The following is a 55,785-nucleotide window of genomic DNA, read 5'->3' as shown; positions in this document are numbered from 1 at the left end:
ATTATAATTGGTGAGGGCTGTCAGCGGCGTGACAGGACTATGACGGTTATGTCAGAGAATCGGTGATGATATATATCGTTCATACTTCAAGCTGCATATGCGTTGGCTGCGCTCGTTCACCCCAGTCATTTACTTAAGTAAGTGACCGGGGATTCCCTCTCTTGCCGCCTTCCTGCAACTCGAATTGTTTAAGGTATCAACGCCATTATCATAAATTACATCGCATGCTTGGGCAGCGTCAGAATAAAACGGGTGGCAAGCTGATCGGATGTCACCGAGACTTTCCCCTGATGGGCGATAACAATCGATTTCACAATCGCCAGGCCAATACCGCTGCCTTCGCCTTTACGCTGTCGCGAAGGGTCAACCCGATAAAACCGATCAAATAGCCGCGATAGATGCTGTGGGGGAATGGGGGGGCCGGGATTTTCCACGACTATCTGGACCAGGCCATCCGCCTCTTTCACCCGCACGGTTACCGACTCGCCTTTTGGCGTGTAGCGCATGGCATTTGAAAGCAGATTACTCATTGCCCGGCGTAGCATTAACGGATCGCCTGAAACCCAGCATGCGCGTCCTTCAAAACGTAAGCCAACCTCGCGCTCTTCTGCCCAGGCTTCGAAAAAATCGAACACTTTACCAACCTCATCGGCCAGATTAAGCGCTGTCTTTTCCGGGATAAGCTGATTGTTGTCTGCCTGCGCCAGAAACAGCATGTCGCTTACCATTTTCGACATACGACCAAACTCTTCAAGATTGGAATACAGCACGTCTTCCAGCTCTTTTTGGCTACGGGTTTGGCTGAGCGCAATTTCCGTTTGCGTGACCAGGTTGGTTATTGGCGTGCGGATCTCATGGGCAATATCCGCCGAGAAGTTCGACTGACGTTTAAATACATCCTCAATGCGTTCGATCATGTGATTAAACGAACTTACCAGCTGTTCCAGTTCAATAGGGACCGCTTGCGGATCGAGGCGCACATCAAGATCTTTTGAGGTGATATTTTGGATGCGCCGACTGACATTACGGATCGGTTCATGGCCTTTATACACAGCGAACAGCACGATAAATACAATCATCATGCTAATCAGCGATGCCGTCATAATCAGTTTGTTTTTCAGGTCGTTAATATAGTGCAGATGAAAATCGATCGATAACGCCAGATACAACGTATACGCCGATTTTCCATCAGTCAGCTTTCCTACCGGCAGGCGAATCATTCGCCAGTTAGACGACGTTTTTTGTCCGTGAATATGTTTGGACGTTTGCAGTGTTGGGCCGGATATAATAAAAACATCGCTGGCATGGGCATTTTTATCCGGTCTTGCGCTGGCGATAAATTGCCGGAGATCCGGCGCATTTGGCGAATGAAAAATGGCTTTCTGCTTACTGTCTTCCAGAGAAATAATGACGTTCGAGTAGCCCTCAACCACGTTTTTTAGCGTTTCCAGACGGCGTGATTCCGGCTCGTTGGGTTGGTTAATAATCCGCTCCAGCGTGGCGCTGATCTCTTGTAAATCATTGATGTCCTGCTCGGCGAAATGGACCTTCACGGAGTGGATCATTATCCATGCAAAGGCGAAAAATGAAGCGATCGTCGCCAGACTGATAAAAAAGGTCAGTCGTGTCGCCAGCGAAAAAGGGCGCCGCCATCGTTTACTGGGCATCAGGAACCTCAAGCATATATCCCACGCCGCGTACGGTCTGAATCAGTTTCGGCTCAAAATCGTTATCAATTTTGGCGCGCAGACGCTTAACGGCGACGTCGATGGCATTGGTATCGCTGTCAAAATTCATATCCCAGACCTGGGAAGCGATCAGCGAGCGGGGTAAAACTTCCCCTTGATGACGCAGGAAAAACTCAAGCAGGGTAAACTCTTTGCTGGTCAGAGTAATACGCGTCCCGCTGCGGGTGACTTTTCTGCTGACCAGATCGACCATTAAATCCGCGACCTGAAACTGGCTTTCGACAATCACCGCCGCCCCGCGGCGCAGCAGCGTTCTGACCCGCGCCAGCAGTTCGGCGAAGGCGAACGGTTTGACCAGATAATCATCAGCGCCTAATTCCAGACCCTTAACCCGATGTTCGATGGTACCCAGCGCGGTGAGGAGAAGAATGGGCATCCCTTTGTTAGCGGAACGCAGCATCCGTACGATATCCCAGCCGTTTACATCCGGCAGCATGATGTCGAGTATGAGCAGGTCGTAATCGCCGGTCATCGCCAGGTGGTACCCGTTCAGGCCGTTATCCGCTAAATCCACGACAAAACCCGCTTCCGTCAGGCCTTTCGTCAGGTATTCACCGGTTTTTTTCTCATCTTCGACTATCAACACCTTCATCGCATTCTCCTTCTCACACGGGTTGTGCGGACTTTCAATTCTAGGGAAGCGGGATCGGATAGCAATCGGTTATTGGGAAAATGACAGTTTTGTCATTTTCCTGTCACCGCTTAAACAGAGTCACTTCGTTAAAGTACAACGCTATAAATTCCTACATTTTTTAGGGCCATCAGTCCGGTCAGGACGAGAAGAACTATGAGCAAATTTAAGCTTCTTACCCTCAGCGCTGTATTCGTTCTCGCCGGTTGTTCATTGGCGCCGGACTATCAGCGTCCGACATTGCCTGTGCCGCAGCAATTCTCCTTAAGCCAGAACGCCCTGGTTTCTGCACCGGTGGGATATCAGGACACGGGCTGGCGGAGCTTCTTCGTTGACTCCCAGGTAAAGGCGCTGATTGGCGAGGCGCTGGTCAATAACCGCGATTTACGTATGGCAGTGCTAAAAGTTCAGGAAGCGAGAGCGCAATATGGCGTCACGGACGCTGACCGCTATCCGCAAATCACGGCAGGTTCCAGCGGTACTTACAGCAGCAAATTAAAAGGCGATAGCAGCACCGATCGTGAATTCGAAGCTGGACTTAATCTCAGTTTCGATCTGGACTTCTTTGGTCGGCTGAAAAATATGAGTGAAGCTGAGCGACAGAATTTCTTTGCCAGCGAAGAGGCGCGTCGGGCGGTACACATCTCATTAATCTCCAACGTATCGCAAAGTTATTTCAATCAGCGTCTGGCTTATGCACAACTGCAAATTGCCGAAGAAACGCTGCAAAATTATCAGCGTTCTTACGCTTTTGTTGAGAAGCAGTTGCTGACCGGAAGCACCAACGTACTGGCGCTGGAACAGGCGCGGGGCGTGATTGAAAGCACGCGCAGCGAAATCGCGAAGCGTAAAGGTGAACTGGCGCAGGCGAACAACGCGCTGCAACTGTTGCTGGGTACGTACGGGAAATTACCCAACGACCAGATGCGCAGCAGCGGGGATATTAAACCAGTAACGCTGCCGCCATCGCTCTCGTCGCAAATCCTGTTGCAGCGCCCGGATATTTTGGAAGCTGAACACGGATTAATGGCGGCGAATGCCAATATCGGCGCCGCACGGGCAGCGTTTTTCCCGTCGATTACCTTGACCAGTTCGGTTTCCAGCAGCAGCAGCGATCTTTCCAGCTTATTTAATGCGACCAGCGGCATGTGGAATTTTGTCCCCAAAATAGATATTCCCATTTTTAACGCCGGACGTAATCAGTCCAATCTCGACCTCGCTGAAATTCGCCAACAGCAGTCGGTGGTGAATTACGAACAAAAAATTCAGAACGCGTTTAAAGAGGTGGCGGATGCGCTGGTGTTGCGCCAAAGCATTGCCGATCAAATTAGCGGTCAGCAGCGCTACCTGACGTCATTGCAAATCACCTTACAACGCGCCAGAGCGCTTTATCAAAATGGTGCGGTTAGCTACATCGAAGTACTGGACGCCGAACGTTCTTTATTCGCTACGCAGCAATCGCTGCTCGATCTTAATTACGCCCAACAGGTTAATGAAATTAAGCTGTTTGCTGCCTTAGGCGGCGGTTGGGTGGAGTAATCCTTAATATTAATTTTTCAGGAGCATCAAGTATGAATACTACCGCCAAAGCCGTGTTGTTTAGCTTTTTCTCTGTGGTCATGTTTAACGCTCAGGCCAATGAGCATCAGCATGGCGAGATGATGAACATGCAGCCAGCGGCCCAACAGGAAGACGTCATTAGCGCCACCGGGGTGATTGAAGCTATTGATAAAGAAAGTAAAAAAATCACGATCAAGCATGATCCCATTCCCGCGGTGAACTGGCCTGCCATGACGATGCGTTTTACGCGGGTTGCCGACACCAAGGCTGACGATATTAAACCCGGCGATAAGGTTGCGTTTACGTTTGTTCAGCAGGGAAATATCTCTGTGTTACGCGATATTCACATCAGTAAATAACGTTCTCGCTGGTCTCTTTTATTCTTGCCCGGATTCTTCGAAATTCGGGTGAGACTATCGCGCAATGGAAATCACTATGGCGTCTTTAAATATTAAAAATACCGCGCTTATTCTCGCTGGCATGATTGTCGGTGGGGTTATTTCTGTCGGTATTTATACTTATTATTCATCAGCAAACGTAACGGCTGAAACCGGGCAGGCTTCGCAAAAAGAAGCCAGAAAAGTGTTGTTCTGGTATGACCCCATGTACCCGAACACGCGCTTTGATAAGCCGGGTAAATCACCGTTTATGGATATGGATCTGATCCCCAAATATGCCGATGAAGAGACCGCGAGCGCGTCAGCGCCTGGCGTGCGTATCGATCCTACTCAGACCCAAAATTTGGGTCTGAAAACAGAACCTGTGCGCCGTGGCCCGCTGCACTATGCGCAAACTTTCCCGGCTAACGTTAGCTATAACGAATACCAGTTTGTTATTGTCCAGGCCCGCTCCGCAGGCTTTATCGAAAAGGTTTACCCGCTAACCGTGGGCGACAAAATTAAGCAAGGTGCGCCGCTTATCGATCTGACGATTCCCGACTGGGTTGAGGCGCAGAGCGAATATTTGTTACTGCGGGAGACTGGCGGCAGTGCGACGCAGGTGGAAGGGATTCTGGAGAGATTACGTCTGGCCGGTATGCCGGAAGCGGATATTCAGCGCTTAAAATCGACGCGTAAAATTCAGACCCGCTTTACCCTGAAAGCCCCTATTGATGGGGTGATTACCGCATTCGATTTGCGTACCGGCATGAACATTTCCAAAGACAATGTGGTCGCGAAAATTCAGGGGATGGACCCGGTATGGGTCAGCGCGTCGGTCCCGGAATCTATCGCCTGGCTGATCAAAGACGCCTCGCAATTTACCATCACCGTGCCCGCCTGGCCGGATAAGCCTTTCACCATTAGCAAGTGGAATATCTTGCCAAGTGTCGATGCCTCCACGCGTACGCTGCAGATCCGTTTGCAGGTCAATAACCCTGATGAGGCGCTCAAGCCGGGGATGAATGCTTACCTGCAACTGAAAGCGCAAAGTGAACCGATGCTGCTGATCCCCTCAAAGGCGTTGATTGATACAGGCACCGAGCAACGGGTGATCACCGTCGATAACGAAGGTCGATTTGTACCGAAGCAGGTTGCGGTATTCCATGAATCTCAAGGGCTGACGGCTATCCGCTCAGGCCTGACTGAAGGTGAAAAAGTGGTGTCCAGTGGTCTGTTCCTGATTGATTCCGAGGCGAATATCTCTGGCGCACTGGATCGTATGCGCGCGCAGAACAGTGGTGCGCAAGACGCATCCGCAAAGCCAGCACAGGCGACCCATTCACACTGAGGACATGATAAATGATTGAATGGATTATCCGCCGTTCGGTGGCAAACCGTTTTCTGGTGATGATGGGGGCGCTGTTTCTCAGTATCTGGGGAACCTGGACTATCATTAATACCCCGGTTGATGCGTTGCCCGATCTCTCTGATGTTCAGGTGATCGTCAAAACCAGCTATCCAGGGCAGGCACCGCAAATCGTTGAAAATCAGGTGACTTACCCGCTGACCACCACCATGCTGTCGGTACCGGGCGCGAAGACCGTGCGTGGTTTCTCGCAGTTTGGTGATTCCTATGTGTACGTCATTTTCGAAGATGGCACCGATCCTTACTGGGCGCGCTCGCGCGTACTGGAGTATCTCAACCAGGTTCAGGGGAAATTACCGGCAGGAGTCAGCGCGGAGATGGGACCGGACGCCACGGGCGTCGGCTGGATCTTTGAATATGCGCTGGTTGATCGCAGCGGTAAACACGATCTGGCAGAGTTACGAACTCTTCAGGACTGGTTTTTAAAGTATGAGTTAAAAACGATTCCGAACGTGGCAGAGGTGGCCTCGGTAGGCGGCGTGGTTAAACAGTACCAGGTTGTTATCGACCCGATGAAGCTGACGCAATATGGCATCAGCCTGGCGGAGGTGAAATCTGCACTGGATACGTCGAATCAGGAGGCGGGCGGCTCGTCTGTTGAGATGGCTGAAGCGGAATATATGGTCCGTGCCAGTGGGTATCTACAAACGCTTGATGACTTCAATAATATCGTCCTGAAAACAGGGGCCGACGGTGTACCTGTTTACCTGCGCGATGTCGCGCGTGTGCAGATTGGGCCGGAAATGCGCCGTGGGATCGCCGAACTGAATGGTGAAGGCGAAGTGGCGGGCGGGGTGGTAATTCTGCGTTCCGGTAAAAATGCGCGTGAAGTGATCTCCGCCGTTAAAGCCAAACTCGACACGCTGAAAAGCAGCCTGCCGGAAGGCGTTGAGGTAGTTACAACATACGATCGCAGTCAGCTCATCGATCGCGCTATTGATAACCTGAGCTATAAGCTGCTGGAAGAGTTTATCGTTGTTGCGCTGGTGTGCGCGCTGTTCCTGTGGCATCTGCGTTCGGCGCTGGTAGCGATTATTTCCCTACCGCTGGGACTGTGTATCGCGTTTATCGTGATGCATTTCCAGGGGCTGAACGCCAATATCATGTCGCTTGGGGGCATTGCCATTGCCGTTGGGGCGATGGTCGATGCCGCGATCGTGATGATTGAAAACGCCCATAAGCGGCTTGAAGAGTGGGGACATCAGCATCCGGATGAAAAACTGGATAACGCAACGCGCTGGAAGGTTATTACCGATGCCTCGGTAGAGGTCGGCCCGGCATTGTTCATCAGCTTGCTGATTATCACCCTGTCGTTTATCCCTATTTTCACGCTCGAGGGGCAAGAGGGGCGACTGTTCGGCCCGCTGGCGTTCACCAAAACGTATGCCATGGCAGGCGCGGCGTTTCTGGCTATTGTCGTCATTCCGATCCTGATGGGGTTCTGGATCCGTGGCAAAATACCGGCGGAAAGCAGTAACCCACTTAACCGTTTCCTGATCCGTATTTATCATCCGCTGTTGTTGAAGGTGCTGCATTGGCCTAAAACCACCCTGCTGGTGGCGGTGCTTTCCATACTGACGGTTATCTACCCGCTGAATAAAGTCGGTGGTGAATTCCTGCCGCAGATTAACGAAGGCGATCTACTGTATATGCCGTCAACCCTGCCGGGGATTTCGGCGGCGCAGGCGGCGGATATGCTGCAAAAAACCGACAAGCTGATCATGACCGTTCCGGAAGTGGCGCGTGTGTTTGGTAAAACCGGTAAGGCGGAAACCGCAACGGATTCCGCGCCGCTGGAAATGGTCGAAACAACGATCCAACTGAAGCCGCAGGATCAGTGGCGTCCGGGGATGACGATGGACAAAATCATCGCCGAACTCGACAAAACCGTGCGCTTGCCAGGGCTGGCGAATCTGTGGGTTACGCCTATTCGTAACCGTATCGACATGCTTTCTACCGGCATCAAAAGCCCGATTGGGATAAAGGTGTCAGGTAACGTTCTGGCTGATATCGACGCCACGGCGGAACAAATCGAAGAGGTAGCCAGAACCGTGCCGGGCGTCGCTTCGGCGCTGGCTGAGCGGCTGGTGGGCGGGCGCTATATTAATGTGGACATTAATCGGGAGAAAGCAGCCCGCTACGGTATGACCGTTGGCGCGGTACAGCTGTTTGTCACCTCCGCGGTCGGAGGCGCGATGGTGGGTGAAACGGTGGAAGGGATTGCACGTTATCCGATTAACCTTCGCTATGCGCAGAGCTATCGTGATAGCCCGGAAGCGCTGCGTAATCTGCCCATTCTGACGCCCATGAAGCAGCAAATCACGCTGGCTGATGTTGCAGATGTGACAGTGGTTTCTGGTCCGTCGATGTTGAAAACCGAAGATGCGCGACCCACCAGCTGGATTTATATCGACGCCCGCGACCGTGACATGGTTTCGGTGGTGAACGATCTGAAAAAAGCGATCGCTGAAAACGTACAGTTAAAGCCGGGGACCAGCGTGGCGTTTTCCGGGCAGTTCGAGCTGCTTGAACGCGCCAGCCATAAGCTCAAACTGATGGTGCCGATGACGCTGATGATTATCTTTGTCCTGCTTTATCTGGCTTTCCGTCGCTTTGGTGAAGCGCTGCTGATTATTACCAGCGTGCCCTTTGCGCTGGTAGGGGGGATCTGGTTCCTCTACTGGATGGGGTTCCATATGTCGGTTGCGACCGGAACCGGGTTTATCGCCCTGGCCGGCGTTGCCGCGGAGTTTGGCGTAGTGATGCTGATGTACTTGCGCCATGCTATTGAAGCCGAGCCTGCGCTGGAAAATCCGCAAACCTTTACGGCGGATAAGCTGGATGAAGCGTTGTATCACGGCGCGGTGCTGCGCGTGCGTCCGAAAGCGATGACCGTGGCGGTGATTATCGCGGGCCTGTTGCCAATCTTGTGGGGGACAGGGGCGGGCTCAGAAGTGATGAGCCGCATTGCCGCGCCGATGATTGGCGGCATGATTACCGCGCCATTGCTGTCGCTGTTTATTATTCCGGCAGCTTATAAGCTGATGTGGCTGCACAGGCATCGTAGCCAAAAGTAATGCCTTGAAGCGCTCGCCTGCGTCGGTTTTGTTGCCGAAGCAGGCGGTGCGTTATGCCGCCAACGCTTTCACGCGTTTGCGGTACTCGCCCGGCGTGCAGCCAAATCCCCGTAAAAAGACTTTGTGAAACGATGATTCGCTGGCGTAACCCACCGACTCGGCAATAACGATCAACGGCTGCGATCCGCGTGACAGCATCTGGGCGGCGAATTGCAGGCGTAGCTCGGTTAACACCGCCAGCGGCGTGGAGTTTGATACTTCACGGAATAGCTGCGCAAAGCTGGCCCGCGACATATGGGCACGCTTTGCCAGTTCTTCGACAGTCCAGGGAAAAGCCGGTGACTCCAGCATCATGAAGACAACGGCACCCAGCCTTGGGTGCAGCAGTAAATTCAGCACATTTTTAGCGGGTGTCGGCTGGGCTAGCCACTCGCGAACGGCTAACGCGAACAGCGTAGCGCATTGCTGGCTGCAAACGATGTTGGAGCCAGGCAGATCGTTGATGTATTCCTGCTGCATCAGCGCAATCATGGCCTTCAGCCAGTGGCTAATGGGACTGTCATCTTCTGGTGCCAGTATTAATACTTCCGGAAGCGCGGTTAAAAAATAGCGTGAAGATATCTGCAATCGCAGGCTTCCGCAGACAATATGCGTTTGTTCTTCCCCTGTCTGGCACAGCCGATGCGCGGAGTTTTGAGGCAGAATGACTATTGTTCCAGGGCGTAACGTAGAAGACGTTCCGTCTGGCATATCCAGTTGAGCAAAACCCTGGGTTACCGTATGCCAGCGGATAACTGACAGCTCACCCGCCGCGTGTGGCAGTTGCCAGTCCCTGCTCAGCAGGCAGTTTTGATCAATCGAGCCCTGCGGGTCGTTAAGCATAAGTAATCGGCTAAGTGCATCCATAAAGACTCCTGAGCAGTTTTTGTTGATACTTGTCGAGATGAAGTAACGCTGCTACTCATTATTTCTTAAATAAATTTATGGTGTTAGTTTATTATCTCGATGGATTGAGTGGAAGAGAGATGGTAGTTATTTAGACGATTTGACAGTAATTTGCGCGATATGGATACATTGTTCATGCTTCCTTAAACCTATACTTCAGTTCAACAAACGAACAGTGACATGGCGGAGAGACAGCATGAATCAGTATCAGGCGATTATTATCGGATTTGGCAAAGCGGGTAAAACGCTGGCGGCTACCCTGGCGAAAACGGGCTGGCGAGTGGCGATTATTGAACAGTCAAACACCATGTATGGCGGGACATGTATCAATATCGGCTGCATTCCCACCAAAACCCTGGTACACGATGCTGAACTTCAGCATGACTTTGCTGCGGCGATGCAGCGCAAGGCCTCCGTTGTCAGCTTTCTGCGTGATAAAAATTTCCATAATCTTGCCGATCTGGAAAATGTAGATGTGATTGAAGGTCGTGCTGAATTCATTGATAACCATACGGTGCGGGTCGTGAAGCCAACAGGCGCGATTGAGCTAAGCGGCGAAAAGATCTTTATTAATACCGGCGCACAGGCAACGATGCCAAACGTGGCAGGGTTAATGACTACACCGGGCGTGTTTGACAGCACCGGGTTGTTAAGTTTGACGCAACGTCCGGAACGTTTGGGGATTTTGGGCGGCGGTTATATTGGTGTTGAATTCGCATCAATGTTTGCCAACTTTGGCAGTAAGGTCACCATTTATGAAGCCGCCCCACTGTTTTTAGCCCGCGAAGATCGGGATATTGCCGACGCTATCGCCAACATTTTACGCGACAAAGGGGTTGAGATTATCCTCAATGCCAGGGTGCAGGCGGTTTCGTCCCATGACGGCGCGGTGCAGGTGCAAATGCCGGAAGGCGTCCAGACTGTGGATGCGCTACTGGTGGCATCGGGCCGCAAACCGGCAACTGAAAATCTGCAGTTGCAGAAAGCGGGTGTGGATGTCAACGAGCGCGGTGCCATTGTGGTGAATAAATATCTGCGTACTTCGGCAGACAATATCTGGGCCATGGGCGATGTGACGGGGGGGTTACAATTCACCTATATCTCGCTGGATGACTTCCGTATTGTGCGCGACAACCTGTCAGGCGAGGGATTACGTAACACCGGCGATCGCCAAAACGTACCGTATTCTGTTTTTATGACGCCGCCGCTTTCCCGCGTGGGGATGACAGAAGAACAAGCTCGCGCCAGCGGCGCGGCGGTCCAGGTTGTCACCCTGCCTGTCGCGGCTATCCCGCGTGCACGGGTGATGAATGACACGCGTGGCGTACTTAAAGCGGTGGTAAATCGCGAAACGAAACAGATATTAGGCGTATCGCTGCTGTGCGTGGATTCTCATGAGATGATTAATATCATTAAAACCGTTATGGATGCTGGTTTACCTTACACGACATTGCGCGATCAAATATTTACTCATCCGAGCATGAGCGAATCACTGAACGATCTCTTCTCTCTAATAAAATAATAATATAGTTTGCATGATTGCCCCACCTGTGTGGGGCTTTTTTTTATCATATATAAAGAAATACTCATGAACAGTTATTCTGGCGTTATGGAGGAAATAAGATAAGCAATAATGTTTTATTCTATTACGAGTGAAATTACTTGTTAATGGAAATAGAAATGAACATGCTTAAAACTTCATTATTGTTGACTGCTTTACTGACCGCGCCGGTGACATTTTCTGCACTGGCACAACAGCCGGTCGAAGTAGCCCGCGTCAGCGTGTCGGCAATTGCCGCCGCACCTTCTGTTGTTGAACATGCAATCGCCAGACTGGCGCAGGAAAATAAGGCAACTTCCTGGAAAATCACCTCAATGCGCATTGATAGCAGCACTCACGCAACCGCAATTTTGTACAAGTGAGGAGAGTCTGAATGGAAAAGTATCTGCGTTTACTCAGCAAGGTCGATAGAATTGGATTAACATTGATTCGCCTGAGTATTGCCATTGTTTTTATCTGGATTGGCTTATTGAAATTTGTACCTTACGAAGCCGATAGTATTACGCCATTTGTTGCCAATAGTCCGGTAATGTCATTTTTTTATGAACATCCAGAAGAATATAAGCAGCATTTAACCCACGAAGGTGAGTTTAAACCGCAGGAGCGGGAATGGCAGAAGGCGAATAACACCTATACGTTCTCCAATGGCCTGGGCGTAGTCGAAGTGCTGATCGCATTGCTGGTGCTGGCTAATCCTGTTAGCCGTTGGTTGGGATTAATTGGTGGCGCACTGGCATTTGCTACTCCGATTGTGACTTTATCATTTTTAATTACCACACCGGAAGCATGGGTGATGCCACTGGGCGATTTGCACCACGGTTTTCCGTACTTGTCCGGAGCCGGGCGTCTGGTGTTGAAAGACACATTAATGCTGGCGGGAGCGGTGATGATCATCGCAGATTCATCGCGATCAATTATTAAGCAAAAGTATTGAATTTTTAACGTTGTACCCTCTGTAAGACAGTAAGCCTCTATAGTTCGATTCGGTAATTACCGGGCCAGCAGGATGCTGGCCTTTTTTCTGCCCTAAGGTAAATTTATTTTACAGGTGAAATATAATTATTCACTTTTTCACAATAACTAGTCGGAGCTATATTCCTGGTTAATGATATAGTGCAGTAAGCATTTTCTCTTCTTCTTGCGATAGCACGCCAGTCCGCATACTGCGTGGTCCTTCCATCAAAACCCATTCATTTCACTCTATTTTTTTCTGTGTAGTTCTTGCTATTTGTTATCTCAAAATGACATCTCAAAAAATTTTATTATTCTCTTTTGTTATAGTTAGCCAACAACTTCATGTGGTTTTAGGCATGGCTTCAGCTAGAATTAACTTTGATTAAATGTTTTTACGTATCAATAAATGGCTAAAGATAGTTAAAAACTTAATTTTTAACCAACTGTTCGACATGGAATCCACTATGGTAATTAAGCACCAGGGGTGGATGCTGATCTTGCGTTTTGTGAGTAACCAAAAGCGAGACATATCTTAAATATGGAAATAAGGGTTTTAGAATGAGCTTTGGATTAGCAAAGGACAACAAGTTTGAAATCATCGCTACCCTTCGTGAAGAGTTGCACAAGAAAACGAAACTTGAAGTTTTATGTGAAAACCATAGTGTTATCACGCAGTTAGAGAAGATTGATTTCGAGCGGTTTGTCATCTCCGGACACGAAGACATTGTTCCTGAAAAGGTCCAGTACTTTATCCTGCACAGTGAGAGTGGGATTGTAAAATTTAGTGCCAGATTCGAACAAACCTTATCAGCAGGTGTACAAGCAGGATTATCCTACTTCATCCCGGATATGATTTTCTTTGCCCAGCAGCGACAAAATCAGCGTTTTTCCTTCCTGAAGGGTTACGACTTTTTCTGTTTTGGTCGTTACAAAAACGGAGAAAACTACTCTCTGAAGATTAAAAACATCTCGCAGGGCGGTTGTGCATTAATTGTTAAAGATGTGAACTCCCGTTTTCTCTATAAAGATGCGGTGATTAAAAATGCCGCGCTGGATTTTGATACGTTTGGCTGTTTACAGCTGGATTTGAAAGTGATCGATGTCGTCATGATCAATGAATTTGATGAGGATAATCAATTGTATGCCTGTCATCAGATTTCATGTGAGTTCGATTTTAAAAATCGTCGTGAAGAGGCAGAGGTCGAGAAGATTATTATTAAATTTTTAATGAGTAACAAGATTTGATGCTGATAAGGAGCGATGAACAGGATGTTGATGTGTGGCAGTGATAATTTTGTGGGCAACGGTTTGTTCGCCTACCTGACAAGCAAACATGTACCGATACAAACATTCCAGTTTGAGGATATGTTGCATCAGTCATCATTATGCCAGCATCAAACCATGGTTTTTAATATCATTGATAACGAACAACCATGTTCAACTATCGTGCAGTTTTTGAATAAAAACCGCTTCAAGTTTTATAATAATGTCGTGGTAATTATTGCTGATAGTTTGGTGGCGAAATTATGTGTAGAGTTATTATATGTTGAAAAAACGATAGTTTTGACGGAGAAATCTTCACTGCGCGATTTCGGTCAACTGGCGTCGTTAACGGCCGGGAAATGGAATCCCCGGCTGTATCGTTCACAGAAAAGATTAACCGAGAGAGAGCAGCAGATTCTGAATTTATTGGTAAACGGATATACCGCCAGAGAAATTTCAGAGTTAGTCAGCCTGAATTATAAAACTATCCAGGCGCATAAAATGAGGGTCGTCACCAAGCTGGGACTGACCAATACCTCGGAATTAAATAAATTAATTGTCAGATTTACCCATCGTATGTCTTTTTTACCCTAACCTGGCCATTCTATTCTGATGTAACACACCTAATAGTAGATACAATTCGGGAGTGATATTGACTGGTTTTTAATTTTTATGATTTGTTGAGGGAGAGAGGAATGTTTAATTCTAGTGAGGTGTTAACCGCGCTTGAAAAGGCATTGAATACCAGTCAGCTTTATATGGTTTATCAACCAATTTTTAATTTGCGTAATCAGCGTATTAGCGGGTTTGAAGCATTAATGCGTTGGAATAGCCCCCAGATGGGGATGATCTCTCCCGATGTTTTTATTACCTTGCTGGAAGACAGCGGCAATATCATGTCAATTGAAGATATGGTTACCCACACTCCCTGGGATGTGGCAACCCGTTGGCCAGATCCCCTTGTATTGTCCGTCAATATTTCTGCGCTTGAATTCTGCGATCCGCTGTTACCCCAACGCGTCAGAAAAAATCTTACTGTATGTGGTCTCCCGCCCCATCGATGCCAGATAGAGGTCACGGAAACGTCGCCGCTGTGCGACAGTCAGGTCGCGGCTAAAAATATGACGGAGCTGAAGGCGATAGGGGTCAAAATTGCCCTTGATGATTTTGGAACCGGCCACGCCAATCTTAACTATCTGTTGAAATATCCTTTTGATACCTTAAAAATTGATAAGGAATTTATCGCCGGCATTGAACCCGATACCCGCTCAACAAAGATTGTTGAGGGTATAATTTCACTGGCGCACAATTTTGGTATTGAAGTTCTTGCTGAAGGGGTGGAAACCCAGTCCGAACTGGACCGGCTGATGCAGATTGGTTGTGACAAAATTCAAGGCTTTTTCATTTCTCCCCCGGTGTTGGCAGAAGAGATCCCGTTACTCCTGACGCAGTATAATCCTTAATCTTCTCCCTCTCTGTTGTTCCCCTGAACCTCGATTGTTTCGCGTTGCCAGAGGGCCGCTCCCGCGCTTTTCCTGCCTATAAAAATAAGTCCGTAGGCCTGATACGTTAAGCGCATCAGGTAGCTTTGTATCCGGGACAGGCAAAAAAAAGCCCCCTGTTAAACAGAGGGCTAGCGAGTTTATGTCAGCTTAGAACGATTTCTTAAAGCCAATTGATGCATTAACCGGCGCTTCAACCTGCGACTTACTGCCACCGTTGCTAAATTGCGTACCCAACTCTCCGTAGACCTGCAGGTTTCTGTCGATAGACCATGACAGACCGGCTGCAACTTCAGTGCTGGAGTACTGTTGTGAAGACTCAAGCGTGGTGGTGGCTACCGCATTGCTAAAGTGCGTTTTGTCTTTTGAACCCAGACCCTGCCAGACGTTGACCCTGCCGTAAGGCTGGAATTTGCCATGGTTGGTGTCATAGTCAGCGACCAGACGCACGCCCAGACGGGCGGTAAAGGAATCCGCGGTATCCATTTTCACTTTCGTTTGGGTCACACCATCAAGCCGCCCGTTATCAAAGTCGCTGTACTGATAGATTAACTGAGCCTGAGGTTCCAGACTCCATGCGCTGGCGCCTAAACGGAACGATTTACCCACTTCTGTTGACGCCGTCAGCGTGTTGCCTCTGACAGTATACGAGCCGTTGTTACCGGTCGCCGCCAGGCGGGATTTATGGTTACCGTATTGCAGGACGTTATCAACATACATCCCGTCGCCTGAGAACCAGGTGGCGTAGCCGCCGACATAAAACGCGTTGTCGTCGATGTTGCCGCCTTTGCCGTCGCTGCCTGTCTTCGTGCCTTTCACGTTGCTGTCGATATCAAGAATGCTGGTATACATCCCGGCTTTCCAGCTTTCGTTGGCATACATATCGACGCCAACCTGAATCCCCATGGTATGGGAGCTGGTTTGCGTTCCAGCCGCATCATCCAGTTTGGTTTTACCGGAGTAGCCAATCATTCTTGCCCAGGCGCGATTGTCTTCATCAATACCCGGTTTAACCTCGTCACCCATACGCTGGTGCATGTTGCCTAACAGGCTGATGTCGCCCTGACGAACGACGCTGGCGAGACCAGAATACAGCATAGTTTCTGGACGATATTCGCTTCTCAGATACCAGTTTTCACCCTGACCCTGAGCGTTACCCGCATGCAGTTGATACTCAAATGCGCCTGCAGCCATACGATCGGCGGCAAGATGGAAGGCGTCTCGTGACGTTTGTGCCGTAGTGGTTGCGCCATTGAGCGCGGTTACCACTTCGATACCATCACCAATAGTTGGTGCGCCGAGACCAGAACCATCGACATCCAATAGCGTACTACCGCTGGCTTTACCGCCATCGATAATCAGACGGTCGGCAATGCCTGCGCCGCTGCCAGTTTGTGTGGCCGCCATGTTGATAGTCCCTTTTTCGCCGGTGTAATCCCCTTTGACGGTTAACGTTGTGCCAGTCTGCTGGCCGATGAGTGAAACATCGCCGCCGTTGCTCAGTCCCGCTACCGTCTGGTTGTAACCTTGCGTGTTGAGGGTGGTGTCAGCGACAACGTAGTGGTGTGATGCGCTACTCAGAGTGTTGGTATTACCCGCCTGCAGTACACCGTTGGCAATCAGCGTTGCGCCGCTGTAGCTGTTTTCACCATGCAACTCCGTAACACCGCTGCCGGTTTGATGCAGTTGGCCTTCACCGCTGATATTACCGGTCAGCGCCAGGGTATCGCCACGATTGACGTTGAGTACGCCGTTATCAACGATATCCCCCTGAATGCTGCCGATATCACCGCCGTTACCCAGCTGTAAAACGCCTTGCTCGATGGTGGTGCCACCGGTGTAGGTGTTATCCAGCGTCAGGGTGAGGGAGCCTTTACCGGTTTTGGTCAACTGACCGTTCCCTTCGACTTCCGTCAGCAGAGAAACGTTATGTCCGTTGGTGTCGAATGTCCCGCCGCCGGATTCCAGAGTCACCTGACGAGCGGTATCAAACGCTTCACCATATTTCAGCGTACCACCATTAAAGGTAATTCCCGTCTCTGGTGCGCCAAGGTTGGTATCACCCGCCACCTGCAGTGTACCTGAGGTGATGGTGGTTCCACCGCTGTAAGTATTGTCGCCAGTGAGGATGAGCGTACCGAGGTCGCCTTTATTCAGGCCGCCGGTGCCGCGGATCACGCTGTCGATAGTCGCGGTGTAGTTAGCGCCGTCTACTGTGCCATCGCCGACGCGAATCAGCGTATTAGCCGTATCGGTGGTAATGGCTTCACCGCCCACGCGATAACCATCGGTGGCGAACTGTGCGCCACTGATGATGACGTCGCCTTTGCTGTTATCGACGGTTACGTTGCCCGCTTCACCCTGGAAGACGGCGAACGCAGCATCGGTAAACGGTGCATTCAGCGCGCCTTCTGGCGTTGATTCATCCGTTGTCCAGTTGTCATTACCCTGGCTGGATTGCCAGATACCGTCGCCGCCGTTGATGACGCCGTTGTTTTTCAGCTCGCCATTCTCACCGCCGGTGCCGTCCCAGAAACGTAGCGTCAGCCCAGCATGGTTGACCAGGTTAACCTGGTTTTTAACCGAGGTTTGTACGTACAGGCTGTCCGCAGCTTCCGGCGCGTCGGCAATGTCCATCACATTGTTGGTTAATGTGCCGGTGTAATTGATGACGCGGTAAACACCAACGTCAAAGCTTCCGCCTGGAGAGGTCTGGATATTGAGCTTACCATCGAGCGTCAGATCGCCATTCACATCTATCAGGTCATTGAAGGCTCCGCCTGGGGTATAGGCCTGACCAAACTGGTAATCAAGCTGTGCGTTATCGCTGAGCGTCAGTGAACCGGTAGTCAGTTTACCCACGCTGTTGATGGCCGCACCCGCGGTAATATGGCCGTCATCCAGTACATCAACCGCGCCGCCGATAATACCGTTCCCGCCGAGCGTTGCCCCAGATTTCACCGTCACCTGACCGGTCGCGGCAGACTGATTACCGTTGACCAGCAGTACGCCTTCATTGACGTCCGTGGTGCCGGTCCAGGTGTTATCGCCGGTCAGCGTTAACGTGCCGTCACCGATTTTCACCAGGCTGCCGTCGTTGCCGCTGATAATGCCGCTGATGGTGTCATCAAGATGCAGATTACCCAGCGACAATTCTTTATTGCCCAGTTCGACATTCCCCGCGCCGGACAACGAGCCGATAGATGTTGCGCTGTCGACTGCGCTGATATCGACCTTGCCGCCCGCCAGGTTTTTAACGACGGTATTCTCTGCTAACGCCTGGTCCGCAAAGGTCATCAGTCCGCTGTTATTCACGCTAGCAGTACCACCGCTGGCATTTTCTTCCAGCGCCAACGTACTGTCTTTTGACACGTTAACCGTCGCCTCGCCCGCGGTGGCGTTATCGGTTAACAGCGCTTTCGCTGTGCCCGTCAGGTTCAGTTTTGCGCTCGCGGCGGTGACGTTATCCGCCAGCGTTAACAGACTGTCGGCAATGTTCATGGTCAGGGATTTCAGGCTGGTCTCTGTTCCGCTGACATTGAGCGTTGCCCCGTTATTGACGTTCACGGTGCTGTTTTCATTGCTACCAAAGGCCCCGGTTTTGCTGACGTTGACCGTCACATTGTTGGCATTTCCGGTACCGGCAATTTCTGTGTCGCCTTTATAGCTGTTCGCGCGATTGAGCGACAGGGTACTGCCCGCATCGCTTGAGCTGCTGGTGACTTTCAGTTTACCGTCGCCGGTAATCTCACCTGTTGGCGTGAAATCATGTGAATTGAGGTCAAACACCGCCGCGTTATCATTCGCGCCCAGCGCAATGGTGCGATTGCTGGTCAGGTCCGCGCCCATCTGCAGCGTGGAGCCGTTGTTGATAGCCAGGTCGGTTCCGCTCTGACCGAGGTTGCTGTCGGCGGAAATCTGCAACGTACCGCCATCAATGCGTGTGCCGCCGCGATACGCGTTATCACCGCTGAGGATCAGACGACCAAGGTCGGTTTTCACCAGCGTCAGCTTGTCAGTCGTGCTGGCTTCGCGGATGACGGACTCAATGGTCGCGGTATAGTTTTGCCCCGCGCCACCCGCGCCAACGCGCAGCAGCAGTTCACCGGTTCCCGGCGTCTGGCCTGCGTGGGTCGCGTTTTCCGTGGTGGCATAAGCGTTAAGTGCGTCGCCTTTAACGACATAGCCATCGGCGTCAAACTGTGCCCCGGAGAAGTTAACTTCTCCCGCGGCGTTATCCACGGTAACGGTGCCACCTTTGGTGGTGAAGACGGCAAAGGACTTCTGCGCCCAAGGTGCGTTACCTTCGCCCGTTGCCGTGGTCCAGTTGTTATCACCCTGACTGCCGATCGCCATCCATTTGCCATCGCCACCGTCAATTTTGCTGTCGCCCTCAATGCCCGACGCGCCGTGGCTTTGACTTACAGTCGCTCCGTCCCAGAATTGCAGGGTAACGCCGTTGGCGTTCACCAGGTTGACCTGTTTGTCGATAGAGGTCTGGACAAAAATATTGCTCTTATCCTGACTGTCCGGTATTGCGCCCAGCTCCAGCGTCTGGTTATCCAGCGTACCGCCGTAATTATAGATACGGTACACGCCCGGTCCGAAGTTACCGCCTTGCGAAGTGGTAACATCCAGGGTCCCGTCCAGTTGCAGATCGCCTGCCACGTTCACCAGATCGTTTAGCGCACCGCCTGGCGTAAAGGCCTGGCCCAGTTCGAAAGCGGAGGTCGTTTTGCTGCCAAGCTGCAGATTACCGTTAACAGATAGCGTACCCGCACCGCCGTCACCGGCGCTGATGGTTGTGGCATCGTTCATCAGCACGTTACCGCCGATAATGCCCTTACCGCCAAGTGTGGACGTGCCGCTGACGGTGGTGACGCCGCGCGCCGCGCTTTGATCGCCATTCACCAGCAGCGTGCCGTTAGTAACGGTGGTATTACCGGTATAGGTATTGTTACCGTTCAGACGGGTAATGCCGCCACCGATTTGCTGTAGCGCGCCGATACCGGAGATCACACCGTTGAGCAGCACGTTGTTGGCGCGATTAATCGCCAATACGCCGTTGTCGATGATGTCAGAGACGGCGCTCACTTCGCCTTCATTTCCACCGTCACCTAACTGCAGCGTACCGGTTTGATCAATGGTGGTAGAGCCGGTGTAGCTGTTGTTAGCGGTAAACACCGTGGTGCCGCCCGCCGCACGTTCAAATTTCCCGTCGCCGCTGATGATGCCGCGATAGATCTGTGCTGCTGAGGTATCCCCCTGAGTATCGAAGATAACCTTGCTGTCTGCGCCCTGGGTGGTGACATTGTAATCGCCAATGCTTGCGGCAGTGCTGGTTGGTTCGACGTGGTCGCCGGTACGCAGCGTGGCGCCATTGTTTACAGCAAGGGTTTCGCTCGCCAGATTCAGGTTTTCAACGATGCGTACATCTGCATTTGACCCGCTGATGGTCAGTGAATCCCAGCCGGTGCCAATGTTGGTACCGGTATTCAGGTTGTCGCTAGCCAGCGTACCAATCTTCGCATCTTTTGTATCAGTGAAGGTGAGGGCGTTGCCCGTACCCGCTGCGGTAAGGATGTGGCGCGTTTTATCCAGCGTCACATTGCCAATATTGGCTTTATTGTTACCGCCAGTACCCGCGAAATTCACTTCGCCAGCATAAGAGCCGCTACGCCAGTTGAAGGTATCCGTACCTTCACCGGTGTTGATTACGCCGCTGGTCACACCGCCGCTGATATCGATGGTGTCATTGCCTTTACCAGACTGAACTGCCACGGCCGAGTCGTTGATGGCCTGCAGGGTTCCCGTGTTGGTGATGGCTTTACTGCTGTCGCCGCTGGCGTCTATTACCGGTGAGGTGGTACTGGCAGAGATAATCTTGCCGCTGTTGGTCAATGCGCTAACGTTTTTCGCGATGATTGCTGAACCACCTGCGCTGTCATGCACGTTGATGTCGGCATTGGTGGTGATACGACCGTCCGTATTGGCGCGAATACCGCTGCCTTCGCTGTTTAGTACCTCAATGGTATAGCCTTTGCCGATGGTTAGATTGCCCGTCACCGCGTCGCCATTGCGTTGTTCAAAGGCGAAGCCGGTACCTTTACCGTTGACGTTGAGGATATTGTCCAGCCCATCGTTCATGGTCAGCGCCACGCTGGTGCGGATCCCTGGGCCATCGTTGGAGTTGATGGTGACATCACGCAGCGTGATATTGGTGTTGTTGGCATCGTTTTGAATACCGGCACCGGTACCATCAGCACGGATCATCACGCTTTGCGCGGCCAGAGCGCCAGCGCCTTCGGCCAGGCGAATGCCGTCCGCGGAGCCATCGGTGGTAATGCTGTCGCCAGTCATACCGTTAATCAGCAGGCTTGCCCCTTGGGTTAACAGAACGCCAGCGGTGCCATCATCAACCTGAATTTTGCCCAGCTTATTAATCTGCGCGCTGGAGCCTGAGGCGCGTACGCCGATGCCGTTGCTGACATGCAGGGCGAGGGAGGAGTTATTGGTTAAGCTACCGCCTTTTTGAACATCGACACCGATGCTGTCGACGCTGGCCAGATCGATAATCGATTTGGTATCGAGGATCAGGTTGCCCAGATTCCTCGCCACATAGGCGATTACCTTGTTGCCGCTGGCTTCAGAGGTGATCTTCGCGTTTGAGGTGAGGGTCGTGCTTGTGGCATTGCCCTGCGTATTACCATTCAACTGATGCGCCTGACCATCCACAACCCCGGCAACGGTTCTTTCACCGGTTAAATTGATGGTGGTTTTATCGCTGATGGTCCCTTTCGCGCCGCCTTCGATAACCAGCGCCGCAGAGTCAGTACCCTTAACGGTAAACGTTGCTTCACCGGTATCTACGCTACTGCCTGCGCCAGTGGCGAGAACGCCCACGGAATTGTTACCGCTGAGAGTCAAATCCAGGTTGGAGGTGGACTGATCTTTCGGGTTAGTGGTATTACCGGCCAGCAATGCGCCATTGGCGATACGGAAAATGGTGGTGCGATCCTGACCGTTGTCATTCATCACCGCCTGACCAATATTGGCGGTAGCGCCCTTACCATACAGGTAATAACCAATCTGATCAGTGCTATTAAATGAGGGGCTACTTAAGCTGTCAACGTTAGCGATGGCGTTATCACGCACGTGGACGCCGATGTTACCGGCTTTATCCAGCGTAATATTGGAATAGACGTTAACCACTGCCTGACCGTTGGCGTCACCTTCCGCCCAGATGGCGTAGTTACGGTTACCGACGCCGCCTTCACCGTCCACCACGATAGCGCCTGCAGCGCTGGTGGTGACTTCGGCATTTTTGTTATTGGCGCTAACGTGGATCCCTACGTTGTTGGTGCCATTCACGTTAATCTTGCCGTCGTTACGGATTTCCTGATTATTTTCTGCGCCGCTGTCGTGTACGGAGATGCCGTAGTTTTTACTGCTGCCCCCTTTAGAACCGCCATTGATCACGATATTGCCGGTATTGAGGACGTTGCCCGTGGCATTTCCGACCAAAATCCCCGCGGCGTTACGGACGCCGGTTCCCAGCGTGATAAGGCCGTTGTTAATCACCTCTTTGGCGCTCTTGATCATAATACCGGCGCTCAGGCTGGAACCGCCTGCCATGGTGACATCTTTAGCCGGATCGCTTGCGTCGCGACCAAGAGAAATAGAGGCATTCTGAGCGTTGGTAAAGGTGGCATTCCCGGCGACTTCTACGCCATAAGCGGTGCCGCTGGCAAAGGATGTACCGCTTTTACGTCCGTCTACGACGTTAATCTCGCCATTGTTGACCCCTTGCGCATCGTCAGACAATTGCATACCAATCGCCAGCGTCAGCGAAGAAGCGGGGACGTCTTTGCTCCAGGGATCGGCTGCCGAAGCGGTACCAAAGTTATCGGTGGTGATCGCCTGGTTGATGATGCCGTTGTTAGCGAGCTGGCTGGTGCCTTGGCCTTGCATACCAAATGCGCCATAGCTGTTGACGTTTTGGTTGCCGTCTTTATCGATAAACAGCCCGGAGTTGATCATCCCGTTGTTGGTTGCCGTCGCGTCTTTTGCCAGCATGCCAATCGCCAGGCTCTGCCCGGTAGACGTTCGTAATGCGTTCAGTTCGCCAAAGTTTGTGATAACCCCGCCATCAACGGCTTTCATGACGCCATTAATACTGCCGTCAACGGCAAGAATCGCATCTTTGTTCAGGGTGCCGGAGGTGCCTGCGCCGTTGGCGTAAATAGCATGCAGCTCACCGCGGTCAGCGGTCGCGTTATTGGCATGTGATAAGCCGTCTGTCCAGACGTCGTAATCCCAACTGAGCACGTCAGAGGGCTTGCTGGAATTGATCAGACCATCAATCAGCTCGGCATACTTCGTTTGTGCTGCGGTGACGGTAGTGACTTCATCCGTTTCCAGCCACAGCTGGATTTGGCTGACTTTTTCGCCTTCCGGGTTTTCCGCCGCGTCGCTGCTATTGCCCAACAGCCAGTCGTTAAATTCGGCCAACTCCTGCGTGTTGGTGATGTTAAATGTGCGCTCACCCGTTTCGACGACTTTGCCGTCCGTATCATAGCCGTAGGTCATGAGCGTGACATCATCGCCAAACACGGAGGTTTGCGCTGAGCCGGCGAAGGTTTTTTCAGGAATAACCGGGGCGGCGTTAAATTTGATAAAGTTATCGGATTGCCAGTAAACCTGGCTACCCGCGTCCTGAGCCTCCAGTAAGGAGGAGTCTTTGGCCAGTAATTCGATGGTATTGGTTTTGGCGCGTACATTGAGCGTGTCGTCGCCCAAATTCAGATTGGCCGTGGAGCCGTTTGTCGCCAGCGCGATGCCAAATTGTTTGTAGATTTTAGACTGCGTCGGATCGTAAGTGTTTAATGCCGAATCGCCAATCTGTGATTCGGTAAGAAAGTTACTTAACGCGTTAGTATCAAAGACTTTAATGGTTGTTTTTTCGCCGGGGAACGCCGGGTCGTTAATCTCAAATTCTGTGCTCTGCGAAGGCGTTGATGATTGGTTATAAGTCAGGTATTCCGCCAGCTCCTCGGCAGTAGTAATCGTTTTTACGCCCTGGTCAGGGCTGGTGGCCTGCAGGGTGATTTTGCCGGTTTGCAGTAGCTCTCTGATGGTCGTTGATTCAACAACGCCACTTTGACCCGGACTGATGGTTGGGATCGCGCCGCTGATATTGAGCGCCTGACCAGCAGTGATATCTTCATATAAGAATCCGTAGTCGTGGACACCCTCATAATCCCCAACAGAAATACCTGTCTGGTAGTCGGCGAAAATATTATGTTCACCGATGTCGATGATCGGAGTTGCTGAAGCTTGCATTGAAGCAGCGCTTAATGCGCCGGCCGCCAGTACGGCGACAGTTTTACGCGAGCTGCTTTTTTTCTTTCCTTTGGTTAATTCGGAAACGACCACCCAGATACCGAGCGCCGCGTTCCAAATAATGCTGTAAACTTTGTTCATATATAACCCTCGTCTACATTCCTGTTATGTGTATTGTTAATACATTGAGTTGTTGGCTATGGTTGGCACGCGGATGTGCTACCCGGTAATAGATTTTTGGAAATAGGATTCCCTTCCGTGCGATGCGGAATTTAAAAGTGAGCCGAAAGAAAATCTTTTAAATAATAACCGTGATAATTGTCCTTAAATAAGTCAGTTACGGCTGGCTATAGTGAGAAATGGTGTACTTGAGTCGGGAGTTATTTTTCCCGAGTTTTCTGGCAATGTTGCTTTTGTACGCCCCGATGGTTTTTTCACTTTTTTGTGATGCTCCAGCGATTTGAGTCAATGACCAACCCCGGGCAAGCATCATCATTACGTTAAATTCGTTTGCTGTGATTTTGTTATTTATTTCTTTGATATTACGTATTTTTTTGTTTTGTGATATGCACGTCACGGCATGCAGTAACCGATCAAGGCTGGCGTCTTGATCGAGGAACAGCATGTTCCTCCCGCAAACGGTTTGAAAAATAGAAAAAGTGGCTTCATCTGCCAAAACAATAATTTTTGTGGCAGGGCGTAAAGCCATGTTGCGGATAATCCTGGCATATTTTAAAAAATCTGAGTTGTCAGGATTAATAATGATGCAATCCATTTCATAAGGGATTATGTTGACGGCAGAAAGCGTCTGAGAGGAGTAGTACGCGATATCAATATATAATGATGAACCACGTAGGATTTCTCGCATGCCTAGCCAGGGATAAATTGATTCACCCAAAAAAATAGCCTTAGACATAACGATCTCCTTGAAATTTTGGTGCAGGCGGTCGCCTCTTTTTTTAGGCTAAAAAAGAGTTTCTTGCGACGCATGAAATGTTAATTAAATCTCGTATGACGTTCTTTGGTGTGAACGCATCCTTATTTATTGCAGATTCAACAGATATTTTATGTATTAATTTGAATCATTAACTATTCTTAAAGTAGATATTACACTTTGTTAAAATTTAAGATAAATCGTTTATTTCAGCTCTGAGTAAATGATTGATAGATTTCGCTTATGGATCACGCGAATAATGTTTCAGCCATTTCTATAAAGACAGGGTATTCCTATTTGTTCTGGAGGGGATTTATATGAAAAACCTTATATTTCAAACAGATAACCATTCTTCTTAATGGGACTATTGGCAGGTAGGAGAATTCTTAATCAAGGCCAGGATAAAGAGAGAGGGAAAGCGGTGGGAGAGAGAAATATTGTCTTATTTGCAGTTATCGACCTAAAACTCGATTATTTAAGTTGATAACTCTGACTTATCTTAATAACTAAGCATTTTGTGCTATTTTTATCATTTGGTGCTTAATCTTCAAATCTCGCTTGAAGATGTTATATTTTCTGCTTGCTATCGCTGATAGCGCTTAGCCCGCCAACAGCTCCTGCTCAACCTGTTGCACCTGTTGTTCCAGCGTATTGCGGATTTCCGTAAGCGCCCGTTGTTGATCGGAGAAGTAAGCCTCTTTATCCGTCACGGAGGTGGCAAGGCGCCAGGCGTTCTCAGCTTCCAGTTCGGTAATCTCTTTGAGCAGTGCGTTAATTTGTTCTCTGAGCTGCTGTATTTTGCTGCGTAAATGCTGCAGATCGTTCAATCGGTCGCTCGCCATCATCGGTTCGAGGCCGCTTTGCAATTGAGTCAGTAGCGCCCGAACGGCAGCAAGGTCGGCATTCTGGCGCGCCTGGTTAAGCTGCACCATCATCTGATGCGCTTTCTCTTTCAGATCGTCTGCCACCACGTCCGGATGACAAAGACGGCTGGCCTGACGCCACAGGCGTTTTAACTCATTACGCTCTTCAGAAGAAAGTCGTTGGTCCCGGCTAAAACGATGTTGCGCATCCTGCTGTTGCTCCTGATATTCATCATATTCATGGCTGGCTTCTTCCTGTGCCTGACGGGCTGCGCTGTCGTCCTGGCGAGAAAAGTCGTTTTCCAGCTCACGAATCTCCGCCAGCAGGGCGGTAATAAGTTCCGTTTGTTGCTGAATTCGTTGACGTGTTTCCACCGATTCGCGCGAATCTGAATTCTGGTTCATCCAGAGCTGCTTAAGCCTGGCCAGTTGATCAACGGCCTGGGAAATATAGTGCTGGCAGGATTGATAGTCTTGTTCCCGGCGTTTTCGCTCCGCTTCCTGTTTGCGCTGGGCGCTGGCGGCGAGCTGTTTACGCAACTCGAGGATCCGGCTCATCAGAGGCCCAAGGCGAAGATGATACAGATCGTTGAAATCATCGAGGATTTGAATGCGCGTGTTGCGCTTATCGATCAGGTCACGCAGCTGTGTTTCGAGCGCTTTTAGTTCCAGTTTACTGGCGGCAATGGCAGGATCCTGCCACGTTGAGACTGCCCGTTGAGATTGCAGCCAGGCCGTGATTTCACGTAGGGCATCACTAAAGCGCCGTGCTTCGAGCGCCTGAACGATGGCGCCAGGCAAGACTGACATAGGCTCATTTTTCAGATGATCTACCTGCTGGAAAATAATCTCCTCATCTTCCAGTTCAATAGCGCTTTTGACGATTTCCAGTCGTTTGATGATCTTATTCATGACAGTCGTTGCCTGGCCTGGCTCAAAAACGAGTGGCTGAAACACAGCGGGTTCACCCGTTTGATAATGTTAGAAAAACAGTAAAGCGCATTCTGTGGCCTGCGATGCCTTTTCGTCCAGAATAATTCACTGTAATTATGAACAAACGCAATGCCACGGGCACAGCGGGTCCTTATTGCGCCTTGCGACAACCAGGTTGAAATGTTAAAAGAAGCCCCTTCAATAAAAACGACACAGGGGAAGGGCGTGAAAAACGCGTCAACTGCATCTGACACCAGCGTGTCTGATGCCGCGTCAACGAATGAGCCGACGCTTCAGAGGGGGTTGCAAAACCGCCATATTCAATTAATTGCGCTGGGCGGCGCAATTGGTACCGGCCTGTTTTTGGGCATTGGCCCGGCTATTCAGATGGCAGGACCTGCGGTGTTACTGGGTTACGGCGTTGCCGGGATCATCGCTTTTTTGATTATGCGTCAACTGGGCGAAATGGTGGTGGAAGAACCCGTTTCGGGATCGTTTGCCCATTTTGCCTATAAATACTGGGGACCGTTCGCGGGATTTCTGTCCGGCTGGAACTACTGGGTTATGTTTGTGCTGGTTGGCATGGCGGAACTGACCGCGGCTGGGATCTACATGCAGTACTGGCTGCCCGATGTCCCGACCTGGATTTGGGCCGCGGCATTCTTCGTGATCATCAACGCGGTTAACCTGGTCAACGTACGTCTGTATGGCGAAACGGAATTCTGGTTTGCGCTGATTAAAGTGCTGGCCATTATCGGCATGATTGGTTTTGGCGTGTGGATGCTGTTTTCCGGTCACGGCGGGGAACATGCCAGCATTGATAACCTGTGGCGTTACAACGGCTTTTTTGCCACCGGCTGGAACGGGTTGATCCTGTCGCTGGCGGTAATTATGTTCTCCTTTGGCGGACTTGAGCTTATCGGGATTACTGCCGCAGAAGCGCAGGATCCGCAGAAAAGCATTCCAAAGGCGGTAAACCAGGTGGTGTACCGTATTCTGCTGTTTTACATCGGTTCTCTGGTGGTGCTGCTGGCGCTGTACCCGTGGGTGGAAGTGAAATCCAACAGCAGCCCGTTTGTGATGATCTTCCATAATCTTGATAGCAACGTGGTGGCTTCTGCGCTGAACTTTGTCATTCTGGTGGCTTCGCTGTCGGTATATAACAGTGGCGTCTACTCTAACAGCCGTATGCTGTTTGGTCTCTCTGTCCAGGGGAACGCGCCGAAGTTCTTAACCCGCGTCAGCCGTCGCGGCGTACCGGTGAATTCACTGATCCTCTCCGGTGCTATTACGTCTCTGGTCGTACTGATCAACTATGTCCTGCCACAAAAGGCCTTTAGTCTGCTGATGGCGCTGGTTGTGGCGACGCTGCTGTTGAACTGGATTATGATCTGCCTGGCCCATCTGCGATTCCGGGCGGCGATGCGTCGTAAGGGACGTGAGACGCAGTTCAAAGCGCTGCTGTACCCGGCAGGGAACTACCTGTGTATTGCTTTCCTTGGCATGATTCTGGTGCTTATGTGTACGATGGACGATATGCGCCTGTCAGCTATCCTCCTGCCGGTGTGGATCCTGTTCCTGTTCGTTGCCTTCAAACTGCTGTGTCGTAAGTCCCGCTAAGTTTCTACCGATCCCATCGTCAGGATGGGATCGGATCTTCTCTCAATGTTTATCGTGACCGCTCTCGCAATTTTGCCTTTGCTGGCAGGATCTTTGTTTTGTAATCGATTACTTTTCTATTGAATCTATTTTGTAATCGATTACTTTTTAAAGGTGAGGCAAAAAATGGTGTCAACAACCGAAAGTAGTGGAAAACAGAACGTACAGTACCGGCTGCTGGTACCCCGGCTGTCGCTAATGATGTTCTTACAGTTCTTTATCTGGGGAAGTTGGTCCGTCACGCTGGGGCTGGTGATGAGCCAGCACAACATGTCGCTGCTGATTGGCGATGCGTTTTCAGCCGGGCCCATTGCCTCTATTCTGTCGCCGTTCGTCTTAGGGATGCTGGTAGACCGCTTCTTTGCCTCGCAAAAGGTGATGGCGGTGATGCACCTTGCAGGCGCGGCGATCCTCTGGTTTGTTCCGCAGGCATTGGTGGCGCAAAACGGTGCGCTGTTGATTGGTCTGCTGTTTGGCTACACGTTGTGCTACATGCCAACGCTGGCGCTTACCAATAACATTGCTTTTCATAGCCTGTCGGATAAAGACAAAACTTTCCCGGTGGTGCGGGTGTTTGGCACCATTGGCTGGATTGTCGCGGGGATTTTTATCGGCGTAACCGGAATCTCGGATACTACCGGCATCTTTACGCTGGCGGCGGTTATTTCTGTGATTCTGGCGCTCTACAGCCTGACGTTGCCCAACACGCCCGCACCGGCGAAAGGACTGCCGGTAAAAGTGCGCGATCTGTTTTGTGCGGATGCTTTCGCCTTACTCAAGGTTCGTCACTTTTTTGTCTTCTCGCTCTGCGCGACGCTTATTTCTGTACCGTTGGGAACCTATTACGCATATACCGCGTCGTTTCTGGCTGATGCGGGCGTTGGCGATGTCAGTACGGCGATGTCGTTTGGTCAGATGTCTGAAATTTTCTTCATGCTGGTGATCCCGTTCCTGTTCAGGCGTCTGGGCGTGAAATACATGTTGTTAATCGGGATGTGCGCCTGGTTTGTGCGCTACGCATTCTTTGCCCTCGGCATCAGCGAAGAGGGCCGATTCCTGCTGTATCTCGGCATTCTGCTGCACGGCGTGTGCTACGACTTCTTCTTCGTGGTCGGCTTTATTTACACCGATCGTATTGCCGGGGAGAAAGTAAAAGGCCAGGCGCAAAGCATGATCGTTATGTTTACCTATGGGATCGGTATGCTGCTTGGTTCGCAAATTTCAGGCGCACTTTACAACCGTCTGGTGGCGGGGCAAACGGTGCCTCAGGCGTGGACCACATTCTGGTGGATCCCGGCAGTGGCTGCCGCAGTGATTGCCGTGATTTTCCTTTTCTCTTTCAAGTATGACGACAAAGAGCAGGCGTAATTTTCAGGAGGGGTTATGAAAACCATCAAGGGGCCTGGCATTTTTCTGGCGCAATTTATCGGGGATCGCCCCCCATTTAACACCCTGGAAGGCGTGGCAAAATGGGCGGCGGAGCTGGGCTATGAGGCATTACAAATCCCGTGTAATCACAAGTCTTTGTTTGATGTCGAACAAGCAGCCAGAAGTCAGGCCTATTGTGATGATATTCGTGGGATGCTGGCCGGGCATGGGCTGGTGATTAGCGAACTATCTACCCATCTTGAAGGCCAACTGGTTGCCGTCCATCCGGCTTACGATGACGCTTTTGACGGATTTGCTCCGCCATCTGTACGCGCTAATCCGCAGGCCAGGCAGGCGTGGGCCATCGAAACCCTCCACCAGGCCGCTGCGGCTTCGCAAAGGCTGGGGCTGACGGCGCATGCTACGTTTTCAGGTTCGCTCGCCTGGCCCTTCTTTTATCCGTGGCCACCGCATAACCGTCAGCGCTTTGAAGAGGCTTTTCTGGAGCTGGCGCGCCGCTGGAGACCCATTCTCGATCGCTTTGATCATCATGGGGTGGATGTTTGCTTTGAAATCCATCCCGGTGAAGACCTGCACGATGGCGTAACGTTTGAGCGCTTTCTGGCGCTGGTTAATCATCATCCTCGCTGCAACATTCTCTATGACCCGAGCCATCTGTTATTGCAGCAGATGGATTACCTTGGGTTTATCGATGTTTACCACTCGCGCATTAAAGCGTTTCACGTCAAGGACGCTGAGTACCACGCCAGTAGCCGCAGTGGTGTCTATGGCGGTTATCAGCCGTGGCTCGATCGCGCTGGGCGTTTCCGTTCCCTGGGGGACGGTCAGGTCGATTTCAAAACCATCTTCAGCAAGCTCACACAATATGATTTCCCTGGCTGGGCGGTACTGGAATGGGAGTGTTGCCTGAAAGACGCGCAAACCGGGGCGCGTGAAGGGAGCGATTTTATACGCCGCCACATTATTCCGGTTTCTTCACGCGCATTTGATGATTTCGCCGCTGGCGATGAGGTACGCAAATGATACAGGTTGGCATTATTGGCAGCGGTTTTATTGGGCCTGCACATATCGAGGCGTTGCGTCGACTCGGCGGTGTGAACGTGGTGGCGCTCTGTGATAGCTCGCTGGCGGTTGCCCAGGAACGTGCAGATGCTCTTCATATTCCTCAGGCGTACGGCAGCGTTGAGGCGCTGCTGGCGCATCCCGGACTGCAGGTGGTGCATAACTGTACACCGAATCATCTGCATGCCGACATCAATCGGCAGATTTTACGCGCGGGTCTGCACGTGTTTTCTGAAAAGCCGCTGTGTATGACGCCTGATGAGGCTCGTGAACTGGAAACGCTGGCGGAGCAGGTAGGAGTGGTGCACGGCGTGAGCTTTGTCTATCGTCAGTTTGCGATGGTACAACAGGCTGCCAGCATGGTCAGGCGCGGTAGCGTGGGGCGTCTGTTTGCCGTCCAGGGGAGCTATTTGCAGGACTGGATGCTGCTGGAAACTGACTACAACTGGCGGGTCGATGCCAAACAGGGCGGCAACTCACGGGCGGTAGCGGATATCGGTTCCCACTGGTGTGACACGGTGCAATTCGTCACTGGAAAACGTATTGTCGAGGTGATGGCCGATCTGGCTATCGTCTGGCCGGTACGAAAAGCCAGCATCGCCAGTAACGCTACGTTTGGCCAGCAAACGGCTGACCTGCAATTTGAGGATAAAGCGGTGACGACGGAAGATTGTGGATCGGTGCTGGTACGTTTTGACGATGGTAGCAAAGGCTGCTTTAGCGTTTCACAGGTGAGTGCCGGGCGCAAGAATCACCTGAGCTTTGAAATTAACGGTAGCCAGAGTTCACTGCACTGGGATCAGGAAACGCCGCAACAGCTTTGGATCGGGCACCGTCAGCAGGCGAACCAGATCCTGACCGATGACCCAGGATTGATGAATGCGGATGTCGCTGCCAGCGCGCACTTTCCGGGTGGGCATATTGAGGGCTGGCCGGATGCGTTCAAAAATATGATGCAGCAGTTCTATCAGGCGGTGCAGGCAGGCAAAATGCCCGCGACGGCGGAGCGTCGATTTGCGTCATTTTCTGATGGTGTGGATGTGATGTATATCATTGATGCGATTATAAAAAGCCATCAGCAGCAGCGCTGGGTATCTGTGCAGCGCTAAACACGCACCCGGTTCGCCGGGCAGTGATTTTATGGTAGCCTCAACGTAAAGCCTAAACCGCAGGACTTGTCGTCGTTATGTCTATTCAAAAAATCGCCCAGCTTGCCGGTGTGTCGGTGGCGACGGTATCGCGTGTGCTGAATCACAGTGATACCGTCAAAGCCAAAAATCGCGAGCGCGTGCTACAGGCTATTAAAGAAAGCAATTATCAGCCCAACCTGCTGGCTCGTCAGCTGCGTACGGCACGCAGTTCGATGATTCTGGTGATGGTTTCCAACATTGCCAACCCTTTTTGTGCAGAGGTTGTTAAAGGCATTGAAGAAGAGGCTGAAAAGAATGGCTATCGCATTTTGCTGTGTAATTCCGGCTCGGATACCGCTCGCTCAAAATCGGCGCTAAAGCTGCTGTCTGGGAAAATCGTTGATGGCATTATCACCATGGATGCATTCTCAAAATTACCGGAACTGACCACGCTGATTGGCGACGCTCCCTGGGTTCAGTGCGCGGAATATGCTGATAAAGGCGCGGTTTCCTGCGTAGGGATTAACGATGTTGACGCTGCGCAGTCGGTAATATCTCACCTGGTGGAAAAGGGCTATCGACGCATTGCGCTAATCAATCATGATCTGAGTTATAAATACGCCCGGTTGCGCGAACGTGGCTATAAAGCGGCGCTGCATGCGCTGTCGCTTGAGTATCAGGCCGTAGAATACGCCAGCGAATTAAGTTCCAGCGCAGGAATTGCGGCGATGAAAACATTGCTTGCCGCAGAGGTGAAACCCGACGCGGTGTTTGCCGTATCGGACACGCTGGCCGCTGGCGCGATGCGTGCTATTTTCAATGCCGGATTACAGATCCCGCAGGATATCGCCGTAGTGGGATTCGACGGTACGGAACTGGCAGAAATGGTTTCCCCACAGCTTTCGACCATTGAGCAGCCCTCGCGGGATATAGGCCGCAAAGCGGTAGGATTGCTGCTGAATAAAATAGAAAATCCTGACGCGCAGACGGAAAGGGTGATGATGGACTGGCGCTATATTTCACGCGCCAGTACCTGAGCGTTAGCGTTGAAACGCGCCTGACAGTGCGCGAATATCATTTCCGGTGGGCGACTGATGAATGCGCAAGCCAAATTCTTCGATCACGGCGAATATATGGTCGAAAATATCAGCCTGAATACTTTCATATTCCAGCCAAACCACCGTATTAGTAAAGGCATAAATTTCGATCGGTAAGCCGTGATCGTCTGGCGCAAGCTGGCGCACCATTAACGTCATATCTTTGCGAATCCGCGGATGATGACGCAAATATTCGTTCAGATAGGCGCGGAAGGTGCCAATATTCGTCATCCGACGGTGGTTTAATACTGATTCAGGTGCATCTAACTGCTGATTCCACTCGTCAATTTCCTGATGGCGCGTGGTCAAATACGGTTTCAGCAGGTGCGCTTTATGCAGCCGCTGACGCTCATCCTCATCAAGAAAATGAATGCTGGTAGCATCAATGCTGATGCTGCGTTTAATGCGTCGCCCACCGGAAGCCGACATCCCACTCCAGTTTTTAAAAGAGTCCGATACCAGTGACCAGGTTGGGATAGTGGTGATGGTGTTATCCCAGTTGCGCACTTTTACGGTGGTTAAGCCAATATCAATCACCGCGCCATCTGCGCCGTATTTAGGCATTTCCAGCCAGTCACCCAACTTCAACATATCGTTGGCTGAAAGCTGTATTCCGGCCACCAGCCCGAGGATCGGATCTTTAAACACCAGCATTAACACGGCGGCCATGGCACCCAGACCGCTTATCAATATTGCCGGTGACTGACCAATCAGCAGGGAAATCATCAATATTCCGACGACAATAGCGCTGATGAGCTTGATGCCCTGAAATATGCCTTTTAGCGGCAATTGCGATGCGGCAGGGAATTTTTGCGACAGATTGAGAATGACGTCCAGCAGGGAAAACAAGGACAACAGGGCGTACATCATGATCCACAGCTGTGCGCAGGTTACTAATATTTCTGCTGCTTCACTGCCTTTCTGTAACCAGAGTGCGGCCTGTATATTGACAATGATACCCTGCAGGGTGAATGCCAGCCGGTGAAATAACTTGTTCTGCGTGATGATTTGTAGCCACAGGCGGGAGCTGGCGTTGGCGCGCTTTTCAAATGCGCGTAATACCACCCAGTGCAAAATAACGTGAACAATAATGGCGGTGATAAAAATAATGCCAAAAATCATTACCAGTGAGGTGGTGTGATTTATTTCAATGCCGAGTTCTTCTACCTGAGATATCAATTCCTGCATAACGTCTCCTTAATAAACAGCGGTCTATGATGACCGCTGTGTAGAGCTTATGCAAATGCGGGGATTAAACTTCCGTCAGTGTTGTTTCCAGCGGCAGACGAGATTTTGGCAGCGCGGCGTTGAAATCTTCTACGCTGTGATGACCCACCGGGACCACAACTACGCTGGTGAAACCTTTTTCTTTCAGGCCAAATTCTGCATCCATCACCGCCGCATCGAAGCCTTCGATCGGCACCGCATCCAGACCCATCGCCGCCACGCCCAGCAGGAAGTTACCGACGTTCAGATACACCTGTTTTGCCATCCAGTGGTTGTCATCTTTCAGCTCTTTGCGATGCATGTCGGCAAAGAAAGTACGGCCTTTGTGGTTTGCGGCTTTGGCTTCAGGGGTGGCGAAACGGCCATCGCGCTCTTCTTGATCCACCACGCGCTCCAGCCAGGCATCGTCCATCGCCGTTTTGGCGCAGAACACCACGACGTGGGAAGCATCCAGCATTTTACGTTCGTTGAATACAAAGCCGCCGGCTGCGGATTTCGCCACGCGCGCTTTACCTTCGTCAGTGCTGGCAACGATAAAGTGCCACGGCTGAGAGTTGGTGCTGGACGGACTAAACTGCAGCAGCGTTTTTAATTTTTCGGCTTGCTCAGCGGTCAGTTTTTTATTCGGATCGAATGCCTTAGTGGAGTAACGTTTTAAGGCGACAGAAACAATATCCATAACTACTCCTGGTGATTTTTCATACCCTGCGGGTGCGTTTTGTTTCAGCAGGGTACAGGGTTAGCAAGAAAAAGATAAGACAGGAAAATGCAAAAACACTTATCGGAGTTAACGATAAATCAACCTGGACGCAGGCGTTTTTGATCCCGCTTCGCCAGGCCGTCTACGACGCGATGCCATGAATCATTTACCAACTCCGTCAGTAATGACTCGGTAATGTCGTCGCCTGGGTAGACCGATATCCAGTGCTTTTTATTCATGTGATAGCCGGGTTCAATGCTGGGGTAGATCTGCTGGTTTAACAGTGACTTTTGCGGATCGGCTTTCAGGTTAACCAGCGGGCGTCCGCGAAGCTCTGAGACCAGCATAAAAATTTTGCCGCCGACTTTGAAGACATCGTATTCCGGGCCGAATGGCCAGCAGTGCTCGGTAAAAGGCAGTTCGAGCGCAAGGCGCTTTGCACAGGCATGTAAGGTCTGGCCGTCCATTATTTTTCCTCACGGGTGAGTGCGCGCCACATCGCCTCAAATCCCATCGAAATATATTCTTTTGCGCGAGCCGCGTCGCGGGCGGCGAACTCCATGGTGGTCTCTGCCAGAGAAAGAAACAGCGCGTCGCCAAAGGCGCGATACTCGTCAGACATAAACTCAGGTCGTACGGAGCGATGACAAAGATCGCGCAGTTCCGGGAACATATCGTCAGCCTGCTGTTCCGTTTCTTTGCTGATTTTCTCGCTGACGGCCAACTGGCGAATCGTGCGATGCCCGCAGGTATGGTTCAGGCCCCAGCTAATGTAGCTGTTCCAGATGTAGTGAGTCATGGTTTTGGCATCGGTCACCGATCGATCCAAATTTGCCATCATCGACTGACAAAGGTCTTGCTTCAAAAAGAGGTAAAGCTCGTTGATCAAATCATCTTTGGTCGCGAAATAGCGAAACAACGTCCCCTCCGCAACCCCTGCATTGCGGGCTATCACGGCGGTAGATGCCGCAATGCCTGATTGTGCAAATGCTGTGGTTGCAGCTTCCAGTAATGCCAGTTTTTTGTCTTCACTCTTCGGACGAGCCACTACACTTTACCCTTAAGTCTGTAAAAAACATGATTGAATCACGGCCTTTGCAGCACCGCAACGGCGAATGTCAAAGATTGAAAATCATCTTGACGGCGAACTTTCGATTTCTATAATGAGTGCTTACTCACTCATAATCAAGAGTCAGTCGCGCAAACCAGCGGAAAGGGGCGCGTTTAAGGTCAGGATATGAAGCGTCTCACAGTTTGTGTGGTTGTTATTATGCTTATTGCCGCAGCTGCAAGTTTACCGTTTGTACTCAATGCCGGGTTTGGTCAGGCCCCGCAAGGGGCACAACTGAGTTTGGTTGAACAGTCACCTCACTATCGTGATGGACAGTTTCATAACCAGGTGCCGACACCGGGCTATACCGGCAACAAAGGTATGCTGGCGGCCTGGTGGGAGTTTCTGGTCGCTAAGCGTGATAATGCGCGCCCGGCGCAGCCGTTACCGCTGGTGGCAACCGATCTCGCCGGACTTTCGCCACAGCAGGATACTCTGGTCTGGCTGGGCCACTCCTCATGGTATTTGCAGCTGGCGGGTCAACGTATCCTGATTGATCCGGTATTTAGCAATTATGCCGCACCGTTTTCATTCCTGAACAAAGCCTTTGCCGGGGATTATCCGTGGACTGCACAGACGATGCCGGAGATCGATCTGCTCATTATCTCGCACGATCACTATGACCATCTGGATCTCGCCACTATCAAGGCGTTAATGCCGAAAATTAAGCGAGTGATTACGCCGCTCGGCGTAGGGTCGCATCTGCGTTACTGGGGGATGCGCAGCGAGATAATCGAAGAGCGGGACTGGAATCAGTCCGTCAGAGTGACGGATTCGCTGATCGTTCATGTGCTGCCTGCTCGTCATTTTTCGGGGCGCGGTATCAAGCGCAACCAGACGCTATGGGCGAGCTTCATGTTCGAAACGCCGGAGCAGAACGTTTATTACAGCGGGGATTCCGGCTATGGACCGCATTTTAAAGCCATCGGCGAGCAGTTTGGCTCGGTTGATTTGGCGATTATGGAGAACGGTCAATATGACCAGGACTGGAAGTTTATTCACATGATGCCAGAAGAGACGGCGCAGGCTGCGGCCGATCTGCATGCGAAAGCCGTGTTGCCAGGGCATGCCGGCCGTTTCGTTCTGGCGAAACATACCTGGGATGATCCTTACAAACGACTGGCGCTTGCCAGCCGTCGTCAGGATTACCGACTACTGACGCCAATGCTGGGTGAACCGGTAATACTGTCCGAACCGGACCAACCGTTTACGGCCTGGTGGCAACAGGCGACTCAATGAATACAGGGGAGAGCATGATGACGATTTCTGCTCAGGTCATTGATACGATTGTTGAATGGATTGATGATAATTTGAATCAGCCATTGCGCATTGATGATATTGCACGCCATGCGGGATATTCCAAATGGCACCTGCAGCGTCTTTTTATGCAGTACAAAGGCGAAAGCCTCGGGCGCTACATCCGCGAGCGTAAGCTGCTATTGGCGGCGCGCGATCTACGCGATACCGACCAGAAAGTGTATGACATCTGTTTGAAATACGGATTCGATTCGCAGCAGACCTTTACGCGAATTTTCACCCGTACGTTCAGCCAGCCGCCGGGCGCGTATCGCAAAGAAAATCATAGCCGAACGCATTAACGGCAAAGGGTTCTCGCGGGTCTAATCCGCCAGCGAGAACCAGCGCCGCCAGATAAAACGCAGTACAAAATATTCAATCACCCCCAGCAGTAAAAACCACAGACAAAACAGCAAAGTATAAAATTGGTTGAGATCCATCAGATGAAAGGTGGCGACGAGTTTTTGCGCCAGCACAATGCCCAGTGAGGGGGCGGGCAGCAGCAGACAAGACAAAAAAGCCAGCAGCAGGATCCCTGCGGCGGTCATCAGTGATTCAAGCGGGTGTTTCATGGCATTGTTAAACTTGAGTTAAAAAGCCATTGTCCGGGATCTCTGTGGGCAACGCAAACGCCACGCTTACAGCCCGGCCCAAATCTCACAATGTTTTTTCACCAGACCACTCAGAGATCCGCCGTCGGCGACGAAATCACGCATGCTCTGCGCTTCATCATGACCATTTTGAACCTGCAGGCGTAAGGATTCGATCGCGCTGGTCGCGCCTACTTTGTCCGCAGAAGCGGCGACATTCTCCAGTAGCCGTAGCGTGTCATCTGACAGGCGGTGCCCATCGCCGGTATTGACGTCGGTGATGATTCCCGCCATGCCAAAGCGGCAGGCCTGAAAACGGTTAAATTTATACAGCAGGTAATCACGCTCCTGGTGCTTGAATGGCCGTTTAGTGAGCAACCAGTGGGCGGTAGCCTGAATAAGTCCCGCCATATTGACTGCGTGTTCAAGGGTTAGCGGAGTGTCCATGACGCGAACCTCTACCGTACCAAAGTGCGGGCTGGGGCGGATATCCCAGTGTAAATCTTTAATGCTATCAATCATGCTGGTGTAAGCCAGTCGACGAAATAACCCCTCAAATTCCTGCCAGTTATTCACCCACGGCATCGGGCCATTATCGGGAAATCCGGAGAAAATATTCAGCCGCGCACAGGCAAACCGCGTGTCGGACGTTTGCATATAAGGTGAGGCGGCAGAGAGCGCAATAAAATGGGGAACAAATCGCGACAGGCCGTGCAGGAGGTAAATAGCATCATCGCCGTTTGCGCAGCCGATATGCACATGTTGGCCGAATACCGTCGCCTGCTGAATAAGATAGCCAAAATTTTCCAGGTTGCGCCGATAGCGTTCGTCATCGCAGACTTCCTGACGTTGCCATTTTTGAAACGGATGCGTACCGCCGCCACAGATGGCGAGGTGATGCTCGGCAGCAACCCGCGAGATTATCTGCTGCATGGCGGATAATTCAGCACTCGCCTGGTCGATATTGCGACAAACCCCGGTCGCCATCTCCAGCATACTTTCAGTGATATCGTGCTTTACTTCTCCGGCGGTGAGCTGCGGCTTTACGGCGTCAATCAGTCGGGAAGAGTCCTGGCTCAGGTCGTAGCCCGGAGGATTGACCACCTGCATTTCCAGTTCAATGCCTAACGTAAAAGGGTCAGAAACATGAAAATCGGGTAGGGACATAGTGTTCTCTTCAGCGTTGATTTTTAATCAGTATAGACGCGTCATCTTGCAAGCTGCATATAGAAGGGCCGCTGAATTTCTGTTCGTTGTCAGAAATCCCCCCGCGATGCTTTGAAGGCGAAATGGCCGGTGTTATAACTATTTTTTACTTCGCAACAGGGGTTGAATCGTGCCGGAAATTAATCTTTATGGACAGACCGTCGGCGATATTGTGCCTGACTGGAATGGTGCCGCCGTACTGCCGCGGGAAGAACTTGCAGGGCAATATTGTCGACTGGTTCCCCTGGATGCCGACAGCCACGCCGCCGATCTGTTTGATGCTTACGCGCAGGCGCCAGACGATCGCGACTGGACCTGGCTTGCAAGTTCTCGTCCCACGAGCGTTGAGGCCACAGCTTGCTGGGTAGAGGGCAAATCCACGGATGCATCTCTGGTTCCCTATGCTGTCATTGAACAGCGTTCCGGTCGTGCGGTGGGACTGGTGTGCTTTATGGCGATCGAACGGGAGCATGGTTCGGTTGAAATTGGTCATGTAACCTGGTCACCGCGCATGAAAAATACGGTACTCGGCACCGAAAGCATCTGGCTGTTGCTGCGCCAGGCGTTTGCGTTGGGCTATCGTCGCGTGGAGTGGAAATGTGACTCTCTGAACACGGCTTCCCGTCGGGCGGCGGAGCGCCTTGGGTTTATCTTCGAAGGACGTTTTCGCCAGAAGATTGTGCGCAAGGGGCGTAATCGCGACAGCGACTGGTTATCGATGATTGATAGCGAATGGCCCCAGTGCGACGCTGTTTTGCAGCGCTGGCTGGCTGCCGATAACTTCGATGAAAAAGGGCAGCAACGCCGATCGCTGGCGGCGTGTCAGCCGCAGTAGCTCGCTTTTGAAGAATTAACAGTGCGCCCACAGTCAGTTATGGCTGCGGGCGCATTTATCATTAGCGTTGATTTATTAACGGGTTTGCCAACGGGTGCGTTCGACGGCTCCTTGCCATTCATGCCAGCGTTTTTGCAATCTCCCATGGCGCGCCATGTTTGGCTGGAACGATACGTGATCGGGCAGATAATCTCGCAACTGGCTAGTAGATGCACCCTGCAGCTTCTTGCGTGCCAGCAATCCGGCACCGATAGCGGAAAGTTCAGGGATATCGCTGCGCATCACCGGACAGCCCAATAAATCGGCTTGATACTGCATTAGCCAGTCATTTTTTGTTGGCCCGCCATCAACCATTAACGCGCTGAGTCGAAAACCGTTGTGCTGGCGCATCGCTAAAACAACATCGGCAATCTGATAGGTAATCGACTCCAGTGCCGCACGTACCAGATGTGCGCGTTTCACTCCGCGGCTGAGACCGTGAATCAACCCCCGGGCATCTTCATCCCACCAGGGCGCGCCCAGCCCGGTAAGGGCCGGAACAAAATAGACGCCCAGCGTGGAGTCAACCGTGGCGGGCAGCGTATTGAGCTCATGAAGCAGTTGCTCTTCCGGTAATTCGCTAAGACCTGTGCTATCGGCCATCCATGCGACGGCATCTCCCGTATGCGGAATATTACCTTCCAGTCCGTAGACCAGGGTGTCAGCGTCATGCCAGGCAATGGTCGTTGCCAGCGCGCTCACCTCGGACTGCGCCGAGAATACGGGAGCCATAACGGAAGATCCGGTGCCATAGGTCGCTTTGACGCAGCCTTCCATACCCAGCCCATGGGCAAAAAGCGCAGCATGAGAGTCGCCAATCATCGCCAGAATAGGGATTCCATCAGGTATCCTCTCCAGACCTTTTGTTACGCCAAAATGGTGGCTGGAAGGGCAAACTTCGGGCAACGCCTGCTGCGGGATACCGAATAGAGCCAACATCTCGTTATCCCATTGTCCGCTCTTGAGATTGAGCAACTGCGTGCGTGAAGCGTTGGAGATGTCGCAACGAAATTCCTCGCCGTGCGTTAAGTTCCACAGTAACCAGCTATCGATGGTCCCGAGACATATTTCCCCTTGCTGTGCGAGCGTCATACCGTTGGGAACTGACTCCAGCAGCCAGCGCATTTTAGAGGCGGAAAAGAGTGGGGCAACGGGTAATCCAGTGATGGATTTTATGTACGCCTCGTGCCCCTGTTCACGTAATGCTCGGCAAAAATCGGCCGTGCGCGAACATTGCCAGGTGATAGCAGGGCCGAGAGGGCGACCGCTGGCACGATACCAGCCTATCGCCGTTTCACGTTGATTGCTGATCGCCAGCGCTGCGACGCGTTGTGCGCCGACGCAGGTAATGGCTTGTGCCACAACATCCAGTGATGCGTCCAGAAGTGCATCACCTGACTGTTCAACCCAGCCTTCACGGGGCGTGTGGATCGCCAGCGCGCGGGAGAACTTCGCGACCACGTTTCCCTGACCATCCAGCGCTACGGCTTTGGCATTGGTGGTGCCTTCATCAAGCGCAATAATAATGTCTTTTTGTGCTGACATTGTTTTCTCCAGCCCTTCGGTTTCCCTGAGTATTAGCGATGGAAAAAGGTATCCACCCCGAGATAGCGGGTGAAAGCTTCATGCAGTACCTCTGCGCTGGCGGAATGGTTCATTGCCACGTGATGCTCAAAGCCATTACGACAAATCCAGGCCAGTAGGTTCTCCAGATGAGGCACCTGGATTACCGCTCGGCAGCCGACAGTGTCCAGCGGATCGTCAACCGATAGCCCTTCGCCGACGTAGGCTTTGATTTCGCCGGTTAAATCGTCGGTACTCAGGCGGAAGTAGGTCAAGGCACCGCTTTTCATACGACCGTGAACTGCACCGCAGGTGTTCTCTTTACCGACGGTGGTACCGATGATATCCGCCGTCCCCATCTTCGGGCTGTCCAGACTGGCTGATGCGAAATTACCGCAGTGAAAAAGAACGCATTTATCACGATCGTCGCCGAAATTATTGTTCCAGTCGGCAATGGATGCTGGACTTAAGTTGCTGCTGGCGAGGGCGTACATTGACAACGCGCCCATCACATCCACTTCGCAGGCACTGGGCATTAACTGCCCGGACATCACGCTCATGATTGAGCACACGTTGATGCCTAAATTTTCCTGCAGCGAGGTCCAGCACTGGATGGCAGTCGTATCAATATCATTAGCGATGACCCATTCGCTGATAACGACAAACAGTTTTGCCATGGTGACCAGTTTGTCGGCTGGAATGGCGCTGGCGTCGGCGTTATCCATCAACAGGCGGCGTTTTTCATCCACCCGGATATCGTCGTCGCGCAGTCGTTTGATGCGGGTAAAGACTTCAGACAGATCCAGTGTTTCAACGGCAATACCCAGTCTTTCGAGCAATTTTTCACTGTAGCGGACGGTGTTAAACCCAGCTGGACGTGCGCCGATAGCGCCGACGCGAACTCCGCGCATGCTGGCGACCACGCGACAGATTTGTTCGAAACGTTTCAGATCTTGTGCAAACACCTCGCCTGACAGGTCGCAGACATGCTGGGTGGTTAGCGTAAACGGAATACCGTACTGGCGCATGTTATTGCACAGAGAGATCTTGCCGCAGAAGCTGTCACGGCGAGTGGCAAGCCCCATTTTATCCAGGTTGTCTTCCTGCGCCTGGATCAGAACCGGGACATCTAAACCGGAAAGTCGCAGCGTTTCCGCTATCGCTTTTTCATCGCCAAAGTTCGGCAGTAGTACCACCACACCGTGAATCTTGTCGCGGTGAGCGCGGAAAAGTTCAGCACAAACTTTCGCATCCTGACGGGTTTCAACACCGCCGAGTTCTGTCTGCGTATCGTTGAGCATAATGGTGTTAATGCCCAGCCGCTCAAAGAGCACGCTGGCTTGTTCGCGGGCTTCAGCAACCAGATAGCTCGGGAAAAATCCCCGATTGCCAATAATCACCGCCATGGTCAACTGATGAGGAATTCGTGACATCGCTTTCTCCAGTAAGTGTTCTGTTGTTGTTATTGTTTTATCGTGTTGCCAGCAACAGTGCGGTGGCGTTTTTCACGACACCCGCCGCGTCAATTTCATGGCGTTCGCGCGTTGCTGCACGATCGGCTGCGATTGCATATTGGCCATCGGCAATCCCCAATCTACGCAGTGGAATGGCACAGCCAGCTTCTGCCAGCACTTCAGCCACCAGACTTCCCACGCCGCCATTAATGTTATGTTCTTCCACGCTAACCACTGCCTTGCAGTGGGTTAAAGCTGCCAGTAACTGTTGGGTATTGCAGGGACGAATTGACGGTACACTGATTACGCTGGCGTCAATACCCGCCTGTTCCAGCACTGTGGCAGCCTCGACAATTTCATGCACAGTTGAGCCCATTGCCACCAGTGCGACATCTTTTCCTTTGCGCAAAATATCGATATTACCCGGCGCGAACTGGTAGTTTTCGTCGTGTAATTCGGGTAAGGCTTTGCCATCCAGGCGAATATAAACCGGACCTATGTGGCTTAAGGCGTAGTCGAGAATCTGTCGGCATTCCACCGGACAGGACGGGGCGTAAATCTCAATATTGCCAAAACCGCGTAGCACGGAAATATCATCAATGCTGTGGTGCGTACTGGCGAGCGGTCCGTAGCTGGCCCCTGCGTTCAGGCCAATCAACTTCACGTTGGTATTGTTGTAGCAAATGTCGACTTTAATTTGCTCATTGGCCCGTGAAATCAAGAAGGGCGCAGCGTTACAGGTGACGGCGATTTTACCGCCCAGCGCCAGTCCGGCAGCAGCACCGACCAACGTCTGTTCGGCAATACCCACGTTGACCAGACGACCGGGAAATTCCTTCATAAATGGGGCGATTTTTGCTGTTGATGTTGAGTCAGCCACCACCGGCACAACATCCATTCCACGTTTGACCGCGGCAATTAACGTGTTCACCATGACGGTGGCGAGGTGTTCGCTATTACGCATCTTTCAGTTCCTCCAGCGCCAGTTCAACTTCTTCTCCTTTTGGCACGCGGTGGTGCCATTCCGGGCGGCCCTGGATAAAAGAGATCCCGGCTCCTTTGGTGGTGTGTGCAATGACGACATATGGCTTGCCTTCAGGGGTTAATCCTTCCAGCGTGCGCACCACATCGCTCATATCGTTCCCGCGACACTCTGTGACTTGCATACCGAAGGCTCGCCATTTTTCATCCAGCGGATCGGTGTTCATGATCTCTTTGGTTGATCCGGCAAGCTGGAGGTTATTTTTGTCGTTGATGATAATCAGGTTATCCAGTTTATAGTGGGCAGCGACCAGTGCCGCTTCCCAGTTGCTGCCTTCGGCCAGTTCACCATCACCGGTGACGACAAACACCCGGCGTTTGCTGTTGCTGCGTTTAGCCGCCAGCGCAATCCCTACTGCAACCGGCAGACCGTGACCAAGAGCTCCGGTATTCAATTCAATTCCTGGCGTTTTATGTTTTACCGGATGCCCCGGCAGATGCGAATCAGCGTGTTGATAGGTCGCCAGCCAGTCCACAGGAATAAAACCGGCTTCTGCCAAGACACAGTAGTAACCGCCCACAGCGTGACCTTTTGACTGGATGTAGATATCGCGCTCGTCGCTCTCTTTAATCTCCGGGGAGCAATTCAGGATGCGAAAATAGAGTGCTGTCAGCAGTTCAACCTGCGACAGGTCTGCGCCAGTGTGCCCGCCAGCCGGGCTTTCAGCATTCAACACGATAATGCGGCGACGCACGGCACGTGCTTTCTTTTCTAGCTCAGGTATTGAGAGCGAAAACGGATTCATAAGACACCTCTTGAATGTTTAATCTTGAATGAATAAATATTCCATGTGAGTGCAGTAGTGCAACTGTCTCTCTACCCACCACGTAATCTGCAGATAAAACAGTCAGTCGTTATTGGTTAGAATAAATATTCACTACTGATTTATTATTCATGATTAAAGATATGCCTTGTCTGGCGGTTTGTCTACGGCTTGTGCCACCAAATTTTGGAGAAAAGAGAAAAGGATCACACTAACGTGATAACTGGAAAGGTACTGATGACTTGTTATCTATTCAGGTATGAATAAAAATAACAGGCAGTTTATCAGGGGGAATGCCATGTCAAAGCAGGATGAACAGCGGTTGCTGGTTAAGATTGCCACGCTTTACTACGCCGAAAATAAAAAACAGTCTGAAATCGCCACGCTGCTGCATTTGTCGCAGTCCTTTGTCTCCCGTGCTTTAACGCGTTGTCAGAAAGAAGGGCTGGTGAAAATCACCGTCGTACAGCCGACCAATATCTTTGTGGCGCTGGAAAAAGCCATTGAAGAGCAGTTTGGTATTCGTCAGGCGATTGTCGTGGATGTCGGTGACAACCCCAGCAATACGCAAATTAAGCATGCAATTGGCAGCGCGGCGGCGCATTACGTTGAAACCCGCTTGCGAGCCGAGGACCTGGTTGGAATTTCCTCCTGGAGTAGCACCATTCGCTGTATGGTCGATGAGATGCACCCGCAAAATATCCGTGCGGCGGGGGTGATCCAACTGCTGGGCGGCGTAGGGCCGAATGGTAACGTGCAGGCCACGATTCTTACGCAACAGTTGGCAGCGCACCTTGGCTGTCCGGCCTGGCTGCTGCTTTCACAAAGTATTGAGCATTCGGTTGAAGAGCGTACACGGTTGGTTAACAGCCCTGACGTTGCCGCGGTGGTTGAAAAGTTTGCTGAAGTGGATGTGGCAATTGTCGGTATTGGCGAACTGGAGCCTTCTCAATTGCTGAAAAACTCAGGCAACTACTACAACGAAGAAATGTTGCGACTGCTCGCCGAGCGCGGCGCAGTAGGCGATATCTGTCTGCATTATTACGATGCAGCAGGTAACCCGGTACTCAGCCATGAGGAAGACCCGGTCATTGGAATGGAGCTTTCGCAGATCCGGGAGTGTAACCACGTGATTGCTTTGGCTGGTGGTGTGGAAAAACAGAATGCGATACGCGGGGCATTGCAGGGGAATTATATTGACGTATTGATCACCGACTACCCGACAGCCCGCAGTCTGGTGAAAGGGTGATGTCACGGTGAGTTAAACAATTGACAGCCCCAGGAGGCCCCTGGAGCTGTCTGGTTGAGCATATCAGACTTTTCAGAGGGGATTACTGACTTTCCATCGCCGCCTTTTGTGCTACCACCGCGGCTTTTTGCTGCATCCGGTTTTGCATCTGGTCGATGATGACCGCGACGATAATCACGATACCTTTAATCACCATTTGCCAGAACTCGCTGACGCCCATCATCACCAGACCATCGGCCAGAAAACCGATAACGAAAGCGCCAATCAGCGTGCCTAAAATCGTGCCCCGTCCACCGGCCAGTGACGTACCGCCGAGAACCACTGCGGCAATGGCGTTCATCTCAAATGCCGTACCGTTGGCCGGATGGCTGGCGGAAAGCTGTGCCGAGACCACAATTCCAGCAATCGCGGCACACAGTCCGGATAGGGTATACACCCAGATTTTCACCTGTTTTACTTTTACCCCTGACAGCTCAGCAGCGCGCTCGTTATCCCCGATGGCGTAAACGTGGCGACCAAAGGGTAGACGACGAGCGACGTAAGCAATGACCAGTGCCAGCACAATCATCATCCAGATGGCCCACGGAATCCCAAACAGTGTACCGGCACCAATCTCATCAAAACCGGTATTGCCGAGCTGCGGATTGCCGGAAAGCCCAGGAAAGGTTTGCCCATCGGAGGTCAGCATCGCCGCCCCGCGCAAAACGTACATGGTTCCGAGCGTACAAATAAACGGTGCGACGTTATAGTGGGTGATGATCCAACCATTCGCCGCGCCAATCAGCCCACCAATCAACAAGACGACAGGCACAATCACCCAGACGCTGGGGAAAATTGCGATGCCGAACATTGGCAATACAATGCCTTTAGTGATTAGCCATCCCGCGACCATGCCGCACAGCCCAAGCGTAGCGCCAATTGAGAGATCAATCCCGGCGGTAATAATGACAAACGTGATCCCCAGCGCCAGAAAGGCGTTAATGGCGATATGCTTGATCATAATGACCATGCTGCCGCCAGAGAGAAATCCCGGTACGGTGAAGGCAAAGAACCCGACGATTAAAAACAGTGCAATAAAAGTGCGCAGTTTTAGGATTAGTAGCAGGATATTTTCCCGAGAGAAGGCGACTGTGGAGCGAGGCGCGATGGCGGCAGATTGTAGTGTTTTCATATCAGAACCCCTGAGCACTTGCGGTTACCAGCGCCGATTCTTCGGCACGATCGCGGGCGATATCGGCAGTTAGCTTGCCGCCAGACATCACCAGAATGCGGTCAGAAACCGCCATAATTTCTTTTAAATCTGAGGTGGAAAAGACCACAGCAATACCCTGCTGGGAAAGCTGGACCATCATGCGGAACACATCGGCTTTCGCCCCGACATCGATGCCGCGTGTGGGTTCGTCAAGAAATAGAATTTTGGGATTGGTGAGCAGAGAGCGACCAATCACCACTTTTTGCTGGTTCCCTCCGCTCAGCGCCTGAATTTCAACCTCTGGCGAGGAGACTTTTATCGACAGATTGCCAATTGTGCTGGCGACCACGGCCTCTTCATCTTTGCGGGCAATGGCAAAGCCACGTTGCAGACGCCGCCAAAGGCTGGCAATGGTCAGATTGGTGGCGACGGATGAAATGGGGAAAATCCCTGTGCGCTTGCGATCCTCCGGCACCAGACTCATTCCCATACGGATGCGATCGGCGGTGGTTAAGCGCTGCGGGACCGGTTTGCTGTCGAGCCACAGTTTTCCGAGGTAGTTGCGCTCAGTACCTAACAAGCACTCGAACAATTCGGTTCGCCCAGCCCCCATAAGTCCATAGATACCGACAATTTCACCGGCATGAACGTTAAAGGTGACGTCATTGACGACTGCGCTGCCAGCGGTATTCACGCAGGTGATATGTTCAGCTTCCAGAACCGGAGCTCCAAACGTGCGGCCGGGTTCGAGAAAGTTGCTTACCGGATTACTGCCCAACATCTCGCGCACAATCCACGGGACATCGATGTCGCTAACCTTGGCTTCGGCTTGAAATTTACCATCGCGTAAAATAGTGATCACATCGCCAATTGCCATCAATTCTTCGAGGCGATGGGAGATATAGATTATCGACACGCCCTGGCGAGTAAGTTCACGGATCACGCGAAACAGAATCTCGACTTCAGTTTTACTGAGCGCTGAGGTGGGTTCATCAAGAATCAGGATATCTGCATCTTCAGCCAGTGCTTTGGCGATTTCGACCAGCTGTTGCTGCCCTACTTTGAGATTGCCAACCAGGTCGCGCGGTGATATCGGCTGATCGAGCCGGGTTAATAATTCCGCGGTGCGTTTCTCTTGCTCGGCCTCATTAATGGGAGCCATGCCTTTTTGAATCTCCCGACCGAGGAAAATGTTTTCCGCGACGGAGAGGTTCTCAAACAGGTTTAACTCCTGATGCACCATACCAATTCCATGTGCCGCAGCATCCCGGGTGCTGGCAAAGCGCACGGGATTTCCATTGAGCAACATCTCACCGCTACTGGGTTGCTGAACGCCAGCGAGGATCTTCATCAACGTCGATTTCCCCGCACCATTCTCACCAATAATCACATTCACCTTGCCACGCCAGACCTGATAATCGACGCTGTCCAGTGCAATTGTGCCGGGAAACAGCATTGAAATGGCATGCGTGCGCAGGATGATGTCATCAGCTGAGGTATTGCGCATTAGTGAGCCTCCTGTTCCAGCGTCAGTGCTGCTGCGTTTTCCGCTTTTCCAGCATTCAACGTCACGGCGAACAGCACCGTGGCAGTTTTCCCTTGCCAGCTAGTGTCTACGGCGGGTAACTGTTTCGCCGCTTCACGGTTATAAGCCCGTGACAGTTGGGCAAACTGAACCTGGTTAGTAAAATCTTCAAACTTGAAACCACTGGCATCGCGAATAGCATTGCCACGCATTACCGGGCCAATCTGAATCGTGACGGGCATATCATTGACCCTCACCACGATGGTGTGCTCTCGCCCATTGGTGGTGTCGACGCTATCAATCTGGCTGGTCAGGCGTACAAACACGCTTTCGGGAGCGGGTGAGGGGGCTTTCAGGCGAGCGGTCAGCGCTGAAGCATCCAGAACATGTTGCTGTGCCGCTTCCAGGACGCGGGATTGCCAGGTTTGTTGCGCGATCTGATCGGGAGTCTGGTTGTCGAAACTGGCTTTGGCCTGAGGATCGGCCGGGATAATTGGTTTGCCGTTTTCGTCGAGGTCAACTACCGTACAGGCCGTCAGCAACAGGGTGGCGCATCCAACCAGCGCGGCACCCCATTGTGTTAACGACATAGTGCCTCCGCTTAGTGGCTCAGGTTGAACTTGTTCAGCTTGCTGGCATTGGTTTCGTCAATCAGCACGCAATCCATGAGCTGTTTTTCTTCTTTCTGGGCTTTGCCGTTTTTCAGATAGTAATCCGCCTGCTCAACAGCCATTTGCGCCTGCTGCCAGCCGGGCTGCAGTACTGTCGCTTTAATATTGCTTTTATTAATGATTGAATCGCGGGTGTAGTCGCTGCCATCAAAACCGACCACGATGACATTATTTTTCCCCGCCGCTTTTAATGCGGCTTCTGCACCCAGCGCCATAGTGTCGTTACCTGAGATCACACCTACGATATCTGGGTTGGTTTGTAGAATGGCTTCCATTCGGGTAAAGGCTTCGGTTTGGCTCCAGTTTGCCGTCTGCTGGGCTACCATTTTCATGTCCGGATAGTCATCGAGTACATCGTGATACCCCTGCGAGCGTACATGGGCGTTGGTGTCGGATTGACGTCCCAGCAGTTCAACGTACTTCCCTTTTCCGTCCAGTAACCTGGCGAACTTCTCTGCGCCGAGCTGTGCGCCTTGATAGTTATTCGACACGATTTGCGCCACCGCGATGCCGGTTTTATTGATTTCGCGATCGATAAGAAAAGCAGCTACACCCGCTGCTTTGGCTTTTTCCAGCGGCCCTACGGTGGCATCTGCACCCGCATTATCGAGAATGATCGCTTTCGCTTTACGAGCAATAGCAGTCTCAATCAGTTGGTTTTGTTTATTGACGTCATCATCATGAGAGGCAACCAGCGTGGCGTATCCAAGCTCTTTTGCTTTGGCGACTGCACCGTCGGCTTCGGCTTTAAAAAACGGGTTATCGTGAGAAGGGGTAATAATCGCAATCAGTCCGTTGTCGGCAGCATACAGCGAACCCGATGTGGTAAGGATCGAGGCCAGTAATACGGATTTAATCAAGGTCTTGTTCATCTCTTTCTCCACTTTGAATATTTATTCAAATATGATTTATTATTCAAGTTAACGATAAGTCGAGATAATCGAACTGTCTACGATTTGCGCAGCTAATTTCTGAAAAAGAGAAAAGGATCACGATCCTGATGGTGAGGATGGAAATAGCGTCACGATATTTTTATCACGCTGAAACCAATGAACGTTAACTTCTTGATTGCCGAGGTTTGCCGAAAATGACGACATGATTTGTAATGTTAATTGCTGAGTCGTGAGTGCGGTGATTTTTGCGCTGGTGAAACCTGGTAGCCCCGATGCCTGATTGGAAAACGCCTTATACAGGCTCTCCTTTGCGCTGAATACCAGGGTTAAGGCGAGCGGAAAGGGCAGGCAGGCATGCTGTAAAATCTGATGTTCGTGGTTATCAATAATGCCATCAGCCAGCTCAACTGCGGTTTGTGGTGTAAAAATAGCTTCTATATCCAGCCCAATGGGATGCGTTGATACGACCGCCAGCGCCGTTGTTGCGCTATGGCTGATGCTGCCAAACAGATCCTGCGGCCACAATGGTTGGCGTTGCACACCGATGCCGGGCACGGTTTTGTGGCCAAATTCACGCAGTGCGTGTACTGCGGCAATACGCCCCGCTAAGTGCTCAGCTTTACGCTTACGCCCACTGGAGTGGAGCTGAGTGTGGTGGGGAAGCCAGAGCAGGTCGTGCTCATGGAAAGTGTCGGGATCAAATTCGACAATGTGCAGCATATGATCTGCGAAAGGGAGCGGGATGTGCGTTGTGTGCATGATTTCTTACGGTTTCCCTCTCCCCGTAACGAGGAGAGGGAAAAACGTTATCAGAAGTGTGTGTTAACGCTCATGAACCACGTCCGGCCCGGTTCGTTATAGGTGTGCGCGCCTGCGCCCGCCATATAGTTCCCGGTCACGATATCGCCCGTGGTCTGGGCATTCCCTTCACGCCATAAACGTTTGTCAAAGACGTTATCCACGCCGCCGGTCAGGCTGACGTTTTTCGTCACATCCCAGGTCGCACTCAGGCCGACGATGCTGTATGGGCTGACTTCACTGGCCGAGCTACCGGTAACGGGTTTACCCTGGTAATCGTATTTTTTCGGCTGCTGTTTGCCGTACCAGGTGAAGGTGGATTGCAATGACAGATCTTCACGTGCCTGCCAGCTCAGGGTCGAGTTCAGCGTGTATTCAGGAATAATCGACAGACGCTCGCCGGTCTCTTTATTCTTACTTTGCAGCATGTAGGTAATGTTGTTGGTCCAGTTAACGGTTTCGCTAACCGGCACGTTCAACGTTCCTTCCAGACCTTCAACTACCGCTTTAGGAATGTTTTCCCACTGATAGATATCGGTATAAGTCGTTTTCCCTTTGTTGGTGATAGACGTTCTGTCGAACGGGACTGTACCTGCTTCAATCTTGTTACGGTAATCGTTACGGAACCAGGTTACCCCAGCCAGCCAGCCGTCGCGTTTGAACTCCAGACCAATCTCTTTGTTGATACTGGTTTCGGCCTTCAGATCATCGTTGCCCATCATGTAGCAACCAATACCGGTCGCGGAGCCGGTGGCGTAGCAACCCTGACCTTTACTGTACAGAATGTAGTTCGGGTTGAGCTGATACAGGCTTGGCGCTTTATAGGCGCGCGCAATCCCCATCTTCAGGGTGAAATCATCGCCCAGACCTTGGGACAGGTTCAGGGACGGACTCCAGTTATCGCCCACAATGCTGTGATGATCGAAACGCAAACCTGGCGTCAGCATGGTGCTGTCGGTCAGTTCCATGTTGTTTTCAGCAAACAGAGAGAAAATCTCTGCGTCTGAGTACGGGCTGCGGTTGGTGCTACTGGACCCTGGAATATCGCCGCCCATAAAGGTCTGCGAATTGGACAACATGTCCTTCATGCGCTGCTGGTTCCATTCGGTACCGAGCGTCAGATTTTGGTTAACCAACAGGTCGAATGGAATGCTAATTTCGCTGTGCAGGGTGACATCCGCCAGGTCAGTGTCGGTAAAATGATTACTGTTAAATAGCCCTTCAAGACCTCCTGCCAGACCTTCACCCAAACGGGAGTTGCGGGTATGTTCGTATTGCGCCCAGTTGCTGGTGGTAATGCCGTTGTCCCAGCCGCCGTTCCACGTCAGCGCATAGTTCTGACGGTACATACGGTTGGTTTCTTTACCGTAGTATTTTTTTACCAGTCCGTTGGTTTTGTTATCGTTGTTGGTGTTCTGGGTGTCGCCAGCGTATAGATTGCCCTGGCGGCTGTAGCCGGCTTCAAACTCCAGCGATTGCATTGGCGCAAAATCCCACCGCAGTTGGCCGTTGATATCTTTGTTTTTTACCCCTTCACGACCCGCTGGCATGGTATCTGCGTAGTCGCCCGTACGTGCAGACTGGTGACCATCGTTAATGTCCCACGCGTCGGCCTGGGTTTTGTCGAGGTTACCGTTCAGGCGGAAGCTGAAATCCCCGCCCAGCGGGCCATTCAGGCTAAAGTTGGTGCGTTTGGTCGAGCCTTCTTCTTTGTGTTCCGGGGCGTTGAAATAGGTATTCCAGGAGCCATGCCACTCATCGCCGCCTTTCTTGGTGATGATATTCACCACGCCGCCAGCCGCACCGTTGCCATAGCGTGCCGCGGCAGGACCGCGCAGCACTTCAATACGTTCGATCATTTCCGGAGCAACCCATGCGGTATCGCCGCGGGTATCACGCTCGCCGCGCCAGCCCTGACGCACAGAGTTACGGCTGGTTACCGGTTTGCCGTCGATCAGAATCAGGGTGTTTTCCGGCCCCATGCCGCGAATATCGATCTGGCGGTTGTTGCCGCGTTGACCGCTGGTTGAGTTACCGGTCAGGTTGACGCCTGGCATGGTACGGATGATTTCCGACACATCGCGAGCGGGAGGATTCTTACGAATTTCATCAGCGGTAATGGTTGAAACGCCCGGTGCCTGCAGGTTCTGCTGGGCGGCGGTAACCACGATGGTGTCTTCATGAGAGACAGCGGCGCTATCGGTTTGATCTTCTGCCATCGCTGGCAGGGCTACCCCGTAAATCCCTAAATTGACCAATAAGGCCAGTGAATGAATCTTGTTGTTCATTGTATGTCCTGCTGTTCTTTTAGCCACGAGTACCAATGTGCCGTGGTGCGGCATTTGGTCTGATGTCGCCCGCATCCGCGTAAACCCTCCATTCCAGAAAAAGTACGCAGCGCCAGGCCGGTTTATAAGTGGTGAAAAACTGTGCGCGCTTCCCACAGCGCGACAATACGCTATTGCAAATGCAAATAGTTATCAATAATATTATCAATATATTTCACGCTAGATCATAAAATTTGACAATAAACATGGGGTTATGGCGGTGACGACGTTAAAGATGGGAAGCGAGGCGTGGTGGCAGTCAAAAAAAGGCCCGGAGTGGGAGCGTGAAGACAACGGAAATTATCGGGTAACCTTCTGGTGGCGCGACCCGCAGGGAACGGAAAAAGAGTCAGCCATTCATCGCGTATGGGTCTATATCACCGGCGTCACCGACCACCATCAAAATGCCACCCCGCAGTCGATGCAACGCATTGACGGAACAAATGTTTGGTGCTGGAGTGTTTCCCTTAGCGCCAACTGGCGCGGCAGTTACTGTTTTATCCCAACAGAACGAAATGATATTTTTGCTGCGCAGACGCCGGGCGAAGCGCCTGACCGAACCGTGCTGCGTGAAGGCTGGCGGCAATTGTTGCCGCAGGCTATTGCCGATCCCCTCAATCCGCAGAGCTGGCAGGGCGGTCGTGGCCATGCGGTGTCTGCGCTGGAAATGCCTGATGCACCCGTACAACCGGGATGGGATCGACCTGAAAACCCCGACTCGCCCGCAGTTTGCCTGCAATGGCGTAGCGCCAGACTCGGCAATACACGCCGCGTGTGGGTGTTTACCACTGGTGAAGCCCAGCCGGAAGCGCGTCCCCTGGCTATCCTTCTGGACGGACAGTTTTGGGCACAAAGTATGCCGGTCTGGCCTGCGCTGACTTCACTCACCCATCGCGGACACCTCCCGCCCGCCGTTTATCTCCTGATTGATACCATCGACACGGCTCACCGCAGCCGCGAATTGCCGTGTAATGCGGATTTTTGGTGGGCGGTACAGCAGGAGTTATTGCCGCTGGTGAAGACTACGACCGCGTTCAGTGACGACCCGCAGCGTACCGTCGTCGCCGGGCAAAGTTTTGGCGGGCTGTCATCGCTATATGCCGGGCTTAACTGGCCCGCGCGCTTTGGCTGCGTGCTCAGCCAGTCGGGCTCTTATTGGTGGCCGCATCGCGGTGGTCATCAGGATGGGGCGATCGTTGAGCAACTGAAGAGTGGAAAGATAAGCGCCCAGGGGCTGCGTATTGTCCTGGAAGCTGGGATCCGCGAGCCCATTATTTATCGCGCAAATCAGGCGCTTTATGCCCAGTTACCCTCTGCACCACAGTCTATTTTCTGGCGTCAGGTTGATGGTGGACACGATGCGCTTTGCTGGCGCGGCGGACTGATGCAAGGGCTGATCACGCTCTGGCAACCGCTTACCGACACGATTTAACCGGACGATGTTCCACGACAGGAGTTGAGTATGGAATTCAGTAACCCCTTCGATAATCCGCAGGGCCAGTTTTACATTCTGCAAAATCCCCAACGTCAGTTTAGCCTTTGGCCGCAGCAATGCTCACTTCCTGCTGGCTGGACGGTCGCGTGCGAACCCCAATCACAGGAAGCCTGCCAGCAATGGCTGGATGCAAACTGGACCACGCTGACGCCAGCGAACTACGTCGATGTGCAGGAGGCTCCATGACTCAACGTTTACCGTTAGTTGCGGCTCAGCCGGGGATCTGGATGGCGGAAAAACTCTCCACATTGCCCTCAGCGTGGAGCGTGGCGCACTACGTAGAATTAACCGGCGAACTGGACGCACCGTTGCTGGCGAAAGCGGTAGTGGCGGGTCTGCAGCAGGCCGATACT

At 51.8% G+C, this 55,785-nt stretch carries 44 protein-coding genes; 22 read left to right on the top strand and 22 right to left on the bottom strand.

Annotated elements, in window-relative coordinates:
* Positions 1–215 precede the first annotated feature (215 nt).
* Positions 216–1,667 (bottom strand): Cu(+)/Ag(+) sensor histidine kinase, encoded by a 1,452-nt coding sequence (locus tag KQJ19_RS08995; RefSeq protein WP_049282488.1) that lies wholly within the window; start codon positions 1,665–1,667, stop codon positions 216–218.
* The gene (gene cusR / locus KQJ19_RS08990) at positions 1,657–2,340 is read right to left on the bottom strand and encodes a copper response regulator transcription factor CusR (protein WP_016152149.1); all 684 of its coding nucleotides are present in this window, start codon (positions 2,338–2,340) and stop codon (positions 1,657–1,659) included. The genes KQJ19_RS08995 and cusR overlap by 11 nt, the downstream gene beginning before the upstream one ends.
* 195 nt (positions 2,341–2,535) lie before the next feature.
* Here cusR and KQJ19_RS08985 point away from each other — a divergent pair, with 195 nt between their 5' ends.
* The 4 genes from KQJ19_RS08985 to KQJ19_RS08970 all read left to right on the top strand — a co-directional run bounded on the left by KQJ19_RS08985 (position 2,536) and on the right by KQJ19_RS08970 (position 8,822).
* The gene (locus KQJ19_RS08985) at positions 2,536–3,918 is read left to right on the top strand and encodes an efflux transporter outer membrane subunit (protein ID WP_216403573.1); all 1,383 of its coding nucleotides are present in this window, start codon (positions 2,536–2,538) and stop codon (positions 3,916–3,918) included.
* A gap of 32 nt (positions 3,919–3,950) precedes the next feature.
* Positions 3,951–4,298 carry a cation efflux system protein CusF gene (cusF, locus tag KQJ19_RS08980; RefSeq protein ID WP_016152151.1) on the top strand — a complete coding sequence of 116 codons (348 nt, stop codon included), beginning with the start codon at positions 3,951–3,953 and terminating at the stop codon, positions 4,296–4,298.
* 76 nt (positions 4,299–4,374) lie between these two features.
* Entirely contained in the window at positions 4,375–5,667 is a 1,293-nt protein-coding gene (locus KQJ19_RS08975; protein WP_216403572.1) for an efflux RND transporter periplasmic adaptor subunit, read from the top strand.
* An 11-nt stretch (positions 5,668–5,678) separates the two neighbouring features.
* Complete coding sequence (locus tag KQJ19_RS08970) at positions 5,679–8,822, top strand: CusA/CzcA family heavy metal efflux RND transporter (protein WP_216403571.1); 3,144 nt, start codon at positions 5,679–5,681, stop codon at positions 8,820–8,822.
* Between the two features lie 51 nt (positions 8,823–8,873).
* Here the strand turns inward: KQJ19_RS08970 and rclR are convergent, their stop codons facing one another.
* On the bottom strand, positions 8,874–9,728 hold the full coding sequence (gene rclR / locus KQJ19_RS08965; protein WP_216403570.1) for a reactive chlorine-specific transcriptional regulator RclR: 855 nt from the start codon (positions 9,726–9,728) through the stop codon (positions 8,874–8,876).
* A 235-nt stretch (positions 9,729–9,963) separates the two neighbouring features.
* Here rclR and rclA point away from each other — a divergent pair, with 235 nt between their 5' ends.
* The 6 genes from rclA (at position 9,964) to KQJ19_RS08935 (ending at position 15,008) form a co-directional block, all read left to right on the top strand.
* On the top strand, positions 9,964–11,289 hold the full coding sequence (gene rclA / locus KQJ19_RS08960) for a reactive chlorine resistance oxidoreductase RclA (protein ID WP_216403569.1): 1,326 nt from the start codon (positions 9,964–9,966) through the stop codon (positions 11,287–11,289).
* Between the two features lie 164 nt (positions 11,290–11,453).
* Positions 11,454–11,690: a reactive chlorine resistance periplasmic protein RclB gene (rclB, locus tag KQJ19_RS08955; RefSeq protein WP_049282516.1), complete on the top strand. Its 237-nt coding sequence runs from the start codon at positions 11,454–11,456 to the stop codon at positions 11,688–11,690.
* Positions 11,691–11,701: 11 nt separating this feature from the next.
* Positions 11,702–12,262: a reactive chlorine resistance membrane protein RclC gene (rclC, locus tag KQJ19_RS08950; RefSeq protein ID WP_216403568.1), complete on the top strand. Its 561-nt coding sequence runs from the start codon at positions 11,702–11,704 to the stop codon at positions 12,260–12,262.
* A gap of 578 nt (positions 12,263–12,840) precedes the next feature.
* Positions 12,841–13,527: a pilus assembly protein PilZ gene (locus KQJ19_RS08945; protein WP_216403567.1), complete on the top strand. Its 687-nt coding sequence runs from the start codon at positions 12,841–12,843 to the stop codon at positions 13,525–13,527.
* A 24-nt stretch (positions 13,528–13,551) separates the two neighbouring features.
* Positions 13,552–14,139 (top strand): helix-turn-helix transcriptional regulator, encoded by a 588-nt coding sequence (locus KQJ19_RS08940; RefSeq protein WP_019076223.1) that lies wholly within the window; start codon positions 13,552–13,554, stop codon positions 14,137–14,139.
* 101 nt (positions 14,140–14,240) lie between these two features.
* Positions 14,241–15,008: an EAL domain-containing protein gene (locus KQJ19_RS08935; protein WP_216403566.1), complete on the top strand. Its 768-nt coding sequence runs from the start codon at positions 14,241–14,243 to the stop codon at positions 15,006–15,008.
* A gap of 189 nt (positions 15,009–15,197) precedes the next feature.
* Here the strand turns inward: KQJ19_RS08935 and KQJ19_RS08930 are convergent, their stop codons facing one another.
* The 3 genes from KQJ19_RS08930 to KQJ19_RS08920 form a co-directional block, all read right to left on the bottom strand.
* Complete coding sequence (locus KQJ19_RS08930; protein WP_216403565.1) at positions 15,198–24,530, bottom strand: autotransporter outer membrane beta-barrel domain-containing protein; 9,333 nt, start codon at positions 24,528–24,530, stop codon at positions 15,198–15,200.
* A 196-nt stretch (positions 24,531–24,726) separates the two neighbouring features.
* Positions 24,727–25,305, bottom strand: coding sequence for a LuxR C-terminal-related transcriptional regulator (locus KQJ19_RS08925; RefSeq protein WP_049282478.1), 579 nt, complete (start codon positions 25,303–25,305; stop codon positions 24,727–24,729).
* A 617-nt stretch (positions 25,306–25,922) separates the two neighbouring features.
* On the bottom strand, positions 25,923–27,098 hold the full coding sequence (locus tag KQJ19_RS08920; protein ID WP_016152164.1) for a DnaJ family molecular chaperone: 1,176 nt from the start codon (positions 27,096–27,098) through the stop codon (positions 25,923–25,925).
* 246 nt (positions 27,099–27,344) lie between these two features.
* Here KQJ19_RS08920 and pheP point away from each other — a divergent pair, with 246 nt between their 5' ends.
* The 5 genes from pheP (at position 27,345) to KQJ19_RS08895 (ending at position 33,396) form a co-directional block, all read left to right on the top strand.
* On the top strand, positions 27,345–28,739 hold the full coding sequence (gene pheP / locus KQJ19_RS08915; RefSeq protein ID WP_047415083.1) for a phenylalanine transporter: 1,395 nt from the start codon (positions 27,345–27,347) through the stop codon (positions 28,737–28,739).
* A 165-nt stretch (positions 28,740–28,904) separates the two neighbouring features.
* On the top strand, positions 28,905–30,146 hold the full coding sequence (locus KQJ19_RS08910) for an MFS transporter (RefSeq protein WP_016155933.1): 1,242 nt from the start codon (positions 28,905–28,907) through the stop codon (positions 30,144–30,146).
* A 15-nt stretch (positions 30,147–30,161) separates the two neighbouring features.
* Positions 30,162–31,190 (top strand): sugar phosphate isomerase/epimerase family protein, encoded by a 1,029-nt coding sequence (locus KQJ19_RS08905; RefSeq protein WP_216403564.1) that lies wholly within the window; start codon positions 30,162–30,164, stop codon positions 31,188–31,190.
* Positions 31,187–32,338 carry a Gfo/Idh/MocA family oxidoreductase gene (locus KQJ19_RS08900; RefSeq protein ID WP_216403563.1) on the top strand — a complete coding sequence of 384 codons (1,152 nt, stop codon included), beginning with the start codon at positions 31,187–31,189 and terminating at the stop codon, positions 32,336–32,338. The genes KQJ19_RS08905 and KQJ19_RS08900 overlap by 4 nt, the downstream gene beginning before the upstream one ends.
* Positions 32,339–32,415: 77 nt before the next feature.
* Positions 32,416–33,396: a LacI family DNA-binding transcriptional regulator gene (locus KQJ19_RS08895; RefSeq protein WP_016155936.1), complete on the top strand. Its 981-nt coding sequence runs from the start codon at positions 32,416–32,418 to the stop codon at positions 33,394–33,396.
* 3 nt (positions 33,397–33,399) lie between these two features.
* Here the strand turns inward: KQJ19_RS08895 and KQJ19_RS08890 are convergent, their stop codons facing one another.
* The 4 genes from KQJ19_RS08890 to KQJ19_RS08875 all read right to left on the bottom strand — a co-directional run bounded on the left by KQJ19_RS08890 (position 33,400) and on the right by KQJ19_RS08875 (position 36,431).
* Positions 33,400–34,644 (bottom strand): mechanosensitive ion channel family protein, encoded by a 1,245-nt coding sequence (locus KQJ19_RS08890; RefSeq protein WP_016152170.1) that lies wholly within the window; start codon positions 34,642–34,644, stop codon positions 33,400–33,402.
* 64 nt (positions 34,645–34,708) lie between these two features.
* Positions 34,709–35,362, bottom strand: a complete 654-nt coding sequence (gene nfsB, locus KQJ19_RS08885) for an oxygen-insensitive NAD(P)H nitroreductase (protein ID WP_016152171.1) — start codon at positions 35,360–35,362, stop codon at positions 34,709–34,711.
* 119 nt (positions 35,363–35,481) lie between these two features.
* Positions 35,482–35,850 carry an MmcQ/YjbR family DNA-binding protein gene (locus tag KQJ19_RS08880; protein WP_016152172.1) on the bottom strand — a complete coding sequence of 123 codons (369 nt, stop codon included), beginning with the start codon at positions 35,848–35,850 and terminating at the stop codon, positions 35,482–35,484.
* Entirely contained in the window at positions 35,850–36,431 is a 582-nt protein-coding gene (locus tag KQJ19_RS08875) for a TetR/AcrR family transcriptional regulator (RefSeq protein ID WP_016152173.1), read from the bottom strand. Before KQJ19_RS08875 ends, KQJ19_RS08880 begins: the two co-directional genes overlap by 1 nt.
* 189 nt (positions 36,432–36,620) lie before the next feature.
* Here KQJ19_RS08875 and KQJ19_RS08870 point away from each other — a divergent pair, with 189 nt between their 5' ends.
* Both KQJ19_RS08870 and KQJ19_RS08865 read left to right on the top strand, forming a co-directional pair.
* A complete protein-coding gene (locus tag KQJ19_RS08870; protein ID WP_016152174.1) occupies positions 36,621–37,733 on the top strand; it encodes an MBL fold metallo-hydrolase in 1,113 nt (370 codons plus the stop codon).
* A gap of 17 nt (positions 37,734–37,750) precedes the next feature.
* Positions 37,751–38,092: a RamA family antibiotic efflux transcriptional regulator gene (locus tag KQJ19_RS08865; RefSeq protein ID WP_003021996.1), complete on the top strand. Its 342-nt coding sequence runs from the start codon at positions 37,751–37,753 to the stop codon at positions 38,090–38,092.
* Between the two features lie 21 nt (positions 38,093–38,113).
* Here KQJ19_RS08865 and KQJ19_RS08860 read toward each other — a convergent pair whose 3' ends face one another.
* Positions 38,114–38,362, bottom strand: coding sequence for a DUF1158 domain-containing protein (locus KQJ19_RS08860; protein ID WP_016152175.1), 249 nt, complete (start codon positions 38,360–38,362; stop codon positions 38,114–38,116).
* 66 nt (positions 38,363–38,428) lie between these two features.
* Positions 38,429–39,547 carry a YbdK family carboxylate-amine ligase gene (locus tag KQJ19_RS08855; RefSeq protein WP_216403562.1) on the bottom strand — a complete coding sequence of 373 codons (1,119 nt, stop codon included), beginning with the start codon at positions 39,545–39,547 and terminating at the stop codon, positions 38,429–38,431.
* 169 nt (positions 39,548–39,716) lie between these two features.
* Here KQJ19_RS08855 and KQJ19_RS08850 point away from each other — a divergent pair, with 169 nt between their 5' ends.
* Entirely contained in the window at positions 39,717–40,421 is a 705-nt protein-coding gene (locus tag KQJ19_RS08850; protein WP_016152177.1) for a GNAT family protein, read from the top strand.
* Between the two features lie 75 nt (positions 40,422–40,496).
* Here the strand turns inward: KQJ19_RS08850 and KQJ19_RS08845 are convergent, their stop codons facing one another.
* From KQJ19_RS08845 to KQJ19_RS08830, 4 genes are read right to left on the bottom strand one after another with little or no spacing between them, the layout of a single operon-like run.
* A complete protein-coding gene (locus tag KQJ19_RS08845; RefSeq protein WP_216403561.1) occupies positions 40,497–42,005 on the bottom strand; it encodes an FGGY-family carbohydrate kinase in 1,509 nt (502 codons plus the stop codon).
* A 32-nt stretch (positions 42,006–42,037) separates the two neighbouring features.
* The gene (locus KQJ19_RS08840; protein WP_016152179.1) at positions 42,038–43,456 is read right to left on the bottom strand and encodes an L-fucose/L-arabinose isomerase family protein; all 1,419 of its coding nucleotides are present in this window, start codon (positions 43,454–43,456) and stop codon (positions 42,038–42,040) included.
* Positions 43,457–43,493: 37 nt separating this feature from the next.
* Positions 43,494–44,441, bottom strand: coding sequence for a transketolase C-terminal domain-containing protein (locus tag KQJ19_RS08835; protein WP_047501797.1), 948 nt, complete (start codon positions 44,439–44,441; stop codon positions 43,494–43,496).
* Positions 44,434–45,264, bottom strand: coding sequence for a transketolase (locus tag KQJ19_RS08830; protein ID WP_016152181.1), 831 nt, complete (start codon positions 45,262–45,264; stop codon positions 44,434–44,436). Before KQJ19_RS08830 ends, KQJ19_RS08835 begins: the two co-directional genes overlap by 8 nt.
* 316 nt (positions 45,265–45,580) lie before the next feature.
* Here KQJ19_RS08830 and KQJ19_RS08825 point away from each other — a divergent pair, with 316 nt between their 5' ends.
* Positions 45,581–46,531: a sugar-binding transcriptional regulator gene (locus KQJ19_RS08825; protein WP_216403560.1), complete on the top strand. Its 951-nt coding sequence runs from the start codon at positions 45,581–45,583 to the stop codon at positions 46,529–46,531.
* A gap of 82 nt (positions 46,532–46,613) precedes the next feature.
* Here the strand turns inward: KQJ19_RS08825 and KQJ19_RS08820 are convergent, their stop codons facing one another.
* The 6 genes from KQJ19_RS08820 to KQJ19_RS08795 all read right to left on the bottom strand — a co-directional run bounded on the left by KQJ19_RS08820 (position 46,614) and on the right by KQJ19_RS08795 (position 53,898).
* On the bottom strand, positions 46,614–47,702 hold the full coding sequence (locus KQJ19_RS08820; RefSeq protein ID WP_016152183.1) for an ABC transporter permease: 1,089 nt from the start codon (positions 47,700–47,702) through the stop codon (positions 46,614–46,616).
* 1 nt (position 47,703) lies between these two features.
* Positions 47,704–49,230, bottom strand: coding sequence for a sugar ABC transporter ATP-binding protein (locus KQJ19_RS08815; protein ID WP_216403559.1), 1,527 nt, complete (start codon positions 49,228–49,230; stop codon positions 47,704–47,706).
* Positions 49,230–49,838, bottom strand: coding sequence for a DUF2291 family protein (locus KQJ19_RS08810; RefSeq protein WP_049282466.1), 609 nt, complete (start codon positions 49,836–49,838; stop codon positions 49,230–49,232). Before KQJ19_RS08810 ends, KQJ19_RS08815 begins: the two co-directional genes overlap by 1 nt.
* Positions 49,839–49,849: 11 nt before the next feature.
* A complete protein-coding gene (locus tag KQJ19_RS08805; RefSeq protein WP_016152186.1) occupies positions 49,850–50,791 on the bottom strand; it encodes a D-ribose ABC transporter substrate-binding protein in 942 nt (313 codons plus the stop codon).
* A 117-nt stretch (positions 50,792–50,908) separates the two neighbouring features.
* Complete coding sequence (entD, locus tag KQJ19_RS08800) at positions 50,909–51,571, bottom strand: enterobactin synthase subunit EntD (RefSeq protein ID WP_141874952.1); 663 nt, start codon at positions 51,569–51,571, stop codon at positions 50,909–50,911.
* A 50-nt stretch (positions 51,572–51,621) separates the two neighbouring features.
* Positions 51,622–53,898, bottom strand: coding sequence for a TonB-dependent siderophore receptor (locus KQJ19_RS08795; protein ID WP_216403558.1), 2,277 nt, complete (start codon positions 53,896–53,898; stop codon positions 51,622–51,624).
* 253 nt (positions 53,899–54,151) lie between these two features.
* Between KQJ19_RS08795 and fes the strand changes: the two genes are divergently transcribed.
* The 3 genes from fes to KQJ19_RS23980 form a co-directional block, all read left to right on the top strand.
* Positions 54,152–55,369, top strand: a complete 1,218-nt coding sequence (gene fes, locus KQJ19_RS08790) for an enterochelin esterase (RefSeq protein ID WP_216403557.1) — start codon at positions 54,152–54,154, stop codon at positions 55,367–55,369.
* Positions 55,370–55,399: 30 nt separating this feature from the next.
* The gene (locus KQJ19_RS08785; protein WP_016152190.1) at positions 55,400–55,618 is read left to right on the top strand and encodes an MbtH family protein; all 219 of its coding nucleotides are present in this window, start codon (positions 55,400–55,402) and stop codon (positions 55,616–55,618) included.
* The coding region (locus tag KQJ19_RS23980; RefSeq protein ID WP_216403574.1) for a condensation domain-containing protein at positions 55,552–55,785 on the top strand (234 nt) is incomplete at its 3' end. The genes KQJ19_RS08785 and KQJ19_RS23980, both read left to right, overlap by 67 nt.

Origin of the sequence: Citrobacter sp. S46_ASV_140, from assembly GCF_018919545.1 — a bacterium.
Lineage (GTDB): Bacteria > Pseudomonadota > Gammaproteobacteria > Enterobacterales > Enterobacteriaceae > Citrobacter > Citrobacter braakii.
The sequence above is the reverse complement of the archived record's forward strand: the minus strand, read 5'-3'. Positions and strand labels throughout refer to the sequence as shown.

Coding starts and splice junctions, on each gene's coding strand:
- KQJ19_RS08835 (WP_047501797.1), bottom strand. CDS start 44,441: ATGCGTAATAGCGAACACCTCGCCACCGTCATGGTGAACACGTTAATT.
- KQJ19_RS08820 (WP_016152183.1), bottom strand. CDS start 47,702: ATGAAAACACTACAATCTGCCGCCATCGCGCCTCGCTCCACAGTCGCC.
- cusF (WP_016152151.1), top strand. CDS start 3,951: ATGAATACTACCGCCAAAGCCGTGTTGTTTAGCTTTTTCTCTGTGGTC.
- fes (WP_216403557.1), top strand. CDS start 54,152: ATGGCGGTGACGACGTTAAAGATGGGAAGCGAGGCGTGGTGGCAGTCA.
- KQJ19_RS08860 (WP_016152175.1), bottom strand. CDS start 38,362: ATGAAACACCCGCTTGAATCACTGATGACCGCCGCAGGGATCCTGCTG.
- KQJ19_RS08940 (WP_019076223.1), top strand. CDS start 13,552: ATGTTGATGTGTGGCAGTGATAATTTTGTGGGCAACGGTTTGTTCGCC.
- KQJ19_RS08805 (WP_016152186.1), bottom strand. CDS start 50,791: ATGAACAAGACCTTGATTAAATCCGTATTACTGGCCTCGATCCTTACC.
- KQJ19_RS08840 (WP_016152179.1), bottom strand. CDS start 43,456: ATGTCACGAATTCCTCATCAGTTGACCATGGCGGTGATTATTGGCAAT.
- rclA (WP_216403569.1), top strand. CDS start 9,964: ATGAATCAGTATCAGGCGATTATTATCGGATTTGGCAAAGCGGGTAAA.
- KQJ19_RS08930 (WP_216403565.1), bottom strand. CDS start 24,530: ATGAACAAAGTTTACAGCATTATTTGGAACGCGGCGCTCGGTATCTGG.
- KQJ19_RS08825 (WP_216403560.1), top strand. CDS start 45,581: ATGTCAAAGCAGGATGAACAGCGGTTGCTGGTTAAGATTGCCACGCTT.
- KQJ19_RS08905 (WP_216403564.1), top strand. CDS start 30,162: ATGAAAACCATCAAGGGGCCTGGCATTTTTCTGGCGCAATTTATCGGG.
- KQJ19_RS08880 (WP_016152172.1), bottom strand. CDS start 35,850: ATGGACGGCCAGACCTTACATGCCTGTGCAAAGCGCCTTGCGCTCGAA.
- KQJ19_RS08810 (WP_049282466.1), bottom strand. CDS start 49,838: ATGTCGTTAACACAATGGGGTGCCGCGCTGGTTGGATGCGCCACCCTG.
- KQJ19_RS08995 (WP_049282488.1), bottom strand. CDS start 1,667: ATGCCCAGTAAACGATGGCGGCGCCCTTTTTCGCTGGCGACACGACTG.
- KQJ19_RS08795 (WP_216403558.1), bottom strand. CDS start 53,898: ATGAACAACAAGATTCATTCACTGGCCTTATTGGTCAATTTAGGGATT.
- nfsB (WP_016152171.1), bottom strand. CDS start 35,362: ATGGATATTGTTTCTGTCGCCTTAAAACGTTACTCCACTAAGGCATTC.
- rclR (WP_216403570.1), bottom strand. CDS start 9,728: ATGGATGCACTTAGCCGATTACTTATGCTTAACGACCCGCAGGGCTCG.
- KQJ19_RS08935 (WP_216403566.1), top strand. CDS start 14,241: ATGTTTAATTCTAGTGAGGTGTTAACCGCGCTTGAAAAGGCATTGAAT.
- KQJ19_RS08865 (WP_003021996.1), top strand. CDS start 37,751: ATGACGATTTCTGCTCAGGTCATTGATACGATTGTTGAATGGATTGAT.
- KQJ19_RS08855 (WP_216403562.1), bottom strand. CDS start 39,547: ATGTCCCTACCCGATTTTCATGTTTCTGACCCTTTTACGTTAGGCATT.
- KQJ19_RS08785 (WP_016152190.1), top strand. CDS start 55,400: ATGGAATTCAGTAACCCCTTCGATAATCCGCAGGGCCAGTTTTACATT.
- cusR (WP_016152149.1), bottom strand. CDS start 2,340: ATGAAGGTGTTGATAGTCGAAGATGAGAAAAAAACCGGTGAATACCTG.
- rclB (WP_049282516.1), top strand. CDS start 11,454: ATGCTTAAAACTTCATTATTGTTGACTGCTTTACTGACCGCGCCGGTG.
- KQJ19_RS08900 (WP_216403563.1), top strand. CDS start 31,187: ATGATACAGGTTGGCATTATTGGCAGCGGTTTTATTGGGCCTGCACAT.
- KQJ19_RS08975 (WP_216403572.1), top strand. CDS start 4,375: ATGGCGTCTTTAAATATTAAAAATACCGCGCTTATTCTCGCTGGCATG.
- KQJ19_RS08870 (WP_016152174.1), top strand. CDS start 36,621: ATGAAGCGTCTCACAGTTTGTGTGGTTGTTATTATGCTTATTGCCGCA.
- KQJ19_RS08890 (WP_016152170.1), bottom strand. CDS start 34,644: ATGCAGGAATTGATATCTCAGGTAGAAGAACTCGGCATTGAAATAAAT.
- KQJ19_RS08970 (WP_216403571.1), top strand. CDS start 5,679: ATGATTGAATGGATTATCCGCCGTTCGGTGGCAAACCGTTTTCTGGTG.
- KQJ19_RS08985 (WP_216403573.1), top strand. CDS start 2,536: ATGAGCAAATTTAAGCTTCTTACCCTCAGCGCTGTATTCGTTCTCGCC.
- KQJ19_RS08925 (WP_049282478.1), bottom strand. CDS start 25,305: ATGTCTAAGGCTATTTTTTTGGGTGAATCAATTTATCCCTGGCTAGGC.
- entD (WP_141874952.1), bottom strand. CDS start 51,571: ATGCACACAACGCACATCCCGCTCCCTTTCGCAGATCATATGCTGCAC.
- KQJ19_RS08830 (WP_016152181.1), bottom strand. CDS start 45,264: ATGAATCCGTTTTCGCTCTCAATACCTGAGCTAGAAAAGAAAGCACGT.
- rclC (WP_216403568.1), top strand. CDS start 11,702: ATGGAAAAGTATCTGCGTTTACTCAGCAAGGTCGATAGAATTGGATTA.
- KQJ19_RS08945 (WP_216403567.1), top strand. CDS start 12,841: ATGAGCTTTGGATTAGCAAAGGACAACAAGTTTGAAATCATCGCTACC.
- KQJ19_RS08920 (WP_016152164.1), bottom strand. CDS start 27,098: ATGAATAAGATCATCAAACGACTGGAAATCGTCAAAAGCGCTATTGAA.
- KQJ19_RS08815 (WP_216403559.1), bottom strand. CDS start 49,230: ATGCGCAATACCTCAGCTGATGACATCATCCTGCGCACGCATGCCATT.
- KQJ19_RS08895 (WP_016155936.1), top strand. CDS start 32,416: ATGTCTATTCAAAAAATCGCCCAGCTTGCCGGTGTGTCGGTGGCGACG.
- KQJ19_RS08845 (WP_216403561.1), bottom strand. CDS start 42,005: ATGTCAGCACAAAAAGACATTATTATTGCGCTTGATGAAGGCACCACC.
- KQJ19_RS08910 (WP_016155933.1), top strand. CDS start 28,905: ATGGTGTCAACAACCGAAAGTAGTGGAAAACAGAACGTACAGTACCGG.